This is a genomic window from Nocardia sp. SYP-A9097, assembly GCF_009649815.1.
Classification (GTDB): domain Bacteria; phylum Actinomycetota; class Actinomycetes; order Mycobacteriales; family Mycobacteriaceae; genus Nocardia.
In genome coordinates this window covers 1-57671 of sequence record NZ_WJIC01000027.1, presented here as the reverse complement: position 1 = coordinate 57671, position 57671 = coordinate 1, and the positions used below count along the sequence as shown (strand labels likewise).

Genomic DNA, 57671 nt, shown 5'->3' with positions numbered 1-57671 from the left:
GCCTTGCGGCCGCAGCCCGACGCGCAGCGCGCGACCCGCCGGGGCATCGGACCAGATGCGCACGTGCTGCCACGAAAAGGGCAGGGGCACACCGGAAGCCGCAGGTTGTGCGTCCGGGTCGGCATCGGTGTCGGCACCGCGCAGCGTGATCGTGTGCAGGAAGGCATCCAGCAGGGCCGGGTGCACACCGAACCCGTCCGCCACGGTGTCCGGCAGTTCGACCTCGGCGAAGATCTCCGCGCCGGACGACCAGGCGGCCCGGAGACCACGGAAAGCGGGACCGTACTCCACGCCTCGCGCCTCCAGCACGCTGTAGAGCCGGTCGACTCGCAACTGCCGCGCGCCCTCGGGCGGCCACGACAGCGGCGGGGCCGAGAGTGCGGTCGGCATAGGTCCGGCTGCTGCGGGCGCCGGGGCGAGCACGCCGCTGCCGTGCTCGGTCCATTCCACCTCGGAGCCGGAATCCTCGGACCGCGAGTGGATTTCGATGGTGCGCCGGCCTGCCGGGTCCGGGGCGGCGACCGTGAGCCGCAGCCGGAACGCGGGGCCGTCGGGTGCGCCGGTGAGGACCAGGGGTGCGGAGAGTGTGAGCTCCTCGATCAGTGCGCAGCCGAGGTGGCGGCCCACGTGGGCGGCCATCTCGAGGTAGGCGACGCCGGGCAGGAGGATGGTGCCGCGCACGGCGTGGTCGGCCAGCCAGGGGTGGGTCGTTACCGAGAGGCGGCCGGTGAATATCGTGCCGCCCGCGCCGGGCAGCTCGACGGCGGCGCGCAGCAGCGGATGGCGAGGGTCGTCCTGGCCGATGGCGGCGGGGTCGCCGCCGGCCGGGGCGGGGTCGAGCCAGTAGCGCGTGCGCTGGAAGGCGTAGGTCGGCAGATCGGCTCGTCGCGCGCCGGCCTGTTCGAACACCGGACGCCAGTCGACCGGCAAGCCGGACACGTGTGCCTGACCGAATGCCGTGAGCAGCCGGTGTGCGTCGCCCTCACCGCGGCGCAGGGTTTCGAGGACGGTGAGGCCCTCGAGACCAGCTTCAGCGGCCGCGTCCTGGATGTTGAACGTCAGGGTGGGGTGTGGGCCGATCTCGAGGAACGTCCGATAGCCCGCGTCGAAGAGGATCCGGAGGGCGTCGTGGAAACGCACTGTCTGCCTCAGATTTCGGAACCAGTACTCCGGTCCCAGCGTGGCAGGTCGCACCCACTCCGCATCGGTGGTGGACAGCATCGGGACGGTTCCCGGGCCGGGCGTCACCGCCGCGAGCGAGGTGAGCAGGGTGTCGCGGACCGAATCCACGACGGCAGAATGTGGCGCGTAATCGATCGGGGTCCGGAAGGCCATCACGTCGTCGGAGTCGGCGAGGAATTCGTCGAGCGCGGCGGCCTCGCCGGCGAGCACGACCACGCGTGGGCCGTTGACGGCGGCGATCGAGAGGCGGCCGCCGTATCCGTCGATCAGTTTCTCCGCCTCGTCGGCGGTGAGCAGCACGGTGGCCATGGCGCCGCCGCCCGTGACGGCGGCGAGGGCGCGGCTGCGCCCGACCGCGATCGCGGCGGCGTCTTCCAGGGACAGCATGCCCGCGACACAGGCGGCGGCCACTTCGCCCTGGCTGTGCCCGACCACCGCGGCCGGCTCGATGCCGTGGGCCTGCCATACCGCCGCGAGGGATACCAGCACCGAGAACAGCACCGGCTGCAGGGCTTCGACCTGGCCGATCGAGGGCGCGCCGGGCTCCTGCCGCAGCACCGCGATCGGTGACCAGCCGAGATGGTCCGCGAGCACGCGTGCGCAGTCGGCCATGCGGGCAGCGAAAACCGGTGAGCTGTCCAGTAACTCGGCGGCCATGCCGGGCCACTCCGCGCCGAGGCCCGGGAAGACGAACACGACCTTGCCGGGCTTCCCGGCGGTGGCACCGCGGTGGTCACCGTCCGCGCGCGCCACCTCGCCGAGGGTCTCCAGGAGCTCGGCGCGATCGGCGCCGACCACGACCGCACGCTCGGGGAATCGGGATCGGCTGAGCGCCAGCGACATTCCGATGTCCGCGGGGTGCAGGCCCGGGTCGGCGCTGACATGCGCGTGCAGCCGTTCCGCCTGCGCGCGTAGGGCGGACGGCGTCCGGGCGGAGAGGATCCAGGCCGTCGGGCCCTCGGTGCGGACCGGCGGCGCGGCATCCGGGTCACCGGGCGCGGACTCGAGAATCAGATGCGCATTGGTGCCGCTGGCACCGAAGGAGGACACCGCCGCGCGGCGCGGCTGCCCGGTGACCGGCCACGGCCCGGCCTCGGTCAGCAGCGCGACATCGCCTCGGCTCCAATCGATCTGTGCGCTCGGCCGATCGATGTGCAGCGACCTCGGCAGCATGCCCTGCCGCATGGCCAGCACCATCTTGATGACACCGCCGACTCCGGCCGCCGCCTGCGTGTGCGTCAGATTTGATTTCAGTGAACCCAGCAGCAGCGAGCGTCCCCTCGGACGGTCCTGGCCGTAGACCTCGAGCACGGCCTGCGCCTCGATCGGGTCACCGAGTACCGTGCCGGTGCCGTGCGCCTCGAGCGCATCGACCTCGGTGGGCGACAGACCCGCATTGCGCAGGGCTTTTCGAATGACCCGCACCTGGGCCGGGCCGTTGGGGGCGGTCAGGCCGTTGCTCGCGCCGTCCTGGTTGACGGCCGAGCCGCGAATGACCGCCAGCACCGGATGGCCGTTGCGCCGCGCATCGCCGAGGCGCTCCAGCAGGATCATGCCGACGCCTTCACCGAAGGCGGCGCCATCGGCGCTGTCGGAGAACGATTTACAGCGGCCGTCACGGGCCAGCCCGCCCTGCCGCGCAGCGCCGCTGAGCACACCGGGCGCGGACATCACGGTGACGCCGCCGGCGAGGGCGAGGGCGGTGTCGCCCGCGCGCAGGGCCTGACAGGCCAGGTGAATCGCGACCAGGGACGACGAGCAGGCGGTGTCCAGGCTCACCGCGGGCCCCTGCAGCCCGAGCAGATAGGCGATGCGGCCGGAGACGACGCTGGGAATGGTTCCGGTGCCGAGGAATCCGGCCAGGTCCTCGGGTGTATGGCCGAGGCGGCTGCCGTAGTCGCTGTTGATGACGCCCGCGAAAACGGCGGTGTCACCGCCGCGCAGGCGTTGCGGATCGATGCCCGCGCGCTCGATGCTCTCCCAGCAGACCTCGAGCAGCAGTCGCTGTTGCGGGTCCATCGCCAAGGCCTCGCGCGGTGAGATCCCGAAGAATCCGGCGTCGAAATCCATTGCATCGTGCAGGAATCCGCCTGCGAGGGCGGGTGCGCCCGGTTCCTGTGGCAGGTCCCACCCGCGGTCGGCCGGGACGGGCGTGACGCCATCGCGCTCGGCCATCAGCAGTTGCCACAAGTCTTCGGGAGTCTGTACGCCGCCGGGGAAGCGGCAGCTCATGCCGACGATCGCCACCGGCTCCCGCGCCCGCGCGACCAGTGTGCGGTTCTCCTGGCGCAGTTGCTGATTGTCCCGCACGGAGGCGCGCAGGGCCTCGACCACCTGGTCCGTTGTCATAGCAGTCCTTTCGCTGTCGGCGCGGTCAGGCACGGCCGTCGCCGAGGGCCATGCGGACCAGACCGTCCACATCCATGTCCGCGATCGATTCCGGTGCAATCGATTCCAGGTCGTCCGCTGCGGGCCGCGGCGGTTCTCCCAGCCGCAGCAGTGCGTCCAGCAGCCCGGCCGACCGCAGGCGCTGTGGTGAGATCGCCGCCAGCAGGCGGCGCACCGATTCGTCGTCGATGTCTCTGGACGCATCGCCGAGATCGCCTGCCGGCCCGGCCGCGGGGGCCAGGCGCTCGGCGATATACCCCGCCACGGCCTCGGGGGTCGGATGGTCGAAGACGAGGGTCGCGGGCAAACGCAATCCGGTCACCGCGGTCAGCTGGTTGCGCAACTCGACGGCGGTCAGCGAGTCGAATCCGAGCTCCTGGAAGGCTAGTTCCGGATCGACCTCGGCGACCACCGGATACCGGAGCACCCGGGCGACCTTCTCGCGGACGAGGTCCTCCAGCAACGTCTTCCGCTCCTGTGCATCGGCTTCGGTGAGGCGTTGGCGCAGGGTGTTCGCCTCGGCGGCGACGGCGGTGGCCGCCCGCGGCCGGACCACGCCGCGGACGAGCCCCCGCAGCAGAGCGGGTACCTCGGTCGCCGGGCGCTGCCTGCCCAGGTCCAGGCGTACGGGTACCAGCAGTGCCTCGTCCCGCCGCAGTACCTCGTCGAACAGTTCGAGACCCTCGGCGTCGGAGAAGGCCGCCACACCTGCGCGGATGATCCGCCCCCGTCCGGCCTCGTCGAGACTGCCGGTCATCGCACTGCGTCGCTCCCACAGTCCCCACGCGATGGATCGGGCGGGCAGGCCCTGTGCGCGTCTGCTGCCTGCCAGCGCGTCGAGGAACGCATTGGCGGCGGCGTAATTGGCTTGTCCCGCAGTGCCGATGACACCGGCAGCGGAGGAGAACAGCAGAAAGGCGGACAGCGGCAGGCCGCGGGTCAGCTCATGCAGATGCAGGGCGCCGTCGACCTTGGGCCGCAATACCGTGGCGAGACGCTCGGGGGTCAGGGACGGCACGATCCCGTCGTCCAGGACGCCCGCCGCATGCACGACAGCGGTCAGCGGATACGCCGCGGGCACCCGCGCCAAAGCCGCGGCGAGCTGCCCGCGGTCCGCGACATCGCACGCGACGAACTCCGCTTCGGCACCGAGCTCGCCGAGCTCGGCAGCGAGCCCGGCCGCCTCCGGCGTGTCCGGCCCTCGGCGGGCGATCAGCAACAGCCTGCGAATCCCGTACTCGCGCACCAGATGCCGAGCCACCAATCCGCCGAGCACACCGCTCGCGCCGGTGATCAGCACCGTGCCCGACGGGTCGAACGGTGTCACGTTCGCGGCTGCCGCGGGGGCCCGCATCAACCTGGCCGCGAGCACTTCGCCTGCGCGAACGGCGATCTGCGGTTCACCGGCGGCCAGCGCTGCGGGCAGCAGGGCGAGCAGTTCCAGCGGGTCCGCAGCGTCGGCCGATACGAAGCGCTCCGGATATTCGGACTGTGCCGAGCGGATGAGACCGCCGACCGCCGCGCCCGCCAGGTCGGGCGTGCCCGCACCGGGAGACACCTCGACAGCACCGCTCGTCACGAAGACCAGCCGGCTGTCCGCGTACCGATCGTCGACCAGCCACTGCTGGATCAGCACCAGCGCGGCGGCCGTCATGGTGTGCACCGACGCGGAATCCACTCCAGCGGAGCGACATTCGATGAGGACCACGTCCGGCACCGGGGCGCCCCGGTCGATCGCGGCGCCGAGGGCAGCGAGATCGGCAAAGGTATCCGGGAGCACTGCGAGGGCTCCGAATTCGGTTGTGAGCCGGTCGAAGTCGGCAACAGCACCGGGCGCCTCGGTGGGCGCCTCGGATTCGGCGGCAGGCCGGTCGAATCGGGTCCGGGGATCGACGCCGGCGCTCAGCGGCGCGAGAGCTGCCCACCGGCCGGCGGCGGGTCGTGCTGCGCCGGGCCCGGGCAGCGGTCTCCACTCCACGCGGAACAGGGTGTCGGGGGCGGCGCTGATACGCAGTGCGTCGGTGCGGATCGGGCGGACCGCCAGGGCGGCGACCGAGGCGACCGGTTGCCCGTGGAAGTCGGAGGCGTGGATGGTCACGTCACCATCGGGGTCGAAGGACAGCTGGATCCGCAATTGTGTCGCCCCGGCCGCGTGCAGGCTCACCTGATTCCAGGAGAACGGCACTCGCGCGGTGCCCGGTTCGGGGTCGGCGCCGCCCACCGGCCCCAGCCGGATGCCGTGCAGTGCGGCGTCGAGCAGGGCGGGGTGTATGCCGTAGGAGGCGGCGTCGAGGTCAGCGTTTTCGGGCAGGCGGATCTCGGTGAAGACCTCGTTGCCGCGGCGCCAGGCGGCCCGGACGGCGCGGAAGGCGGGACCGTAGCGGTAGCCGGATTCGCCGAAGCGGTCGTAGAGGTCGTCGATCGGCACCGGCGTGGCGTCCGGTGGCGGCCAGCTCTCGGGTTCGGCGACGGGTGGGACCGCATGCTCGGTCACGGTCCCGGTCGCGTGCCGGAGCCAGCGTGGATCCGGGCCGTCCTCCGGCCGGGAGTGGATGGTCAGCGTGCGTGCGCCGTCCTCGGCGGGTGCCCCTACCCGTATCTGAATGCGCACCGCCCCGGTGCCGGGCAGTACCAGGGGCGCTTCCAGGGTCAGTTCGGCGAGCACGGCGCACCCGGCTTCGGCGGCGGCGCGCAGTGCCAGCTCGACGAACGCCGCACCGGGCAGCAGCACCACATCGGCGATGGCGTGGTCTGCCAGCCATGGGTGGCTATGGACCGACACCCTTCCGCTGCACAGGATCTCACCGGTGTCGGCGACCTCCGCGGCGGCGCCGAGCAGTGGATGGCCTGCCGCGTCCAAGCCCGCCGCGGCCACATCCGCACCGGCTGTCCCGGCGGCGGGCAGCGCCCAGTAGTGGCGATGCCGGAAGGGATAGGTCGGCAGGTCGGTGTGCCGGGCGTCCGGGAAGAGCGCGGGCCAGTTCACCGGGAGTCCGCACGACCACGCCTCGCCGAGGGAGAGCAGCAGCCGGCGCAGGTCGCCCTCGTCTCGGCGCAGGGTGCCGAGGACGGCGCCGTCGTGCCCGGCGGCGTCCAGGGTCTCCTCGATCGGGACGGTCAGTACCGGATGCGGGCTGACCTCGAGGAAGACGGTGTAACCCTGTGCCGACAGGTCGCGCACAGCCGGTTCGAAACCGACTGTGCGACGCAGGTTTTCATACCAGTAACCGGCATCCATGACGCTCGTGTCGAGCCACTCCCCCGTCACCGTGGAATACAGCGGGACGGCGGCGGCGACCGGTGTGATCGTGTCCAGCGCGCGGAGCAGCCCGGACTCGATCGGCTCCACCTGCGCCGAATGCGAGGCGTAGTCCACGTCGATGCGCCGGGCCCGGATGCCGTCGCTGTCGCAGGCGGTGAGCAGCTCGGTGATCGCCGCGGTCTCACCCGAGATGACCACGGCCGCAGGCCCGTTCACCGCGGCGACGGACAGGCGCTCGCCCCACGGTGCGAGCAGCTGCGCTACCTGCGGTAGCGGCAGCGCGATCGAGACCATGCCACCCGATCCGGCGAGTTCGCCGAGCGCGCGGGAGCGCAGGGCCACCACTTTCGCGCCGTCGGCGAGGGACAGGCCGCCCGCGACGACGGCCGCGGCGATCTCGCCCTGGGAGTGGCCGATCACCGCGTCGGGTTCGACGCCGTGCGCGCGCCAGACGGCGGCCAGCGACACCATCACCGCGAACAGCACCGGCTGCACCACATCCACCCGGTCCAGCGGGGCGGCCGAGCGCACCACATCCAGCAGCGACCAGTCGACGTGGGCGGACAGGGCGGCATCGCATTCGGTCATCCGGTCGATGAACACCGGTGATTCGGCGAGGAGATCGCGGGCCATGCCCGCCCATTGGGAGCCCTGACCCGGGAACACGAACACGGTCCGGCCCTCTGCGTCCTGCACGCCGGATACCGTTGCGGGCGTGTCGATTCCGTCGGCCACCGCATGCAGGGCGGCCGCGAGTTCGGTGCAGTCGCCCACCAGTGCCCGGCGATGCGCGAACGCGGTGCGTCCGGCGAGCGCCAGCCCGACGTCGGCGGCGTCGACGCTGCCGTCCGCGTCCAGGTGTTCCCGCAGCCGCACCGCCTGATCCGCCAGCGCTTCCGGGGTGCGGGCGGACAACACCCAGGCCAGTGGTCCGCGCGCTGGATTCCCCTGCGCGACTTCCCATTCCGGCGCCTGCTCCACAACGACGTGCGCGTTGGTGCCGCTGAGTCCGAAGGAGGAGACGGCGGCCCGGCGCGCCCGTCCGGTCTCCGGCCACGGCAGCAATTCGGTCGCGAGGGTGACCGCGCCGGTGTCCCAGTCGACGTGGCTGGTCGGGCGATCGATGTGCAGGGTTCGCGGAACCTGCGCGGCGCGTAGTGCCAGCACCATTTTCATGACCCCGGCCACGCCCGAGGCGGCCTGGGTGTGGCCGATGTTCGATTTGAGCGAGCCGATCAGTACCGGTCGCCCGGCCGGGCGGTCCTGTCCGTAGGTGGCCAGCAGCGCCTGTGCTTCGATCGGGTCGCCGAGGGTGGTGCCGGTGCCGTGCGCCTCGACAACATCGACGTCCGCGGCCGACAGGCCCGCATCGGCGAGCGCGGCCCGGATGACGCGCTGCTGGGACGGACCGTTGGGCGCGGACAGGCCGTTGCTGGCGCCGTCGGAGTTCACGGCGGAGCCGCGGAGCACGGCCAGTACCGGATGCCCGCTGCGGCGGGCGTCGCCGAGGCGTTCGACGAGCAGGACGCCGACGCCCTCGCCCATGCCCATACCGTCGGCGGCCTCGGCGAAGGCCTTGCACCGACCGTCGCCCGCGAGACCGCGCTGGCGGGAGAAGCTCAGGATCGCGCCCGGTGTGGACATCACCGCGACGCCCCCGACCAGCGCGAGCGTGCAGTCGCCGCCGCGCAGTGCGCGGACCGCGGTGTGCAAGGCCACCAGCGAGGACGAGCATGCGGTGTCGACGGTGAGAGCGGGGCCTTCGAGTCCGAAGGTGTAGGCGATGCGACCGGAGACGATGCTCGGTGCGCTGCCGGTGAGCAGGTGGCCCTCACCCTGCCCGGATCTGGCGACGGCGGCACCGTAGTCGCCGTAGTTGACACCGACGTAGACGCCGGTCCGGGAGCCGCGCAGCGCGTCGGGGTCCAGGCCCGCGCGTTCCATTGCCTCCCAGGAGGTTTCGAGCAGCAGTCGCTGCTGCGGGTCCATAGCGACGGCCTCGCGTGGCGAGATGCCGAAGAAGCCTGCGTCGAATTCGCCTGCGTCGGAGAGGAATCCGCCGTGCTGCGTGGTCGTTGTGCCAGGATGGTCGGGGTCCGGATCGTAAAGCTCCTCCGCCGCCGGCCAGCCGCGGTCGGCCGGGAAACCGCAGACCGTATCGCCGCCCTCGTACAGCAGCTGCCACAACTTCTCCGGCGTGTCGATCCCGCCCGGCAGGCGGCAGCTCATCGCTATGATCGCGATCAGGTCATCGTCCGCCGCGGCCGGCATCTCCGGGGTCCAGGTGGGCACCGAACGCATGGAATCGGTTGTCCGCGTGCCGAACAGCTCAGTGTCGAGGTGTGCGGCGAGCGCGGTGGACGACGGGTGATCGAAGACGAGCGAGGAGGGCAGTCGCAGCCCGGTGGCGGTATTGAGCCGATTGCGCAGTTCGACGGCGGTCAGCGAGGCGAAGCCCAGCTCCTGGAATGCCTTGCCCGGCGGCACTTGTCGCGGCGAGTCGTGGCCGAGCACCGCGGCCGCCTGGGCACGGACCAGGTCGAGCAGGGCCCGTGTGCGCTCGGCGGCGGGAAGGCCGTCCAGCCGCCGGCGCAGTGGCGCCGCCACCGAATCCGGCGATTCGGCCGGTGCGCCCTGCAGCGCGCTGCGGGCCTCGGGAATGCTCTGCAGCAGCGCGCTGGACCGGTGCGAGGCGAAGACGGGGGCGAACCGTTCCCAGTCCACATCGGCCACCGCCAGGACGGTCTCGTCGTCGTCGAGGATCTGCTGCAGAGCGGCGATGGCGGTGCGCGGATTCATGCGGCGCAGGCCGTGCTCGTCGAGTTTGAACAGATCGGCGTCCGGGGATGCGCCGGGTTCACCGGTCTGCCAGACGCCCCAGTCGACGGTGGTCGCGGTCAGTCCGCGGGCGCGGCGGTGCTGGGCCAGCGCGTGCAGGTAGGCGTTGCCCGCGGCGTAGGCCCCGTGGTCCCCGCTGCCCCAGAGGCCGGCGATCGAGGAGATCAGGACGAAGGCGTCGAGGTCCCGGTCCAGCAGCGCGTCCAGGTGCGCGGCGCCGGCGGCCTTGGCCGCCACCACGTCGGCGAATGCTCCGATCGGGGCGGTCGCGAGCGGCGCGAGGGCGATGAACGCGGCGGCGTGCACCACAGCGGTGACCGGCGTGCCCTGTGCGTCGAGGTCGGCGAGCAGCCGCTCGACCTGGTCACGGTCGGCGAGGTCACAGACGGGCATGCTCAGCCGGGCGCCGTGCGCGGTGAGGTCTGCACGCAATCGCTCGGCGGTGGGTGCGTCCGCGCCACGCCGGCCCGGCAGCACCAGATGCTCGGCGCCGCCGCGGGCCAGCCAGCGGGCGAGATGCCCGCCCACGGCCCCGGTGCCGCCGGTCAACAGGACTGTGCCACGCGGACGCCAGGGGCGGCGATCCGGACCTTCGAGCCCACCCGGTGCGGCGTCGCCGTCCGCCGCGACCGCGTGAGCTGTCACCGGCCGGGGGGCGTGCACCAGCCTTCGGGCGAACAATCCGCTCGACCGGAGTGCGAGCTGATCTTCGCCCGCCACATCGCCCGCCCCGCTCAGGGCAGCGCCGAATCGCAACCGGGCGAGTTCATCCGGTTGCGGCGGCAGATCGAGCAGGCCGCCCCAGCGCTGCGGCTGCTCCAGGGCGGCCACCAGGCCGGTGCCCCAGACCATCGCCTGCCGGGGAGCGGTGAGCGGATCCGCGGCGCCGGTGGTGACCGCGCCGGTGCTCACGCACCACAGCGGGGTTGCCCAACCGAGATCGCACAGCGCTTGCAGCAGAGCGATAGTCAGCGCGGTACCGGCGGGCAGGGCCGGATACCCCGGGTGCGGGTGCTCGGCGATGGCCAGCAGGGAGACGATGCCGGTCGGCGCGTCACGGCCGGCTCCGCGGGCGCCGGTCCGCTCGAGGTCAGCGAGGCGGGCAGCGGCCGACTCGCGGTCGGCGTCCGTGTCGGCGAGTTCGACGTGGTCGACCTCGGCGCCGATTTCGGTCAGGGTGCGCGTAATCCATTGGGCGTGAGGCGATTCACTCTCCCCGGCAGGCAGCACGAGCAGCCACCGGCCGGTGAGTACCGCGGCCGGCGGGTCGGCGAGCCGACGCCACGCGATGCGATAGCGCAGTGGATCGGCGGGTTCGCCGCGGCCCCGGCGCCAGGCCTCGAGCGCGGGGAGCACCTTGGCGAGCGGTTCGGCATCCACCGCGAGCACCCTGGCCAGCTCGTCCGGGTCGCCGCGATCGACGAGATCCCAGAAGCCGTTGTCGGCGGGTGTGCCGGCGTCGCCGGCCGGCTCGGCGGGTTCCGGCCAGAACCGCCGTTCCTGGAAAGGGTAGGTGGGCAGTACGACCGCGCGGGCGCCCGCGAAAGCTGTTGTCCAGTCGACGGTTACGCCGCGCGTCCAGAGCACGGCGGCGGAGGTCAGCACCTGCCGCAGGTCGCCTTCGCCGCGTCGCAGGGTGCCCGTCACCGCCGCGGTGTGCAGGCCCGCGGCTTCCAAGGTGTCCTGGATCGGCACGGTCAGGACGGGGTGCGGCGAGGCCTCGACGAACACATCGTGCCCCGCTCGCGCCAGATCGCGGATGGCAGCGTCGAACCGGACTGTGCTGCGCAGGTTGCGATACCAGTAGTCGGCGTTCATCTCGGCGGTGTCCAGCCGCTCGCCGGTGACGGTGGAGAACAGCGGGATACGGCCGGACCGCGGTGCGATATCGGCGAGCGCCGTCCGCAGCTCATCCCCGATCGCTTCGACCTGGGCCGAATGCGAGGCGTAGTCGACAGGCACCGTTGTCGCGCGCACGCCGCGCTCACCGCAGCGGGCGACCAACTCGGCGAGCGCATCCGGATCACCGGAGACGACGACCGCGGCGGGACCGTTCACGGCCGCGACCGCGAGCCGACCGGTCCAGGGCGCGATCTCCGCCTCGGCGTCTTCCTGCCCGAGCGCCACGGCGACCATCCCGCCCCGCCCGGCGAGCGCCCCGATCGCACGACTGCGCAGCGCGACCACCTTCGCGCCGTCCGCCGGCGAGAGCCCGCCCGCCACCACCGCGGCCGCGATCTCCCCCTGGCTGTGCCCCACGACCGCAGCGGGCTCGACTCCCCAGGAGCGCCACAGCGCCGCGAGGGAAACCATCATCGCGAACAACGCGGGCTGCACGACATCGACCCGCTCGAGCGACGGTGCACCGGCAGCACCGCACAGCACGTCGGTCAGCGACCAGTCCACCAGCCCGGTCAGCGCCTGTTCGCACTCGGCGATCGAGGCCGCGAAAACCGGTGATTCGGCGAGCAGGGCACGGGCCATACCGTCCCACTGGGCCCCCTGGCCCGGGAACACCAGCACAGTCCCGCCGACGTTCGAATCAGTCTCGCCGACAACGATATTCGACGGCGCGGCCGGTCCGGTGCGCACGGGGTCCAGGTCGCGGGCCAGCGCACCGAGACCGGCGAGCAGCTCGGCGCGGTCCGCGGCGATCACGGTGGCCCGGTGTTCGAAGGCCGTGCGGGTGGTGGCCAGCGAGAACCCGATATCGGCCAGGCCCTGGACCGGGTCGGCCGACAAGAACCCGGCCAGCCGCACCGCCTGATCACGCAGCGCGGCCGGAGTCCGGCCGGCCAGTGCGTAGGGAGCGACCGGCGGATGCGACCGGGCGCCGCCGGGTTCGGGGTCGGGCGCTTGTTCGAGGATCACGTGGGCGTTGGTGCCGCTCATGCCGAACGCCGAAATTCCGGCGCGCCTGGGCCTTTCGGCCCGGGGCCACGGTCGGTCCTCGGTGAGCAGCCGGACATTGCCGCCCGACCAGTCGACGTGGGTGGTGGGCTCGGTGATGTGCAGGGAGCGCGGCAGCACGCCGTGTTCGAGAGCCAGGACGGTTTTGATGACCCCGGCCACCCCGGCCGCGGCCTGGGTGTGCCCGATGTTCGATTTCAGGGAGCCGAGCCACAGCGGCCGGTCTTCGGGCCGATCCTGGCCGTAGGTGGCCAGCAGCGCGTCGGCTTCGATGGGATCGCCGAGAGTGGTTCCGGTGCCGTGCGCTTCGACGGCGTCCACGTCGGCGGCGGTGAGTCCGGCGTCGGCGAGCGCTGCGCGCAGCAGGCGTTGCTGGGAGGGGCCGTTCGGGGCGGTCAGGCCGTTGCTGGCGCCGTCCTGGTTCAGGGCCGAACCGCGGATCACGGCCAGCACCGGATGCCCGTTGCGGTGGGCGTCCGAAAGCCGTTCCAGCAGAAGGACACCGACGCCCTCACCCCAGCCGGTGCCGTCCGCGGTGGCCGAGAACGCCTTGCAGCGGCCGTCGGCGGACATCGCGCCCTGCCTGCCGAATTCGGCGTAGACCAGCGGCAGCGACATCACGGTGACGCCCGCGGCCAGGGCCAGCGTGCATTCGCGCCGGCGCAGCGCCTGCGTGGCCAGATGCACGCCGACGAGTGAGGACGAGCATGCGGTGTCCACCGTCAGCGCCGGTCCCTCGAGTCCGAGCGCATACGACACCCGGCCCGCCAGCACACTCATCGAATTGCCGGTGACGATGAAGTTCCGTACCGCTTCGGGAGCGGCCAGAGCCACCTGGGCGTACCCCTGGTCGACGGCCGCGGCGTAAATGCCGGTGGCAGTGCCGCGCAGGGCCGCCGGATCGATACCGGCCCGCTCGACGGCCTCCCAGACGGTGGTCAGCAGGAGTCGCTGCTGTGGATCCATCGCGGTCGCCTCGTGCGGGGAGACGGCGAAGAACGCGGCGTCGAAGTCGGCGACCCCGTCGATGAAGGCGCCGCGGCAGGACACATTGCCCGCGCTGAGCGATGCGATATCCCACCCGCGGTCCTGCGGCACCGTGGTCGTCGTGTCGCGGCCCTCGGCCAGTAGCTCCCACAGTTGTTCGGGCGTGCGTACCCCGCCGGGGAAGCGGCAGCCCATGGCGACGATCGCGATCGGTTCGTGCCCGGCGGCCTCGGCCTCGGCAAGTTGCCGGCGGGTGCGCTGCAGGTCGATGGTGACCCGATTCAGGTACTCACGAAGCTTCTGCTCGGTCACCGTGCTCCTCCGATACGTCCGGGACCACGCCGGTCCGCTGTCACGGGCTTCACGAGATGCCCAATTCCTTGTCGATGAGGTCGAAGAGTTCGTCATTGCTGGCGGACTCGATGGCCTGTTCCGGTTGTGCCCCAATGGATTCCGCACCGAAGGCTTCGACGCGCGCCAGTGCCCGCCGCAATCTCGTGGCCAGTTCGGCGGGCAGGTCCGCCTCGTGCTGCGGGAGCAGGGCGTCGATCTGCGCCTCGAGCCGGCTCAGCTCGGTGAGCAGTGGAGGGACGGGTGGCGGGGCCGCGGCGGTGACCTTGCCGAGCAGGAACCGGGTCAGGGCTTCGGGGGTGGGATGGTCGAAGACGAGGGCAGCCGGCAGCCGCACCCCGACCGCATTCGCCAGCCGATTGCGCAGTTCCACGCCGGTCAGCGAGTCGAAGCCGAGGTCCTTGAACGGGCGCACCGGGTGGATCTCCGCGGCCGACGCATGGGCCAGCACGGCCGCGGCATTGGCGCGCACGACATCGAGCAGGATCCGGTGCGCCTCGGCCGGGGCGAGCCCGGCCAGCCGATCGGCCAGGCCCGCCGCCGCGGTCGCGGCCGCGTCCCCGACCCGGCGCAGGGCCGGCCGGGGCGCCCGGACCAGGCCACTGAGCACGGGTGGAACCACGGTTCCGGCGGCCGGCCGGGAACGAACGAGCCGAGCGGCGAAGACGTACGGATGCACCGAGCGACAGGCCGCGTCGAACAGTGCGAGCCCCTCGGCCGAGTTCAGCGCGCCGATGCCCGAACGGGACATACGGTGCTCCTCGGCGCCGGCCGTCATCTCGCTGCGCTCCTCCCACAGGCCCCAGCCGATCGAGACACCGGCCAAGCCCTGCGCGCGCCGTTCGGCCGCCAGGGCGTCGAGGGCGGCATTGGCGGCGGCGTAGTTCGCCTGCCCGGCGCCGCCGAGCAGCGCTGCCCCCGAGGAGAACAGGACGAAGGCCGCCAGGTCGCGATCGCGGGTCAGTTCGTGCAGGGCGAACGCGGCATCCACCTTCGGGCGCCAGACCCGTTCCACCTGGGCCGGGGTGAGCGCGCCGAGGACGCCGTCGTCGAGAACGCCAGCGGCATGGACGACCGCGGTGAGCGGACGGTCCGCCGCGATGGCGTCCAATACGGCCGAGAGGGCACGGCGATCGGTGATATCGCAGGCGAGAACCGTTGCTTCCGTGCCGAGTTCGGCGAGCTCAGCGGCGAGCTCGGCCGCGCCCGGCGCCTCGGCGCCGCGGCGGCTGATCAGAATCTGGTGCCGCACACCGTATTCGGTCGCCAGGTGCCGGGCGACGAGCCGGCCGAGAGCGCCGGTCCCGCCGGTGATCAGCACGGTGCCCGCCGGGTCGATCGGCGCGGGCACCAGCAGTACGTTCTTGCCGATGTGCCGGGCCTTGCTCAGGTGACGGAACGCCGCCGGAGCCTGCCGGACGTCCCAGCAGGTGATCGGCAGGGGGCTGAGCACGCCCTGCTCGAAGAGCGCCAGCACCTCGGCGAGCAGCTCGCCGATGCGCTGCGGGCCCGCCTGCACCAGATCGAAGGCCTGGTATCGCACGCCCGGATATCGGCTCGCGACCTCGCCAGCGTCGCGCACGTCGGTCTTGCCCATCTCGACGAAGGCACCACCACGAGGCAGCAGGCCGAGTGAGGCATCGACGAATTCCCTTGCCAAGCAGTCGAGTACGACATCCATACCGCGACCTTCGGTGACATCCCGGAAATGCTGCGCGAATTCGAGTGTCCGCGTGGAGGCCAGGTGCGCGTCATCGAACCCGTTGGCACGCAGCACATCCCATTTACCCGGGCCGGCCGTGCCGAAGACTTCGGCTCCGGCATGCCGGGCGAGCTGCACCGCGGCCATCCCGACACCGCCGGTGGCCGCGTGCACCAGCACGGACTGTCCGCGGCGGAGACCAGCGAGATCGAACAACCCGTAGTAGGCGGTGAGGAAGGCGATCGGTGCGGACGCCGCCTGCGCGAACGACCAGCCGGTGGGAATCCGCGCGACGGTCGCGCGATCGGCGACGACGACCGGGCCGAACGCCCCGCCGAAGACACCCATCACCCGGTCGCCCGGCATCAGGTCGGTCACGCCGGGACCGGCTTCCAGGACCGTGCCCGCACCTTCGCTGCCGACGGTCGGCTGGTCGGGGTCCAGACCCAGGGCGACCACGACATCGTGGAAGTTGAGGCCGGCGGCGCGCACGGCAATGCGCACCTGACCCGCCCGCAGCGGGGCCAGGGCCGCGGGCGCGGGCAGCAGCGCCAGCCCGTCGATCGTGGCGTCGCGCCCGAGCCCCAATCGCCAGGCCGGTTCGTCCGGCGGGGTGAGCACGTCGCGGGCATCGGCGCTCAGGCGCGGCACGAACACCTGCCCGCCACGGACCGCGTACTGCCCCTCTGCCGCACCCGTGGCGAAAAGCGCTGTCACAAGCGCATTCAGCGATGCGGGGTGGGCATCGACGTCCGCGAGCACAAATCGTCCGGGATGTTCGATCTGTGCGGTACGCAGCAGCCCCCACACACCGGCCTCCGCCCAGTTCGCCTCGCGGTCCCCCGGCCCGGTCCGAACCGCGCCGTGGGTGATGACCACCAGGCCCGACTGCGCGAAACGCTCGTCGGCCAGCCAGCCCTGAACCAGCTCGAGCGCGCGAACGGTGTCGGCCTGCCACACACTGCGCGGCTCGTCCTCGATGCCGCCCGAAACGCTCGCGAGCACGAAGTCAGGGATCGCCTCCGCTGTCACGCTCAACGCCGCGAGGTCCGGCCAGGCCGTCGCGGTGGACAGCATGGCGTGCAGGCCGCCGCCGAGTACCGCACAGCGACTCGCGCCCGCCGCATCGACGACCCCGGACGCGGATTCGCCTGGCGTGAGCGCGGTTTCACCGGCCCCGGACACGGGCGTCCACTCCACGTGCAGCATCCCCGCCGCGTCCGGGCGCAGACCGCCGGCGGGCATCGGGCGCAGCGCAAGGGAATCGACGGTCAGGACGAGGCGGCCGGTGAGGTCGCGGGCTTCCAGTGACACTTCCTCGGCATCACGGGCGCTGATGCGGACGCGGAGTGCGGACGCTCCAGTGGCGTGCGCGGTCACGCCGGTCCACGAGAACGGCAGCCGCGCAACGTCATCGCGGTCGGGCAGCAGCACGGAGGCTTGCAGGGCCGCGTCCAGCAGCGCCGGGTGCAGGAGATAACCGTCGCCGTCGCGCTGCTGAGGCAGGGCGATCTCGGCGAAGATCTCGCCGTGGTGACGCCAGGCCGCTCGCACACCGCGGAAGATCGGCCCGTAGTGATATCCGGCCGTGGTGAACCGGTCGTAGAGCTCGGAGGTGTCGAGGGGTTCCGCATCGGCAGGCGGCCAGGCCACGACGCTGTCCTCGCGATCCTCGCCGCGCGGGGCGAGGGTGCCGGTGGCGTAGGCCGTCCATTCCGCCGCGGCGTTCCGGTCTGTGGTGACGGTGTCCTGATCGGGTCGGCCGTGCACGTTCAGGGTGCGATATCCGCCGGGTCCGGCCGGACCGACTCGTACCTGCAGGCGCAGCGCGCCGCGCTCGGGCACGGTGAGCGGGGTCTGCAGGATGAGCTCGTCGATCAGGCCGCAGCCCACCTCGTCAGCGGCGCGGAGCGCGAGCTCGAGGAAGGCGGTGCCGGGCAGCAGGGTGACGCCCGATACCGCATGCTCGGCCAACCAGGGCGTGGTCGTGCGGGACAGCAGCCCCGTGAACAGTTGTTCGTCGGAGTCGGCCAGGTCCACTGCGGCACCGAGAAGCGGATGACCGGTGGCGGCGAGCCCCGCGGCGGCTACATCGGCCGGGCCGGTGGCGGCATCGAGCCAGTACCGGGTGCGCTCGAACGCATAGGTGGGCAGCTCCACCCGGTGAGCCCCGGGGTACAGGGCATTCCAGTCGAGATCGACGCCGCCCGCATGCGCCTCGCCGAGCGAGAGCAGCAGCCGTTCGAGGCCGCCTTCGCCGCGGCGCAGCGTGCCCGTGACGACGGCCGACGGTGCGGAGTCCGCCAGCGTCTCGCCGATCCCGGCCGTGAGCACCGGATGCGGGCTGATCTCGAGGAAGGTGGTGTGCCCGGTGTCCGCGAGCGCGCGCACGGCCGGTTCGAAGCCGACGGTGCCGCGCAGATTGCGGAACCAGTATTCGGCGGAGAGTTCGGGGCCGGCCAGCCAGGTCGCGTCGAGCGTGGAATACATGGGCACCCGGCAGGTTCCGGGCCGGAGCCCCTCCAGTGCCGCGATCAACTCGTCCCGGATCGCGTCCACGTGCGCGGAGTGCGAGGCGTAGTCGACCTCGATGCGGCGAGCCCGCACCCCGTCGCGTTCGCAGGCGGCCAGCAGTGCGTCGACTGCGGCCGGATCCCCGGCCACCACCGTGGCGGCAGGGCCGTTGACGGCGGCGAGGGCGAGTCCACCACCGTTGGACTCCAACAGGATTCGGACTTCCGCGACGGGCAGCGACAGCGAGGCCATCGCCCCCTTGCCGGCGATCGCGCGCAGCAGCCCGCTCCGCAGTGCGACGACCTTCGCGCCCTCCTCGAGTGACAGTGCGCCCGACACCACGGCCGCGGCGATCTCGCCCTGCGAATGTCCGAGCACGGCATCCGGTTCGACGCCGTACCCACGCCAGGTCGCCGCGAGCGAGACCATCACGGCGAACAGCGCGGGCTGCACCAGATCCACCTGTTCCAGCGCGGCCGGGTCACCGAGGATTTCCACCAGCGCGCGGTCGACGTACCGGGCGAGGGCGCGTTCGCATGCTGCCATCGATTCCGCGAAAACCGCACTCGTGCCGAGCAATTCGAGCGCCATACCCGCCCATTGCGCGCCCTGGCCGGGAAAGACGAACACCGTGCGACCCACGGCCCCGGCGGTGCCCTGCGCAACCCCGGCGGCGGGGGTGTCCTGCGCGACTGCCCGCAGTCCGGTCATCAGCCGCGCACGGTCACCGGCCAGCACCGCGCGGTGCGGATGACGGCTCCGGGTGACAGCGAGGGACAAACCTATATCGGCGCAAGGCAATTCGGGCCGCGCGTCGAGGTGCCGGAGCAGCTGTTCGGCTTGCGCTCGCAGTGCCCTGACGGACCGGGCGGACAGCACCCAGGCGACTGGGCGCTCGCCGGGCGGCACCGGGCCCGGCGCGGAATGTCCGTCCTGTACCCGAGGCGAATCCGCGGGTTCGGGCGCCTGTTCGAGCACCACGTGGGCATTCGTCCCGCTCACGCCGAAGGCCGAGACGGCGCCGCGGCGCGGGCGTCCCGTCTGCGGCCACGCCTGCGACTCCGCGAGCAGCCGCACCGCGCCGGAGGACCAATCCACCTGTGCGGACGGTTGATCCATGTGCAAGGTCGCGGGCAGGATGCCGTGCCGCAGCGCCTGCACCATCTTGATGACGCCACCGACTCCCGCTGCCGCGGAGGTGTGCCCGATATTGGATTTCAGCGATCCCAGCCACAACGGTGCACGCTCGGCGCGATCCTGGCCGTAGGTCGCCAGCAGGGCCTGCGCCTCGATCGGATCGCCGAGCCGGGTGCCCGTCCCGTGGCCTTCGACGGCGTCCACGTCCGCGGTGCTCAGCCGGGCGTCGGCGAGCGCCGCCCGGATCACTCGCTGCTGCGCCGGACCGTTCGGGGCGGTCAGGCCGTTGGAGGCGCCGTCCTGGTTGACGGCCGAGCCGCGCACCACGGCCAGTATCCGGCGACCGTTGGCCAGCGCGTCCGAAAGGCGTTCCAGCAGTAGCACGCCCACGCCTTCACCGAATCCGGTGCCGTCCGCCGCGTCGGCGAACGCCTTGCAGCGGCCGTCGGGGGCGAGCCCGCGCTGGCGGCTGAACACCACGAACAGTTCGGGGCTGTTCATCACCGTGACGCCGCCCGCCAGCGCCATATCGCACTCCCCCGTCCGCAGGGACCGCACCGCGAGGTGCAGCGAGACCAGCGACGACGAGCAGGCGGTGTCCACGGTGACCGCGGGACCCTCGAGCCCGAGGACGTAGGAGACGCGGCCGGAGGCGACGCTCGCGGAGTTGCCGGAGCCGAGGAACCCCTCCACTTCCTCCGGCACGTTCCCGATCAGCCGGACGGCGTAGTCGTGATGCATGACGCCGGTGAACACGCCGGTCCGGCTGGCCTGCAGGGTCGCCGGATCGATGCCGGCGCGTTCGAGCACCTCCCAGGAGGTCTCCAGCAGCAGCCGCTGCTGGGGATCCATCGCGAGCGCCTCACGCGGTGAGATCCCGAAGAATCCGGCGTCGAATTCGGCTGCGTCGTAGAGGAATCCGCCTTCCTTCACGTACGAGGTGCCGTGCCGTTCGGTCTCGGTGTCCGGATCGTAGAGGTTGGGGAGGTCCCAGCCGCGGTCGGCGGGGAAATCGGAGACCGCGTCGGTGGCGGAGGCGACCAGGTCCCACAGTGCCTCCGGCGAGTTCGCGCCACCGGGGAACCGGCAACCCATGGCGACGATCGCGATCGGCTCGTCGACGGCATCGTGGCGCGCGGCGGGCGCGACCACCGGTACCGGTGCGGTCGCGCCGGCCAGCCGGGTGTCGAGGTGGTCGGCGAGGGCGGCCGGGTTGGGATGGTCGAAGACCAGGGTGGCGGGTAGGCGCAGTCCGGTGGCGAGGTTGAGCCGGTTGCGCAGATCCACCGCCGCCAGCGAATCGAAGCCGAGATCCCGGAACGCCCGGCCCGGTTCCACGGCCTCCGCGGCGGCATGCCCGAGCACGGCGGCGACCTGGGCGCGGACCAGTTCGCGCAGTTCCCGGCGGCGCTCGGCCGCGGGCAGAGCGGTCAGGCGTTGCGACGGGCCGGCGGCATCGTCACCACCGAGCGGCATCGCCGCAGCCCGGCGCGCGGCCGGGCGGACGAGGCCGTGCAGCAGCCTGGGTATCGGTTCCGTGGCGACGCGGGCCCGCAGTGTCGCGAGGTCGAGCGGCATCGCGACCAGGTGCGGTTCCTCCGACGCGGTGGCGGCGTCGAAGAGTTCGAGTCCCTGCCGATCGGTCAGCGCAGGCATACCGGACCGGGCGATCCGGCGGGCGTCGGCCTCCCCGAGATGACCGGTCATCGCACTGCGCTGTTCCCACAGCGTCCACGAGATCGACTGCCCGGCCAGACCGTTGGCCCGGCGATGCTGGGCCAGCGCGTCCAGGAACGCATTTGCGGCCGCGTAGTTGCCCTGCCCCGGGCCACCGAAAACGCCTGCGGCAGAGGAGAAGAGCACGAATGCGCGCAGATTCTCACCGGCCGTGAGACGGTGCAGATGCAGGGCGGCGTCCACCTTGGGCCGCAGCACCGCGTCGATGCGGTCGGGGGTGAGCGCCGCGATGACGCCGTCGTCGAGGACGCCCGCAGCGTGCACCACCGCCGTGAGCGGATGTGCGGCGGGGATGTCGTCGAGCAGCTGCCGCAGTGCCGCGCCGTCGGCGACATCGCAGGCGATGACCACGCACTGGACGCCGAGACCGGTGAGCTCCTCGACGAGCTCGGCCGCACCGGCCGCGGCGGGACCACCGCGGCCCGCCAGAACGAGCCGGCGCGCGCCGGCGGCAGCCAGGTGCCGGGCGATCCGCGAGCCGATCAGACCGGTGCCACCGGTGATCAGAACCGTGCCGTCCGGATCGGCGAAGGACTCGAGGCGCTCGGCAATGGTTGCCCGCACCAGCCGGGGTATGCGGACCTCGCCGCCGCGCACCGCCAGCTGATCCTCCTCGACAGTTGCGACAATCGCTGTCAGGGAAGGGATTTCACTCGGATCATCCACATCGGCCAGGACGAACCGCCCCGGATGCTCCGACTGCGCCGTGCGTACCAGCCCCCAGATCGCGGCCCCTGGCAGATCGGCGATGTCCTCACCCGGTGCCGCCGCGACCGCCCCTCGGGTGACCGCGATCAGGCGCGCATCCGCGAACCGCTCCTCGGCGATCCAGTCCTGCACGAGCGCCGCGGCGGCGTGCACGGCACGATGGGTGGCAGCCGCGTAGGCGTCGGAGGTATCGACCGGGTCGGCACCGACAACGGCGGAGACAGCCGAATCCGCTCGCACGGCAACGGAATCCAGGGCCTCGGCAACCGAATCCGCAGTCGTGGCAATCGGATCCGCGACCGCAGTGACGAGCATCGGCGCGACGACCAGCCCGGGCGCGGCGTCGCCCGCGATGACGGCGGCACGCAAGGCGGCGAGGTCCGGGTAGCGGTCGGTGCCGAGCACGATCGGCTCGGCGGCGTCGGTCGGCACGCTGCGTTCGGCGCGGCCGGCCGACACGCTCGACTCGGTCATGACGGTGGGACGTCCGGTGAAACGCGCGGGAGTCCAGTCCAGGCGGAAGAGCGATTCGTGGCGGACGGCCTGCTGCGGCGCCTCGGACACCGGGCGCAGCAGCAGGGCGTCGATGGAGATCACCGGTTGCCCGGCGGCATCCCACGCCTGCAGCGAGACGGCGTTCTCCCCGGCCGGCGCGACCTTGGCCCGCAGGGCGGTGGCGCCGTGGGCGTGCAGGGCGGACCCGGTCCAGGCGAACGGCATGCGGCCCGTCTCGTCTCCGGACAGGCCGGTGACGTGCAGCACGGCATCGAGCAGGGCCGGGTGCAGGCTGAAAAGCGCTGCCTCGGCGTGCGTTTCGGGCGGCAGCACGGCCTCGGCGTAGATGTCCTCGCCCAGGCGCCAGGCGGCGCGCAGCCCCTGGAACACGGGCCCGTAGCTGAATCGACCTGCGGCGAAGCGCTCGTAGAGTCCGGTCAGGTCGATCGCCGTCGCACCGGGTGGCGGCCAGGAAGCAGTGGGCGGCGCGGCGGACAGGGCGGCCGGCGGCGGGAGTTCATCGGACAGTGAGCCACTGGCGTGCCGGGTCCAGGGGTCATCGGGTGCGGCGTCGGCGGGGCGGGCGTAGACGCTGATCGCGCGCAGACCGCCGGCTTCGGGTGCGCCGGCGGTCACCTGCACGTCGACGGGGTTCGCGGACAGGGCGAGCGGTGCTTCCAGGGTGAGCTCCTCCACCCGGCGCAGGCCTGCCTGATCGGCGGCACGGGCGGCGAGTTCGAGGAAGGCGGTGCCCGGTAGTAGCGCGGCGCCGAGCACCGAGTGTTCGGCGAGCCACGGGTGGGTCCGCGTGGACAGGCGGCCGGTCAGCACGAGGGCGTCGCCGTCGGCGAGGGTGACGACCGCGCCCAGCAGTGGATGCCCGGCGGCGGCGAGGCCTGCCGCGGTCAGGTCACCGGTCACCGGACCGGTGTCCTCCAGCCAGTACCGCTGTCGTTGAAACGGGTAGGTGGGCAGGTCCGCGTGCGCGGCGGGTAGATGGGCGTAGACGGGCCGCCACTGTACGGGGATGCCCGCGGTCCAGAGTTCGCCCGCCGAGGCGTGGAACCGGGCGAGCCCACCGTCGTCGCGGCGCAGGGTGCCGGCGACCTGCGCGTCATGCCCTGCGGCGCTGACGGTTTCCTCGATCGCGACCGTGAGCACCGGATGCGGGCTCACCTCGACGAAGGCGCGCAGTCCCGCGTCCAGTGCGGTGGTGACGGCCTCGCGCAGCTCGACGGTCTGCCGCAGATTGCGATACCAGTAACCGGCGTCGAGGGTGCGCGTATCGAGCGTCGCGCCGGTCACCGTGGAGTAGAAGGGCACCTCCGCCGCACCCGGGGTGATCCCGGCCAGCAAGGTCAGCAGTTCGTCGCGGATCTGCTCGATATGGCCACTGTGCGAGGCGTAGTCGACTTCGATGCGCCGGGCCCGCAGGTCCCTGGCCTGCGCGTGGGCGAGGAATTCGTCGACCGCCGCGAGCTCACCGGAGATCACTACCGCGGCGGGCCCGTTCACGGCGGCTATCGAGAGCCGATCACCCCAGGGAGCCAGTTCCGTTCGGACTCGGTCGGCCGGAAGTTGCACCGAGGCCATCCCACCCGCACCCGCGATCGCACGCAGCGCACGGCTGCGCAAGGCCACCACCTTCGCGCCGTCGTCCAGTGACAACCCGCCCGCCACCACCGCGGCGGCGATCTCCCCCTGCGAATGCCCCACCACCGCAGCGGGTTCCACCCCGAGTGACCGCCATACGGCGGCCAGCGACACCATCACCGAAAACAACACCGGCTGAACGACATCCACCCGGTCCCACACTGCTCCCGAGCGAACGAGCCCCAGCAGTGACCAATCCACGAACGGCGCCAGAGCCGCCGCACACTCGGCCATCCGCGCCGCGAACACCGGCGACTCGTCCAGCAGTTCCCGCGCCATCCCGGTCCACTGCGAACCCTGCCCCGGGAAGACGAAAACCACGCGGCCGGTGCGGATTTCACCGCCACGCACCACGGTGGGCGACGGCAGCCCGTCCACCAACGCCGTCAGGTCGTCCACCAGGCCCGCCCGGTCCCCGGCCGACAGCACGGCCCGATGATCGAAGACGGTACGACCCGCCAGAGTCCGGCCGGTCCCGTCGAGGTCTAGGTCCGGGTGCCCGGCAAGATGGGCGCGCAGCCGCTCGGCCTGAGCACGCAGACCCGCGCGGTCACGAGCAGAGAGCAGCCACGGCAGGGCGGCAGCGGTGGCAGACCGCGGGCCCGCGTTCGACTTCGACTCCGCGGCAATCGATTCGGCCCGCCCCGCGGCGTTCGGCTCAGCCACCGCGACTTCACTCGGCTCCGCCTCGGCCTGTTCGAGGATGACGTGCCCGTTGGTGCCGCTGATTCCGAAGGAGGACACGGCGGCTCGCCGCGGATGGTCCGTCTCCGGCCACGGCGTCGGTTCGGTGACCAGCCGGACGGTGCCCGCTGACCAGTCCACCTGGGTGGTGGGGCGGGCGGCGTGCAGGGTGGGCGGCACGGTGCCGTAGCGCATGGCCATGACCATCTTGATGACGCCGCCGACGCCGGCGGCGGCCTGGGTGTGGCCGATATTGGATTTCAGCGACCCGAGCAGCAGGGGCCGGTTGCCGTCGCGGTTCTTCCCGTAGGTGGCCAGCAGCGCCTGCGCCTCGATGGGGTCGCCGAGCGCGGTGCCGGTACCGTGCGCCTCGACGACGTCCACCCCGTCGGGGCGCAGCTGCGCGTCGGCCAGCGCGCGGCGGATGACGCGCTGCTGGGCAGGCCCGTTGGGGGCGGTGAGCCGGCTGCTGGCGCCGTCCTGGTTGACGGCGCTGCCGCGGACCACCGCGAGGATCGGGTGCCCGTTGCGGCGGGCGTCCGAAAGGCGTTCCAGCAGCAGCATTCCCACGCCTTCACCCCAGCCGGTGCCGTCGGCCTCGTCGGCGAAGGATTTGCAGCGCCCGTCACCGGCGAGACCGCCCTGCCGGCTCATTTCCGTGAAGGGCACGGGCGTCGACATCACCATGGCGCCACCGGCCAGGGCCAGCCCGCATTCGCGGCGGCGCAACGCATGCGCCGCCAGGTGGATGGCGATCAGCGAGGAGGAGCAGGCGGTGTCGACCGTGATCGCCGGGCCTTCGAGACCGAAGGTGTAGGAGATCCGACCGGAGGCGACGCTGCCGGATTGACCGTTGCCGAGGTAGCCCTGCACATCGTCGGGCACCCGGTGCAGGCGCAGCGCGTAATCCTGATACATCACGCCCGCGAAGACTCCGGTATCGCTGCCACGCAGCGTGTTCGGGTCGATCCCGGCCCGCTCGAACGCCTCCCAGGTGGTCTCCAGCAGCAGTCGCTGCTGGGGATCCATGGCGAGCGCCTCGCGTGGGGAGATGTTGAAGAATTCCGGTTCGAAATCGGCGACCTCGTCGAGGAAGCCGCCCTCGGCGGAATAGGTGCTGCCCGGCCGCTGCCGGGTCGGGTCGTACAGGGAGGCCAGGTCCCAGCCGCGGTCGCCCGGGAATCCGGCGATGGCATCCGTACCGGATTCGACCATCTCCCAAAGCTTTTCGGGCGTGTCGACACCGCCCGGATACCGGCAGCTCATGCCGACGACGGCGATGGGTTCGCGGCCCCTGGCCTCGGCCTCGGTGAGGCGATTCCGGGTGTGGTGCAGGTCTGCGGCCACCCGCTTGAGGTAGTCGCGCAGCTTGTCATCAGTCACGGATATCGTCACCTTCGTAGATCGAGGACGGGAGTTGCGCGCTCTCCCCCATTCCGAGTTCGTTGTCGATGAAGTCGAAGAGTTCGTCGTCGGTCGCGCGGTCCATGCGGTCCCCGAGCCCGGGATCGGCGTTGGCGCGCAGGGTGTTCAGCAGGATCTGCAATCGGTCCAGCAGCTGCGGATCGGCCGGGCTATCACCGAACGCCTGCTCCAGTTGTTCGAGCTCGGCCAGGCCGCCGGATACCGGTTCGGTGTCCTCCGGCGTCAGTTCGGCGGCAAGGTGTTTCGCGACACCCGCCGAGGTCGGGTAGTCGAACAGCAGCGTGGCCGGCAGGCGCAGGCCGGTCGCCGCGTTGAGCCGGTTGCGCAGTTCCACCGCGGTGAGCGAGTCGAACCCGATCTCCAGCAGCCCGCGATCGTCGTCGACCGCTTCCGGATCGCCGAAGCCGAGGACCGTGGCCGCCTGCAGCCGGACCAGATCCAGCAGAATGCGTTCGCGCTCGGCTGTATTCCGGCCGCGCAGCCGGTGCGCGATGGACTCGGTGGCGGCGGCGCCCGCCACTCGCCGCGACCGCGGGCGTATCAGGCCGCGCAGCATGGGCGGGTAACCGGCGGCCGCGGTCGCCTCCAGGTCCAGGCGCAGTGGCAGTGCGGCGGGTTCATCGGCGGCGACCGCCAGATCGAACAGGCGGACGCCGTCCTCGGGGGTGAAGGCCAGGATGCCGCCGCGGGCGATGCGGCGCAGATCCGCTTCGTCGAGCGAACCGCTCATACCGCCCTCGGTGGTCCACAGCCCCCAGTCGAGGGCGGCCGCGGGCAGGCCCTGCGCCCGCCGCCGATGCGCCAGTGCGTCGAGGAAGGCATTGGCCGCCGCGTAGTTGGCCTGGCCCATCCCACCGAAGACACCGGCGATGGAGGAGAACATCACGAACGCCGACAATTCCGTCCCGGCGGTCAGCTCATGCAGATGCAGGGCGGCATCCGCCTTGGGCCGCATGGCTTCTCGCAACCGCTGCGATGTCATCGCGCCGATCACGCCGTCGTCGAGCACACCGGCCGCATGCACCACCGCGGTGAGTGGATGCGCCGCGGGAATCCCCGCGAGCAGCGCCGCGACCCGATCCCGGTCGGCGACATCGCAGGCGACGATGTCGATATCCGCACCGAGCGCGGTCAATTCGTCCCGCAGTGCGCCGGCGCCGTCCGCGGCGAGTCCACGCCGGCCGGTCAGTACCAGCCGCCGCACGCCGTGCTCGGACACCAGGTGTCGCGCGATATGCCGCCCGATCGCCCCGGTGCCGCCGGTGATCAGGACGGTGCCGCCCCGCTCCCACACCGGCGTCTCGGGCTCGTCGGCCCGCGGAACCCGGCCCAGTCGAGCCTGATACGCCACACCCGAACGCACGGCCAACTGCGGCTCGCCGGATGCGATCGCGGCAGGCAACGCCGCCACCGAGGCGTCGTCACCATCCAGATCCGCGATCACGAATTGGCCGGGATGCTCGGTCTGCGCGGTACGCACCAGCCCCCAGACCGCGGCGTGCGCCAGGTCCGGCACATCGGCATCCGGCCGCACAGCCACCCCGCCACGCGTCACCAACAGCAGCGTGACGCCCCGAAACCGCTCCTGCGCGAGCCAACCCTGGACCAGTGCGAGCGCGTACTCGGTGGCGAACCGCACCGCCGAGACCTCCTGGCGCGGCACCGATCCCGACGCGATCGGCGTCACCGGCGCACCATCCGCCGACTCCTCGAGGCCGTGCGGAATCGGGGCCACCACGACAGCCGACAGGTCACCCGCCATGAACTCGGCGAGGTCAGCCACCGCGCGGGTGGCGCCCGCCGCGGCCCACTGCGTCACCTCGTCGCCGAGGACCGCCCAGTTGCCCACTGCCCCCGGCATTTTCACCGGCACGGCGGGCCATTCGACCCGGAACAGCTCCTCGTGTCCGGCGGCCGGGCGGGCGGCGCCGACCTGATCGGCGGACACCGGCCGTAGTACCAGGGAGCGCATCGTGGTGACGGGATCGCCCGCGGCGTCCATTGCCAGCACCTCCACGGCGTCGCGGCCCGCCGGTCGCAATCGGATTCGCAGGGCGGACGCGCCCGAGGCGTGCAGGCGAACGCCGTTCCAGGAGAACGGCAGCCAGCTCTGGGTCGAACCCGCGAGGATCCCGAAGGTCAGTGCGTGCAGGGAGCTGTCGAGCAGGGCGGGGTGCAGGCCGAATCCGGCCGCGTCGCCGCGATGCTGTTGCGGCAGGCTCGCTTCGGCGTACACCTCGTCGCCGAGCCGCCAGGCGGCCCGCAGACCCTGGAAGGCCGGTCCGTAGGCGAAGCCGCCCTGTTCGAAGTGCGCGTAGAGGTCCGTCACGTCGATCGGTTCGGCGCCTCGGGGCGGCCACTCATCCACGGCGGCAGGCTCGTTCGGCTCGCTGTCGGTGAGCAGGCCGCTGGCGTGGCGGGTCCACGACTGTCTGGGAGACGCCGTCTCGGGTCGCGAGTAGACGGCGATCGACCGGCTGCCGTCCGCATCGGATGCGCCCACCGAAACCTGCAGCAGCACAGCGCTGTCCGGCGCGATCACCAGGGGCGCCTCCAGCAGCAGCTCGTCGACCTCGGTGCAGCCGGCTTCGTCGCCGGCGCGGATGGCCAGTTCGAGGAAGGCCGTCGCCGGGAACAGCGCCGCGCCCAGAATGGCGTGGTCCGCCAGCCAGGGGTGACTGCGGAGGGAAAGCCTGGTGGTGCACAGGAATCCGCCGGTGTCCGGGAGTTCGACCAGTCCGCCCAGCAGCGGATGCCCGGCGGGACGCAGGCCCGCCGACCCGACATCACCGATGGCCGCGTCGGCCTCCAGCCAGTAGCGCTCGCGCTGGAAGGCGTAGGTGGGCAGGTCCACGTGCGCGCCGGCCGGGCCGCCGAGGAACCGCGCCCAATCGATCGCCAGGCCGCGAGTGTGCAGCTGCGCCAGCGCCGTTGTCGCCGAGGTGGTCTCGGCACGATCGCGGCGCAGCAGCGAGATCAGGGCGTCCGGATCGACACCATGCTCGGCGAGGCTGTCGCGGCCCATGGCGGTCAGTGACTGGTCGGGGCCCAGTTCCAGGAATCGGGTGACGCCCTGTGCGTGCAGGCACGCCATACCGTCGTGGAAGCGAACGGCCTCCCGTACGTGCGCAACCCAGTAGTCGGCGGTGCCGATCTGCTCGGCACTCGCAACCCGGCCAGTCAGATTCGAGACGACCGGGATCAGCGGCGCCTGGAAGGCGACGGTTTCGGCGATCCGGCGGAACTCGTCGAGCATCGCGTCCATGTGCGGGGAATGGAAGGCGTGGCTGACCGTGAGCCGCCGCGCCTTACCCCCCGCCGACTGCCAGCGCGCGGCGATACCGAGCGCGGCGTCGGCGTCACCGGAGACGACCGTGGCGGCCGGGCCGTTCACCGCCGCGATCGACACCCGGTCCTCGAACCTTGCCAGCAGCGCCAGCGCCTCCGCCTCCGAGGCGGTCAGGGCGATCATGGCGCCGGCCTCCGGCAGCGCCTGCATCAGCCGTCCGCGAGCCGCGACCAGCCGGGCGGCATCGGGCAGCGACAGCACGCCCGCGACGTGCGCCGCGGCAAGCTCGCCCACCGAATGCCCGAGCAGCAGTGCGGGACTCGCACCCCAGTGCTCCAGCAGCCGGAACTGAGCCGTCTCCAGTGCGAACAGCGCGGGCTGGGTGAAGGCGGTGGTGTCGAGCAGGGCGGCCTCGGGCGAACCGGCCGGGGCGAACATCACCTCGCGCAACGGCCGGTCGAGGACGGTGTCGAACTCGGCGCACGCCGCGTCGAGCGCGTCGGCGAAGACCGGTTGGGCGCGGTAGAGCTCCGCACCCATGCCGGGTCGCTGACTGCCCTGGCCGGCGAACAGGAAGGCCGTTTTGCCCACACCGGACCGCCCGCGCAGCACACCGGGCGCGGTACCGTCGGCCGCCAGCGCGCGCAAGCCCGCCAGCAACGTCTCGCGGTCCCCGGCGACGACGGCGCCACGGTGCTCGAAGGCGCTGCGCTGCAACGCCAGCGCCCTGCCGATCTCATCGACGCCGAGCGCGGGACGGTGCTCCGCATACGCCAGCAGTCGCCCCGCCTGCGCCCGCAGGGCGGAAGCGCTGCGACCGGAGACGAGCCACAGCCCGCCACCCGCGCCTTCCGATACCGGGGCCGAATCGGTTTCTGCGGGAACGTGTTCCAGGATCGTGTGAGCATTCGTGCCACTGACCCCGAAGGAGGATACGGCGGCCCGGCGCGGGTGGCCGGTCTCGGGCCACGCGGTGTTCTCGGTCAGCACGGTCACCGCGCCCGCGGACCAGTCGACCAGCGGGGTCGGCCGGTCCACGTGCAGTGTGCCCGGCAGTACACCGTGCCGCATGGCCTGCACCATCTTGATGACTCCGGCGATACCGGCGGCCGCCTGCGCGTGCCCGATATTCGATTTCAGTGAGCCGAGCAGCAGTGGCCGATCCGCCGGCCGATCCTGCCCGTAGGTGGCCAGCAACGCCTGCGCTTCGATGGGATCACCGAGCCGGGTGCCGGTGCCGTGCGCTTCGACCGCGTCGATCTCGGCGGCGGTCACTCCGGCGCTGGCCAGGGCCTGCGCGATGACGCGCTGCTGGGCCGGGCCGTTCGGTGCGGTGAGGCCGTTGCTGGCGCCGTCCTGGTTGACGGCCGAACCCCGGACCAGCGCCAGCACCGGATGCGCGTTCCGGCGTGCGTCCGAAAGGCGCTCCAGCACAATGACACCCGCGCCCTCGGCCCAGGCCGTGCCGTCGGCCGCGGCGGCGAACGGCTTGCAGCGGCCGTCCTCGGCGAGCCCGCGCTGCCGGCTGAACTCGACGAACGATGTGGGAGTGGCCATCACCGCCACACCGCCCGCCAGGGCGAGCGTGCACTCACCGCCGCGCAACGCCTGCGCGGCAAGGTGAATGGCGACCAGCGACGAGGAGCACGCCGTATCCACGGTCACCGCGGGCCCCTCGATCCCGAAGGTGTAGGCGATGCGGCCGGAGGCGACACTGCCCGCACTGCCCAGACCCAGATAGCCTTCGAGCTCCTCGGACGGCTGCCGCACGCGGGCGCCGTAGTCGTGATAGCTGGAGCCGACGAACACACCGGCGCGGCTGCCCGTGAGCGACAGCGGATCGATCCCGGCCCGTTCGAACGCCTCCCACGCGATCTCGAGCAGCAGCCGCTGCTGCGGATCGATCGCCAGCGCCTCGCGCGGGGAGATGCCGAAGAAGGCGGGATCGAATTCGGCTGCGCGGTGCAGGAATCCGCCGTGCCGGGTGTACGAGGTGCCCAGCTGCCCCGGATCACCGGAGTAGAGCTCCTCGAGATCCCAGCCGCGGCCGACCGGGAACGGCGAGATGGCGTCGACGCCGTCACGGACCAGCTGCCACAGGTCCTCGGGGGATTCGACATCGCCGGGAAAGCGGCAGCTCATTGCCACGATCGCGATCGGATCCTCCTCCGTCGCAGCGGATCCGGCAGGTATCGACGGCACCGGGATCGCAGCGGTCGCGGTCGCCGGCCCGGTGGTCGCCGCGGCCTCGACGCCCAGCAGTCCGCCGATGTGCGCTACGAGGGCGGTGATCGTGGGATGGTCGAAAACGAGGGTGACCGAGAGCCCCAGCCCGGTGGCCGCCGCCAGCCGGTTGCGCAGATCGACGGCGGTCAGCGAATCGAAGCCGAGATCCCGGAAGACCCGGCCGGGCTCGATACCGTCCACCTCCGAATAGCCGAGTGTCGCTGCGACTTCCGCTCGGACCAGCGTGGTCAGTTGCTCCTCGCGCTCGGCGGCGGACAGTCCGGCGAGCCGTCCCGCAAGGGAGTCACCCTCGTCGCCGTCACCGGCGCTCGTGCCGAGGAACGGTACGGCCTCCGGCAGGTCGCGCAGTAAGGTGTTGGGCCGCAACATGACCGAAGTACGGGTGAATCGCTCCCAGTCGAAACCGGAGACGATGAGCCGTGTTTCACCGTCCGCCAGAGCCGCGCCCAAGGCGGCGAGGGCCAGGTCGGGTGCCATCGATTGCAGCCCGGCGCGGACGAGCCGATCGCCCACCGCGGCAGCCGCGCTGTTACCCGCCCACAGACCCCAGGCCATCGAGGTGGCCGGGAGGCCCAGTGCCCGGCGCTGTTCCGCGAGGGCGTCCAGATAGGCGTTGGCCGCCGCATAGCTGCCCTGACCGCTGCCCGGCAGGGTCGCGGCGAGCGAGGAGTACAGGACGAACCCGTCCAGCTCCAGATCGCGGGTGAGTTCGTCGAGGTGCACCGCCGCCTCGACCTTGGGACGCAGCACGGCCGCAGCACGTTCCGGGGTGAGCGCATCCAGCACGCCGTCGTCCAGGACACCCGCCGCGTGCACCACGGTGCGCAGCGGCCGGTCGGCCGGAATCGAGGCCAGCAGGGCGGCAAGGGCATTCCGGTCGGTGACATCGCACGCGACACCCGCCGCCGCCACACCCAGGTCCGCCAGCTCGGCCACCAGTGCGGCGACACCGGGCGTAGCGGCCCCCTGCCGACCGGCAAGCACGATATGCCGGGCCCCGGCGTGCGCCAGCCACCGCGCGACATGCGCACCGAGAGCGCCGGTGCCGCCGGTGATCAGCGCGGTCCCCGAAGTGGTCCAGGTGGCGTCCGGCGCGACCGGCTCGGCCCGCACCAGGCGGCGAGCGAAGACACCCGAGGCGCGCAGCGCGAGCTGCTCCTCACCGTCGAGTCCGGCGAGCACGCGGGCCAGCCGGTCGAGCACCCGGTCCTCGTCCCACCGCACCGGCAGATCGATCAGACCGGCCCAGCGCTGCGGGTACTCCATTCCCGCAACAGCACCCAATCCCCAGGTCATGGCCTGGTCCGCGACGGGCGCCGGATCCGAGCGGCCCACCCGGACCGCACCGACGGTCGCGGCCCACACCGGTGCCGCGACACCGGCATCGCCCAGCGCCTGCACCAGTGTCACGCTCAGGGCCAGACCGGACGGCAGTACCGGCGCCGACGCGTGCCCGCCGGACGCGAGTCCCAGCAGCGACAGCACCCCGGCGGGTGCCCCGGTGCGGAGGCGGTCCCGCAGATGGTCGGCAACAGCCGCCCGGTCGTCATTGCCGAGCGGCACGGCCACGACGGTGGCGCCGTGTCGTTCGAGGGCGCTCGCGCAGGCGGCGACGGCCGGGTCGGCCGTTGCCCGGGCGGGGACGATCAGCCACCAGATGCCTTGCAGCACCGGTCTTTCCGCGCTGATCGGCAGGGGTTTCCAGATCACCCGGTAGCGCCAGGTGTCCACCACGGAACGGTCGCGGCGGTCGCGATGCCACGAGGAGAGGGCGGGCAGTACCGCGCGCAGCGAGGCCTGCGCCTCGTCGCCGGCCATCCGCAGCGTGCTCGCCACGGTCGCGACGTCACCGCCCTCGACTGCCGTCCAGAATCCGGCCGCGACCGGGTCCGCGCCGGCCGTTCCCGCCTCGGCGCGGTCGGCGCCGGGGGCCTGCAGCCAGTACCGGGAACGCTGGAAGGCATAGGTCGGGAGTTCGGTGCGGCGGCCACCGGTGCCGGAAAGCACGGCCTCCCAGCCGATGTCGGCGCCGCAGGTGTGCAGGGAGCCGAGGGAGAGCAGAAAACGGCGCAGGCCGCCGTCACCGTCGGTGAGGGTGCCGGTGACACATCCGGTCACCTCGGCCGAGTCGATCGCCTGCCGCAGCCACACCGACAGCACCGGATTCGGGCTGACCTCGACGAACACCGTGTGCTCGTCACGCAGCAGCGCTGCGACGGCGGCCGAGAACAGGACCGGCTCCCGCAGGTTCCGGTACCAGTAGTCCGAGTCCAGCGCAGTGATTTCGAGTCGCGCGCCGGCGGCCGCGGAGTAGAACGCGATATCCGATGCCTGCGGCGTCACACCGGAGAAGGCTGTATCCAGTTCGGCGCGCAGGTCTTCCACCTGCGGCGAGTGCCCGGCGAAATCGACGCCGGGTAGCGCCCACGACATGATTCCGGCGTCGGCCAGCCGCTCGCTCAGCTCCTGGAGCGAGGTGGGATCCCCGGATACCGTCACCGAGCCGGGACCGTTCACCGCGGCCACCGAAACCCGATCCGCCCATGGCTGCAGGTATTCGGTGATCGCGTCCGCCTGAACGGCCGCGAACAGCATCCCGCCTCGGCCGACCAGGGGCAGCAGCGCCTTGCTGCGCAGGGCCACGATGCGCGCGCCGTCCGCGAGCGACAATGCGCCCGCCACCACCGCGGCGGCGATCTCCCCCTGCGAATGACCCACCACCGCAGCAGGCACCACACCGAAGGACCGCCACACCGCAGCCAACGACACCATCACCGAAAACAACACCGGCTGAACCACATCCACCCGATCCAACGAACCCGACGAACGCAACACATCAACCAACGACCACTCCACGAACGGCGACAACGCCACCGCACACTCACCCATCCGCGCCGCGAACACCGCAGACTCCTCCAACAACTCCCGAGCCATCCCCACCCACTGCGAACCCTGACCCGGAAACACGAAAACGGTCCGGCCGACGGTGGCCGCCGTGCCCTGTATGAGCAGGCCGTCGGCACGTCCTGCGGCCAGTGCGGTCAGGCTCGCGAGCATGGCGTCGCGGTCGTCGCCGCCGATCACGGCCCGATGTTCGAACAGTGTCCGATCGTGGATCAGGGAGTACCCGACATCCGCAGGAGACACCGCGGGCCGGGCCTCGAGGTACTCGGCCAGCCGGGCCGCCTGGGCCCGCAGCGCCTGCTCGGTGCGACCCGAGAGCGGCCACAGCACGGGGCGGCCCGGCTGCGGCGCGATGGCTTCCCGTATCGGCCGATCAGGCTGCGGCGCACCGATTTCCGGATCCACCGCGGGCGCCTGCTCGATGATGACGTGCGCATTGGTGCCACTGAGTCCGAAGGAGGAGACCCCCGCGCGGCGCGGCCGTTCGTTCGGCATCCACGGCTCGGCCTCCGCCAGCAGATCGACCGCGCCGGTCGACCAGTCCACGTTCGGGGTGGGTTCGGTGGCGTACAGCGACTTCGGCAGCAGGTCGTGCCGCAGGGCCTGCACCATCTTGATGATGCCCGCGACGCCCGAAGCGGCCTGGGTGTGGCCGATATTCGATTTCACCGACCCCAGACGCAGCGGCCGGTCCGCGGGCCGGTCGCGCCCGTAGGTGGCCAGCAGGGCGTCGGCCTCGATCGGATCGCCGAGCTTGGTGCCGGTGCCGTGTCCTTCGACCACGTCGATATCGGCCGCAGTGAGCCCGGCGCCGGCGAGTGCCGCGCGGATGACCCGCTGCTGCGCCAGCCCGCTCGGGGCGGTGAGGCCGTTGCTGGCGCCGTCCTGGTTGATCGCGGAGCCGCGGACCGTGGCCAGCACCGGATGACCGCTGCGCCGGGCGTCGGAGAGTCGTTCCAGCAGCAGCACGCCGACGCCTTCGGCAATGCCGAAGCCGTCCGCGGCGGCGGCGTAGGACTTGCAGCGACCGTCGGCGGCCAGGCCGCGCTGGCGGCTGAAACCGGTGAGCGACAATGTCGATCCGAGTACGGTGACGCCGCTCGCCAGGGCGAGCGTGCATTCTCCGCTGCGCAGGGCCTGCGCGGCCAGATGCACCGCGACCAGTGACGAGGAGCAGGCGGTGTCCACCGTCATGGCGGGACCCTCGAGTCCCAGGCTGTAGGCGATGCGGCCGGACAGCACGCTGGTGGACACGCCCGCGATGAGATGGCCCTCCACTTCCGCGGGCACGTCGTGGTTGCCGTACCCCTGGTAGGCGGCGCCGGCGAAGACGCCGGTCCGGCTGCCGCGCAGGGTGGCCGGGTCGATGCCCGCGCGCTCCAGCGCCTCCCAGGAGGTCTCCAGCAGCAGTCGCTGCTGGGGATCCATGGCCAGCGCCTCGCGCGGCGAGATGCCGAAGAAGCCGTTGTCGAATTCGGCTGCGTCGCTGAGGAATCCACCCTCGACGGCATAGGTCGCGCCGGGCCGGTCCGGGTCGGCGTCGTAGAGCGCCGCCAGGTCCCAGCCGCGGTCGGCCGGCAGTTCGGCGACGGCGTCGCGGCCCTCGACCAGCAGGTCCCACAGGCCGTCCGGATCGTGCACACCGCCCGGATAGCGGCAGGCCATGCCGATGATCACGATGGGGTCCCGGTCGTCCACGGTGACGAGCGGCAGCGGCTCGGACGTGTCGGTCGCGGCGCCCAGCGCCAGTTCACCCAGGCGCCGGGCGAGCGCGGTGGCCGAGGAGTAGTCGAAGATGACCGTCACCGGCAATCGCAGCCCGGTGGCGGTATTGAGCCGGTTGCGCATCTCGACGGCGGTCAGCGAGTCGAAACCCAGGTCGCGGAAGGCTCTTTCGGGTTCGACCTCAGCGGCGGAGTCGTGGCCGAGCACCCGGGCGGCGTGGGTGCGCACCAGATCGATCAGGAGGCGGTCGCGGTCGGCGGGGGCGGCCTCGCGCAATCGGCGGCGCAGTGTCGCGCCGGCCCCGTCGTCTGCACTGGGCGCATCCTCGGCGGCCAGGATGCGCCGCACCTCCGGCAGGCTCGTGATCAGAGGGCTCGGCCGCACCGAGGTGAACACCGGTGCGAACCGGTCCCAGTCGACGGCGGCCACCAGGATGACGGTGTCGTCGTTGTCGAGCACCCGGCCCAAGGCGCCGAGCGCCACCGCGGGCGGCATGAACGGAATGCCGCGGCCGCGCAATTGCGCCTCGGCGAGGTTGGCCGCCATCCCGCCGCCCTCGGCCGGATCCCAGATACCCCACACGATCGAGGTGCCGCTCAGGCCCCGGGCTCGGCGGTTCTCGGCGAGGCCGTCGAGGTAGGCGTTGGCGGCAGCGTACGCGCCGTGCGCATCACTGCCCCAGACCGCGGAGATCGAGGAGAACAGGACGAAGGCATCCAGCGCGTCGGCGCCGAACACGGCGTCGAGATTCTCGGCGCCGCGAACCTTGGCGTCGAGGGTTTCGGCGAAGTGGTCGGGATCGGTGTCGGCGAGCGGGATCAGCACACCCGTCCCGGCGGCGTGGATCACGGTGCGGATATCGGCTCCGCCGCTTCGCAATTCGGCGACGAGCGCGGCCAGTGCCGCCCGGTCCCCGACATCGCAGGCGGCGATCGTCAGCCGGGTGCCACCGCCGGCCAGCTGCTCGGTCAGCTCGCTCAGACCGTCCACCCCGACCGCGCCACGACGGCCTACCAGCACAATGTGTTTCGCGCCGCGATCCGCGAACCAGCGGGCCAGATGCCTGCCGACGCCACCGGTGCCGCCGGTGATCAGAATCGTGCCGCGCGGCTGCCAGGGACGCGCCGCCGCGATGTCCCCGAGTTCGGCGCGGACCAGCCGCCTGCCGTGGATCCCGGCGGCCCGGATCGCGACCTGATCCTCATCGTCCAGGCGAGCGAGCACCTGACGCAGTCGCAGCGCGGCCTGCTCGTCGAGGGTGGCGGGGAGATCGACGAGACCACCCCAGCGGGCCGAATGTTCCAGTGCCGCAACGCGACCGAGACCCCAGAGCAGGCTCTGCGCCGGGCTGGTGAGCACATCGGCCGCATCGACGGCCACCGCGCCACGGGTGGCCCACCACATCGGAGCGGCGCAGCCGCTGTCGCCGAGGGCTTGCAGCAGCACCAGACTCAGCGCGGTGCCATCGGTCATCTGGGGATTGCGCCGGTGCGGGGATTCGTCGAGACCGAGCAGGGACAGCACCCCGGCCGCCGGCTCCGGCAGTCCGGCGAGCACGTCGGCGAGTAGAGCGCTCAGCGCCACCCGATCGTCGGCGGACGCGCCGAGCACGATCGGCACGACGGTGGCGCCGACGGCGGTGAGCGCCCGCGCACATCCGGCGGCCAGCGGATCGCCGCTGGTTGCCGCGGAGGAGACGAGCAGCCAGGTGCCGGTGAGTGTCGCGCTCGGCCGGTCGGTGAGCGATTCCCAGTCCACGCGGTAGCGCCAGGAGTCGGCGGTGGCACGGTCTTCGAGCCCGCGCCGCCAGGCCGCGAGGGCGGGCAGTACCGCACCCACCGTGTCGGCGGGATCCATGCCGAGGGTGGCGGTGAAGGCCGCGAGATTGCCGTCGTCGACGGTCTGCCAGAAGGCGGTCTCCGCGGGGTGCGCGGCCATCGGCGCGATATCGGCGTCCTGCGGGCGTTGCAGCCAGAACCAGCGGCGCTGGAACGCATAGGTCGGCAGTGGCACCGCGGTGCCGGGTGTCTCGGCGAAGAATGCGGACCAGTCCGGGGACAGTCCCCGGACCTGTGCCTCGGCGAAGGAGCACAGCGCGGTGTCCAGACCGCCCTGATCGCGGCGCAGCGTACCGACGGCCGTGGCGTCGGCACCGGCGGTCTCGGCGGTCTGATTCACGCCGACCGTCAGCACGGGGTGGGTGCTCGGCTCGACGAAGAAGGTGTAGCCGTCCTCGAGCAGGGTCCGGGTGGCGTCGGCGAAGCGCACGGGCTGACGCAGGTTGCGATACCAGTACTCGGCGTCGAGCGTTCCGGTGTCACGCCAGTCGGCATCGACGGTGGAGAAGAACGGAATCTCGGCGGGGGCCGGCGCGATATCGGCGAGGGCAACCAGCAGCTGCGCACGGATCTCCTCGACCTGCGGCGAATGCGAGGCATAGTCGACCGGGATCACCCGGGCGCGGATATCGGCGGCCACCAGGTCCGCGGCGAATCGCTCGATGGCGTCGGCATCACCGGAGACCACCGTCGACGCGGGCCCGTTGACGGCCGCGATCGAGATCCGGTCCGTCCAATCGCGCAGGCGAGCAGTCAGTTCCGCGACCGGCAGCGGTACCGAGGCCATACCGCCGCGGCCCGCCAGCACCGCGATGGCCTGGCTACGCAATGCGACAACCTTCGCACCGTCCGCCAGCGACAGTCCACCCGCCACCACCGCGGCGGCGATTTCTCCCTGCGAATGGCCCACCACCGCGGCAGGTTCCACACCGAAGGACCGCCACAGCGAGGACAGCGACACCATCACCGAGAACAGCACGGGCTGAACGACATCCACCCGGTCCCAGGCATCACCCTCGAAGACGCGTTCGCGCAGCGACCATTCCACGAACGGCGCCAGCGCCGCCTCGCACTCGGCCATCCGTGCCGCGAACACCGGAGACTGTTCCCACAGGTCGCGGGCCATGCCCACCCACTGTGAGCCCTGCCCGGGAAACATGAAAACCACTCGGCCGGTGTGTGTTTCACCGCCGCGAATCAGCCGCTGCGCATCGTCACCCGATTCGAGTGCGCGCAACCTCGTCAGCAGGTCGTCGCGGCTGTCGGCGATCACGACCGCGCGATGCTCGAACGCGGTACGCGTGGTGGCCAAAGCCCTTGCGATGCGGTCTGTTCCGGTGCCGCCGTCCCGCTCCACGAGCGTGTGCAGGCCGCGAGCCTGGGCGGCGAGCGCCTCCTCGGTGCGGGCGGATACCACGAACGGAAGCAGCCCCGGTGCGTCATCCGAAGTTGTTGCGGGCATATCGGTTTCGTGTTCACCGGCGTCGAATTCAGGTGCCTGTTCCAGCACCACATGCGCATTGGTCCCGCTCACCCCGAACGAGGACACGGCCGAACGCCGCGGCCGCCCGACCTCCGGCCACGCCTGTGCCTCGGACAGCAACCGCACCGCACCGGAGGACCAATCCACCTGCGAGGACGGCTCTTCCGCATGCAATGTCCGCGGCAGCACGCCGTGCCGCAGCGCCTGCACCATCTTGATGATCCCGCCCACGCCCGCGGCCGCGGAGGTGTGCCCGATATTCGATTTCAGCGATCCGAGCCACAGCGGCCGGTCGGATGGCCGCGCACGGCCGTAGGTGGCCAGCAGTGCCTGCGCCTCGATCGGATCGCCCAGCCTGGTCCCGGTCCCGTGCGCCTCGACGACATCCACCTCGGCCGTGGACAATCGGGCATCGGCCAGTGCGGCCCGGATCACCCGCTGCTGTGCGGGACCGTTGGGTGCGGTCAGACCGTTCGACGCACCGTCCTGGTTGACCGCCGAACCGGCCACCACCGCCAGCACCCGGTGACCGTTGGCGACCGCGTCCGAAAGGCGTTCCAGCAGTAGCACTCCCACACCCTCGGACCAGGCGGTGCCGTCGGCGGTCTCGGAGAATGCCTTGCAGCGGCCGTCGGGGGCGAGGGCGCGCTGGCGGCTGAAGGAGACGAAGGCGTCGAGTTCGGCGCCGACGGTCACGCCGCCGGCCAGCGCCATCGTGCATTCCCCCGAACGCAGCGAACGCACGGCCAGGTGCAGTGCGACCAGCGAGGACGAGCAGGCCGTATCCACGGTGAAGGACGGTCCGGTCAGGCCGAGCACATATGACAAACGACCGGAAACGACGCTGCCGGTGGTCCCGGTGTGCAGCAGGCCCTCGACCTCCGGGACGGTGGCGCAGCCGGCGCCGTACCCGTTGACCATGGCGCCGATGAAGACACCGGTGGCGCTGTTGCGCAGGGTGGCGGGCACGATATCGGCGCGTTCCAGGGTTTCCCAGGCCACCTCCAGCAGCAGCCGCTGCTGCGGGTCCATGGCCAGCGCCTCGCGCGGTGAGATGCCGAAGAAGCCCGGGTCGAATTCTCCTGCGCTGTACAGGAAACCGCCGTTACGCGTGTAGGAGGTGCCCGGGTTGTCCGGGTCCGGATCGTAGAGTCCGTCCACGTCCCAGCCGCGGTCGCGCGGCCATTCGGTGATGGCGTCCGTGCCGGCGGTGACCAGGTCCCACAGCTGTTCGGGCGAATTCGCGCCGCCCGGATACCGGCAGCCCATCCCGACGATCGCGATCGGCTCGTGCCGGGCATCCTCCGTCTCACGCAGCCTGCGTCGCACGTCACCCAGGTCGGCGGTGGCGCGCCGCAGGTATTCCAGGAGTTTCTCGTCGTTCGGCATCTTCGTATCCGTCCTCAGGCCATGCCGTAGTCATTGTCGGATTCGGTGGAAAGCGCAGGCCGTCAGCCGCTTCCGGGCACCGTGATCCGGCGCGCGGTCGCGCGGATCTCGTCCACCAGTTCGGCGGTGCGCAGCGTGGCCGCCGCATCCGGCGCCGTGGCGGGCGCACCGGACCGGGCGGCGCGGACCGCCGTGGCGAATGCCGTTGCCGTGCACGCGTATTGATCGGCCGCGGCCAGCACCGTCTCCTCGGTGTGGTCCTGCTCGTCGATGCGCAGTACCGGACGGTGCTCGGGCGGTGGCGTGAACGCACGATCGACCGCGAGCCGTGCGGCCGCACCCCACAGCTGATAGCGCGAGGCATAACTGTGTTCGAAACCGAATTCGGCGGTCACGATCACCCCGCTGCGGGTGACGAGCAGGGCGCTGCCGGACACGTCGACGCCGGAGGCCGGATCGATCCGCAGCACGGCGCCGCTCACTTCCAGCCGGTCCTCGTCGCCGAGCAGCAATTGGGCCAGGCGCAGCGGGTATACCCCGGCATCGAGCAGGGCGCCCCCGCCCAGGTCCGCCCGGTAGCGCACATCGCCGCCGGGCAGCGGGGGGAAGCAGAACGAGCCGGTGAGGTGCCGCAGCACGCCGAGCCGGCCGCCTGCGAGCAGATCACGCACGACGCCGTGCATGGGATGGTGTGCGGGCGTGAAGTTTTCGCGAAGTACCAGATTGCGCTGTCCGGCCAGCCGGAGCAGATCGGCGGTTGCGGCCGCCTCGGTGGTCAGCGGTTTCTCGCCGAGTACGTGTTTGCCCGCCCGCAGTGCGGCCGCGGCCCACTCGTGGTGCAGGCCGTTGGGCAGGGCCAGGTAGACCGCGTCCACGTCCGGTCGCGCCAGCAATTCGGCGTATCCGCGAACCGGAACGCCGCCGAACCGGTCGGTGAATCGGGTCGCCCTGGCCAACTCCCGGCTGGCCAGCGCCGTGATCTCGACACCCGCGGCAGCGGCCAGGGCGGGCAGCATCCGCCGCCAAGCCACCGAGGCCGCGCCCAGTACGCCGATGCGCACGGGTGCTGTCGCCAGGTCTGCTGCGCTCACCGGCTCGACCTCGCCTCGACGCGATCGTCCTCCGCGGCGATCAGGCTGTGCAGGCAGGCGATCAGACTGCGGGCCTGCACATTGACGTAGTGGCTGTACCGCGTCAGCCCGACCAACTGCCCGACGGTCATCCAGCGGTATCGCGACGGTCCGCTGTCCGGTTCGGTCCGCTCGGGTAGCGGGTCGACCTCGATCACCAGGTAGCGGTTGCGGGCGTGGAAGAACCGGCCGCCTTCCTCGGACAGGATGGTGTCGAACCGGATCCGATCCGGCGGCGCGCCGAGCACGTCGTCCAGGAACGGTGGCCGGGTCAGGGACGGCAGCTGATCGTAGGTGTCCGGGGTGCACTGCACGGTGGGCGCCAGCTCCACGAAGTCCAGGAAGCCCGGCTCCGATCTGGCATTGACCAGTACGTGCAGTACACCGCGCATCCGGGCGGCCAGGAACGCGATGACGCCGAGGCCGTGCGGGGCGATCATGGGCTGGGTCCAGCTGTTCACCTCACGGTTGCCGCCGTCGACCGCGACCGCCCTGATGTCGAAGAACGCGCCGGAATCGTGCTCGATCCGGTCGGCTCGGCGAGTCCAGTCCCGTACCTCGGGCAGGGTGATCCGGGTCGCCACCACTTCCCGGCGCGCACGCAGGCCGGTCACCCAGCTGAGAATTTCCGCGCTGGTGTGCAGCGCGCCCTGGTCGGCGTCGAGCGAACGCACCAGGGCCGCACGGAAACTCCCCTGCACGCTGGGCAGCTCCTCGACGAGTCGCCCGCCGGAGAACGGCAGGCAGGACAGCACCGTGCGGGTGTTCATGTTGAGCAGGTCGTCGTAGGCCAGCAGCGAGTAGAGCTGGCCGAGAGACAGCCAGCGGAACCCGTCGCGCACCGGTACCGGCCCGGCGGTCTCGACCACCATGTTGCGGTTGCGCTTGCAGTAGAACCAGGACCCCTGCTCGGACTGCAGCACGTCGGCGAGCACCACGTCCGGGCGTGCGCCGGAGAAGTATTCGAGGTAGGGCACGGGCCGCCCGTGGTGCACCGCCGTGTAGTTGCTGATGGTGGCCTGCACCGTCGGCGAGAGCTGAAGCGTGTTGTGGTTGCCCGGCTCCATCTTCGCCTGCATCAGGCAGTGCAGGACGCCGTCGAATTGTTTGACGAGAATGCCGAGCACGCCGGTCTCCGGCTGGTCGATGATCGGCTGGGACCAGTGCGGCACCGGGCCGAAGCTGGTGTTCACCCGCAGACCCTCGACGGCGAAGAACTTGCCGCTCTCGTGCACGAGGTTGCCGGTCTCCGGATGGAAGCGCCAATTGATCAGGTCGGAGAAGTCGATTCGGGTGACGACGGTGGGATCGGCGGCGGCCCGCGCGGTGAACCAGCGGTGGAACTCCACCGCCGAGTCGACCGCGCCCGCGGTGGCCACCGCCGACCGGGCCAGCCGAATCGGCTGGCCGCGGTCCTGGCGGTGGAACGGTCCGGTCATCGGCACACCCTCGCGGCGTAGGCCTCGACGACATCGGCGGCCGCCTCCACGCCTCGCTCGCCCCGCGCGGCGTCGGCCAATTTCACTGCGCGTGCGGCGATTTCGGTATCGGTGGTGGCGATGCGCACTGCGGCGGCCAGCCGCTCGCCGGTCAGCCCGGCATACGGCACCGGCGCCGGGGCGACGCCGAGGGCGTGTATCCGGCGCGCCCACAGCGGCTGGTCGGCGTAGCAGGGTACGACGACCTGCGGGACGCCCGCCCCCACCGCCGCCGCGGTGGTGCCCTGGCCGCCGTGGTGCAGCACCGCCGCGGCTCTCGGCAGCAGCCAGGTGAAATCCGCTGTCTCACTGCGGAACACGTCCATGCCGTCCGGGATCTCGAACTCCGGGCCACCGATGATCACCATCCGGTGGCCGGTCACCCCGACCGCGTCCAGGGTCGCGCGCAGCAGATCCGTACCGCAGGGCAGCCACGAACTGCCGTAGGCGGCGACGAGTGGCGGCGCACCGCGCTCCACGAAGGCGGTCAGTCCCGGCGACTGATCCCAATGGGTGTCGTCCGACCAGTAGCCGGTGACGTGGCACTGCGCCGGCCAGTCCGGCGGCGGTGCGATCACCTGCGGACTGAACTGGTAGAGAATCGGCCGCGTGCGCCCGTCGTCGCGGAACGGCGACCGGAAACCGGCCCGGGGCAGGCCCGCGGCACGTCGCGCCTGGTTCACGCTGGCGCGGTACACCAGCCACTCCAGTGCTCCCATGGCCCGATGGGTGAACCGGTTGTACGCACCACCGAGCGGCAGGTCGGGTGCACCGAGCGCGGGCCAGGCCGCGGTTTCGGTGATCGGCCAGGCCGAGACCGAGCACCACGGCACCCCGGGCCGGACCAGCGCACCGATTCTGGTCAGATTGGAGTTGATGATCAGATCCGCGCCCTCCACCGACGCCACCATCGCCTCGGTGAGCGCCAGCTGCTCGGCGGCGCTCGGCCGGGGCGCGGCCATCGCCATGCGATAGATCGACGGGCCGCGGCGCAGCGCCTCCTGCACCTTCGGGTGCGACATGATCTCCTCGACGTAGCCGGCGCCGATATTTCCGAGCTGCCGGAACTCCAGCCCCGCGCTCCGCGCCAGGTCCTCGAATTCCGGTGTGGTAGCGAGCCATACATCATGGCCGCGTGCTCGCAGGGTGCTGCCGAGCAGCACCAGCGGCTGCACGTCACCACGCGATCCGATGGTCGACAGGGCTATGCGCATCGACGTTCCTCTCGGCGAAAATTGCTGTCGGAGAAGGGAAATACGGATGATCCGACCGTAATCCGCCGGGTTATCATCTCGATATCGCCGCGTGTGCACGCGCACACCGGACCGGCGACGGGGGGCCTCGAGTATTCGGGGAATCTCTGGTTGTCCGGCATATATCCGCCCTCAGTCCAGTCCGTAGTTGTTGTCGAGAAGGTCGAAGAGCTCGTCCGCGGTGGCGGCGCCGATCAGGTCCCGCTCCGGGGCCGGCGCCTCGGGCTCGGTCCAGCGGCGCACGAGCTGCTGCAGGCGGGCCGCGATCTCCCGCCCGCCCGGTATGCCGGGGGTGAGACCGGCCAGTGCCGACTCCAAGCGCTCGAGTTCGGTCAGCGCGCGAGCGCCCGCCGCGGTGTCGGAGCACAGTTCGGCGTAGAGCACCTCGACCAGCGCGCTCGGCGTCGGATGATCGAAGACCACGGTGGCGGGTAACTGAACCCCGGTGGCGGCACGCAATTGGTTGCGGAACTGGACGGCGAGCATGGAGTCGAAGCCGGTGTCGGCGAAGGCCTGCTCGGACCTGACCGCCGAGCGGTCGCTGTGGCCGAGCACGGTCGCCGCGTGACCGGTGACGATATCGAGCAGCATGCGGCGGCGGGCCGGCTCGCCGAGGGGCTCGAGCCGTCCGGCGAGCGCAGTGGGCGCGGTATCGCTCTCCGGCTGCCCGCGCAGTGCCTGCGCGATCTCGGGCAGGTCGCGAATCAGGCCGAGCGCACGGCGATTCGGCACCGAGGCGATGATCCGGTCCACATCGATATCGGCGAGGAAGGTGTCGGCCTCGTCGTGGTCGAGCAGTCGCTGCAGGAGTGCGGTGACGGTCCCGGCCGGTAGCGGGCGGTCGGTCGCGACCGACCGGCTGTCCTGTCCGCCGACGGCGACCGTCAGCGTGTGCGCGCCGCGGTCGCGGCGCTGCCGCAACCGCGCCTGGATCGCCGCACAGGCGGCGGTGGCCGCGCCGTGCCTGGCCGCACCCCAGGTTCCGCTCGGCGCGGTGAGTACGACGAGGGTCGCGTCTCCGGATGCGCTGAGCGCCTCCAGATTTCGTATTGCCGCCAGCGCCGCGTGCACGGTGTCGCCGAGCTCGCGCGCGGTGAGAATCGAGACGGTGGCACCCGGCTGCTCCGGCACGGCCGAATGCACAACGATGCGGAGGGGCGGCAGGTCCGCCAGTTCGGCCGTCAGCTCCGAATCTGCTGCGGTGCAGTCGATTACGGTCAGCGCGGCGCCGAGTTCGGCCAGCTCCTCGCGAAGCGCCTCTTCCGCGCGGAGCGCGTCTCGGCGGTTGCCGACCGTGGCCACGGCGGCCTCACCGTTACCGAGCGAGTCTGCCGCGTCCCCGTTGGCGAACGGATGCGAGGCGGCCTCGTCACTGCGGCGGCCTCCGGCGATCACCACGTGCGTGGCGCCCTGTGTGGCGAGCCACCGCGCCAGCTCGGCCGTCAGCTCGCTCATACCCGCCGTGATCAGCGCCGTCCCGCCGGTGGGCGACCAGTCGCGGAGCACCGGACCGTCGTGAATATCGGTGCGCTGCAGGCGCCTTCCGTACGTCCCGGTGGCCCGAAGTGCGATCTGGTCCTCCCCGTGGCCGCCGGTCAGTACCGCGGCGACGCGGCCGGCGAGCGCATCCCCGCCCGCGGCGAGTGTGTCCCGGTCCGTGGCGGGCAGGTCGAGCAGACCGCCGAGCCGTGTCTCCTGTTCCAGCAGCAGCACCTGACCGAGTCCCCACAGGCACGCCTGGTCCGCGTGCACGAGCGCCTCGTCGCCGACGGCCACCGCGCCGCTCGTCACAGACCACACCGGCGCGGTGATCTCTCGTGCGTCGAGTGCCCGCAGCAGCTGCACGGTCGCGATCAGTCCGGCGGGTGTGGCGCCGTGGTCCGGGGCCGGATCCTGGTCGAGGCCGAGCAGCGAGAGGATGCCCGCCGGTTGTCCGGGCAGTGCGGGATCGGCCAGCACATCGTCGGCGGATGCGCCGGGAGGCACGGTGACGGTCACTGGTCGCGCGCCGCCGTGCCGCAGTGCCTGCGCGCAGACCTCGACGGCCCGGTGCCCCTGTCGGTCGCCTGGTACGAGCAGCAGCCAGTCGCCGGACAGCCGCGCCGGGGGCAGCTCGGAGACGGGTTGCCAGCCGACGCGGTAGGCCAGCTCCCGGCCGGCTTCGGCCGCGGGGACGCTGCCCGCCGCGGGGGCGTGGCGCCCCGGTGAGGGCAGCCAGAACTGTTGGCGCTGAAAGGCATACGTGGGCACGGTGACGACGCGGCCGCCGTGCGCGGCGTGCGGTTCGCCGCCCGGCGCGGCCACCCGGCGCCACGACACGGTCGCACCGGAGCACCAGGCCTCGCCCAGCGAGGTCAGCAGGCGTTGCCGGCCGCCATCGTCGCGGCGCAGCGAGCCGATGGCGGTGATGGCGCGGCCGGTCTCCTCCGCAGCGCCCTCGATCGCGGCGGTCAGGACGGGATGCGGGCTCATTTCGAGGAACCGCGTAATGCCGGCGTCGAGCAGATTTGCTGTGCCACGGTCGAATTCGACGGTCTCCCGCAGGTTGCTGTACCAGTAGCCGGCATCGAGCGACGCCCCGCCGATACGTTCGCCGGTGACCGTGGAGTAGAGCGGGATCTCGCCGTCGCGCGGCCGGACGTCGGTGAGCAGAGACAGCAGTTCATCCCGGAGCCGCTCCACCTGAGTTGAGTGCGCGGCATAGTCCACCGGGATGGGGCGGGCGCGGACGCCGCGGCCCGCACAGTCGCTCACCAACTCGGCCAGCGCCGCGGGTGTGCCCGCGACGACCACCGCGCCCGGGCCGTTGACGGCGGCAACGCAGACACCGTCGCCGTACGGGGCGATCAGCTCATCGGCGCGCCGGCGTCCCACCGCCAGGGACACCATGCCGCCCGCGCCCGACAAACCGCGCAGCGCCCGGCTGCGCAGTGCCACCACCTTGGCCGCGTCGGCGAGCGACAGCGCACCCGCGACGCAGGCGGCTGCGATCTCACCTTGACTGTGGCCGATCACGGCATCGGGATGCACACCGGCGGCACGCCATTGGGCGGCGAGCGCCACCATCACGGCGAACAGCGCGGGCTGCACCACATCGACCCGTTCGAGCGATGCCGCGCCGGGCTTCGCACGCAGCACATCGGTCAGCGACCAGTCGGTCCAAGGCGCAAGCGCGGCTTCACATTCGGCGATCGAAGCGACGAATGCCGGTGCGGTGTACAGCAATTCGGCGGCCATTCCCGGCCACTGCGCGCCCTGCCCCGGGAACACGAATACCGTGCGCCCCGCCGCGGCCTCGCCCCGGACGACTCCGGGGGCGGCCGGGTCCTCGGCGAGATCGGTCAGCGACCGCAGCAATGTCTCCCGATCCGCGCCCACCACGACGGCACGCACCGGGAAGCCCGACCGCACGGCCAATGCCCCTGCCACCTCGTCGATTTCGAGCTCCGCGTGGGCGATCAGGTGATCCCGCAATCGGAGGGCCTGCCCGCGCAGCGCCGCCTCCGTACGCGCGGAGAGCATCCAGGGCACCGGGCCGGTAGTCGCCTCGAGCGCCGCCAAAGGCCGCCCGCCGGGCACTGCCTCCTCGAGCACGACGTGGGCATTGGTGCCGCTCATACCGAAGGCCGAGACGCCGGCGCGACGGGGGCGGTCTCCGGTCTCCCAGGGCTGGGCCTCGGTCAGCAGTTCGATCTCGCCGGTGGTCCAGTCGACGCGGGAGGTGGGTTCGTCGATGTGCAGTGTGCGCGGTAGCAGGCCGTGCCGTAGTGCCTGGACCGTCTTGATGATGCCCGCGATTCCGGCGGCGGCCTGGGTGTGGCCGATATTGGATTTCAGTGAACCCAGTCGCAGTGGCCCGCGCCCGCGGCGGTCGGCGCCGTAGGTGGCCAGCAGCGCTTGCGCCTCGACCACATCGCCGAGCACGGTGCCGGTGCCGTGCGCCTCGACGAGGTCGATATCCGCGGCGTCGAGTCCGGCGTTGGCGAGCGCCTGGCGGATCACTCGTTGCTGGGCAAGGCCGTTCGGCGCGGTGAGGCCGTTGGAGGTGCCGTCCTGATTGACGGCGCTGCCGCGGATCACCGCGAGTACGGGGTGGCCCTGCCGGTGCGCATCGGAGAGTCGCTCGACCAGCAGCATGCCGGCGCCCTCGCCCCAGCCGGTGCCGTCGGCGGTGTCGGCGAAGGAACGGCAGCGGCCGTCCGCGGAAAGCCCACGCTGCCTGCTGAATTCGACGAAGACGTCCGGGACCGCCATGACGGCGGCGCCGCCGACGAGGGCGAAGGAGCAGTCACCGGATCGCAGCGCCTGCCCGGCAAGATGCAGGGCGACCAGTCCGGAAGAGCAGGCGGTGTCCAGGGTGACGGCCGGTCCTTCGAGGCCGAACTGGTAGGCGATGCGCCCCGAAGCCACGCTGGTCACGGTGCCCGCGAGCAGATGCCCTTCGACGTCGGCCGAGGCGGGCCCGGTGCCGTAACCCTGCCCGGCGACGCCCACGAAAACACCACCGGTGCGGTCCGTAAGCCGCAGCGGGTCCAGTCCGGCGCGTTCCATCGCCTCCCACGCGGTCTCCAGCAGCAGTCGCTGCTGGGGGTCCATGGCCAGCGCCTCCCGTGGTGAGATACCGAAGAATGCGGCGTCGAAATCTCCTGCGCCGGTGAGGAATCCACCGCCGGTCGCATAGCTGGTCCCGAGATTGTCCGGGTCCGGGTGGTAGAGCACGCCGAGATCCCAGCCGCGGTCGGCGGGCATCGGCGAGAAGGCGTCGACCTCGCCGGTGACGAGTTCCCAGAGTTCTTCCGGCGACCGCACGCCGCCGGGGAAACGGCAGGCCATGGCGACCACGGCGAGCGGTTCGGCCGGATCGGCGGCGGTTCCGGCGACCGGTGCAGGCGTGACTGTCACATCTCCGGTCAGCAGGTCGTGCAGACAGGCACTCAGCGCGGCGATGGTCGGGTGGTCGAACAGCAGCGACGCGGGCAGGGTCAGCCCGGTGACGGCGGCCAGCCGGTTGCGCACCTCGACCGTGGTCAGGGAGTCGAAGCCGAGTTCACGCAGCGGCCTTTCGGGATCGAACGTGTGCCCGGCATCGTGACCGAGCCCCGCGGCGACCTCCGTGCTGACCAATTCCCGCACCAGATGCTGCTGCTCGGGTTCGGCCAGGCCGGTGAGTCGATGCCGCCACCCGTCGGCGGTATCGCTCGTGGGGCGGTCGCCGGTGCCGGCCCGGGTGGCCTCCGCAATGCCGTGCAGCAGTGGGCTGGGCCGGCCGGAGGTGAAGGTGGGCGTGAACCGCTCCCAGTCCACCGCGGCCACGACCACGTGCGTATCACCCTGGTCGACGGCCTGCCGCAGGGCCGCGACGGCCACCGCGGGTTCCAGTCCGATCAGCCCGTGCCGCAGCAGGATTGCACTCGTTTCGCCCCGTGCCATTCCGGTACCGGCCCACGGTCCCCAGGCCACCGAGGTGGCGGTCAGTCCACGGGCGCGCCGGCGCGCGGCCAGCGCGTCCAGGTGTGCATTGGCGGCCGCGTAACCGCTCTGCCCGCCACTGCCCCAGGTTCCGGCGATCGAGGAGAACAGGACAAAAGCCTCCAGCGACGGCAGGTCGAGCAGTTCGTCGAGGTGCGACGCGCCGTCCACCTTGGCGGCCAGCTCGTCGGCCAGATCCGCGGCGGTGCGCTCCCCGATCGGGCGGACGGACACCTCGCCCGCGGCGTGGAAGACGGCGCGCGGCGAATCACCCGCTGCGCGTAGCCGTTCCAGCAGCCCGGCGACGGCCGTGCGATCGGCGATATCGCAGGCTTCCAGGGTGACGCGGGTACCCGTGCGTTCCAGCTCGGCCCCGAGCGCCGCGGCGCCGGGTGCGGCGGGGCCGCGACGACTTACCAGGACCAGGTGCCCGGCGCCGTCGGCGGCCAGATTGCGAGCGACCTCGGCGCCGATCCCGCCGGTACCACCGGTGATCACGATGGTGCCGGACGGTTTCCAGTGCGGCCGATCCGCTGTCACATCCGGGACGGCCCGGACCAGACGGCGGCCGTACAGCCCGGACGGCCGGATCGCGACCTGATCCTCCTCCCCCAGCCCGCCTCCGATCACCGCCGCGAGCAGCCGCCCGGCGGTGTCGTCCAGGACCTCCGGCAGGTCGATCAGCCCGCCCCACACGCGGGGATGCTCCAGCGCGGCAACACGTCCGAAGCCCCAGATCTGTTCCTGCTCCGGCACCGGCGGCAAGTCCTGCGCCGCACCGGTGGTGACGCACCACAGCCGGAGATCGGCGCCGATATCGCCTGCGGCCTGCACCAGCCGGAGGGTGTCTCCGAGCGGACCCGCTCCCAGCGCCAGCAGTGACAACACTCCCGCCGGCGCCGAATCCCGCAGCCGTTCCGAGAGTTCCGCACGGCTTGTCGCAGCGTCCACCTCGAGGACGGTCACGTCGGCGCCGTGCCCGGTGAGCGCCTGCGCCACGGCCCGTGCGATCTCGGTCACCGCCGGCGCGGTCACCGCCGCCGCAAGCACCGACTCCGCCGCAGTCCGCCCGGTTTCCCGTTCCGCGCGAGCAGGTTCCGCCGATGCGATTGCGGCCGTGTCTTTCTCGATCGCCGGGACCAACAGCAACCATGAACCGGTCAGGCGAGGTCGGCCCGGCGCGCTCAGTGGCTGCCAGGAGATGTGGTAGCGCAGGGTCGCGGCGAGGGATTCCCGTTCCGACCGGGCGCGCCACGCGGTCAGCGCGGGCAGCACCTCGGCGAGCGGGGTGTCGACCGCGATGTTCAACAGGGCCGCCAGGGCAGGTGCATCATTGTCCCGCAACAGATTCCAGTCGGCGCCGGCGGCCGGAGCCGGGGCGGCGGTCTCGGGCCAGAACCGCTGGTGCTCGAACGGATAGGTGGGGAGGTCGATCTGCTTGCCCGCCGCGGGCCAGGTGACCGGGGCGCCGCGCACATACAGCCCGGCAAGTGCGGCCGTGACCGATCGGGACTCGTTGCGCCCCTTGGGAAGCAGCGGCAGTACGGCGCCGGCGGGGTTCGCGGGCAGGCATTCGTCCGACAGCGCAGCGAGGATGCCGCCGGGACCGACCTCGAGGAAGGTGGTCGCCCCCTGCGCGGCCAGGGCATCGATCCCGTCGCGGAAGCGCACCGTGCCACGGACGTGCCGAACCCAGTAGTCGGCGCTGCTCAGCTCGCCCGCCGCAGCGGGCGCACCGGTAAGGTTCGAGATCACCGTCAGCTGCGGTGGCGCATAGGCGACCGATTCCGCCAGCCGCCGGAACGCGTCGAGCATGGGTTCCATTCGGGCGGAATGGAATGCGTGGCTGACGGCGAGCCGCCGGGTACGGCGCCCGAGCGCCCGCAACCGGCCGGCCACGGCATCGACGGCCTCGCTGTCACCGCTCAGCACAGTGGATTTGGGCCCGTTGACGGCCGCGATCGCGACCGCGTCCGCGGTGAGCAGTGCGCGAACCTCGTCCTCGGTCGCTTCGACCGCCATCATCGCGCCGCCCTCGGGCAGCTCGTCCATGAGTCGTCCGCGCGCGGCGACCAGCGCGCACGCATCGGGCAGGGTGAGCACGCCCGCGAGATGGGCGGCGGCGAGCTCGCCGACGGAGTGCCCGAGCAGCAGGTCCGGCCGGACTCCCCGCTGCTCCAGCAGGCGCGACAGCGCCACCGAGACGGCGAAGAGCGCGGGCTGGGTGTACCGGGTCCGATCCAGCAGGCCGGCCGCCTCGGTGTCCTCGGCGGCGAACATGATTTCCCGCAGGGAGCGGTCGAGGTGCGGCGCGAAGTGAGTCAGCACCTCGTCGAGTGCCGCGGCGAACGCGGGCTCGGCGCGATACAGCCCCGCGCCCGCCGCGGCGAATTGGCTGCCCTGCCCGGGGAACAGGAACGCCAACCGCCCGTTTCCCGGTGCGATACCGGTGATCACATCACCGCAGGCAGTGCCGTCGCCGAAGCCGGTGAGCGCCTGCCGCACGGCCCGGTCGCCCTGCGGCAGAATCGCCGCCCGATGGCGCAGGCCTGCACGAGTGGCGGCCAGGGTGTGCGCGATGTCCGCCGCAGCAACGTCCGGATGGGCGGCGATGTGCTCGCCGATGCGGGATGCCAAGGCACGCAAGGCTTCCGGGGTGGCCCCGGACAACAGCAGGGGTGTCACGACGGGCTCGTCCGGGACCTCGTCCTGGGCCGCCGGCCTTTCGCGATCCTGGGCTGCCGCCGTATCCCGGTCCGCGACCCCTGCCCTTTCCCGGTTCTCGTTTCCCGGCACTTCGCGGGCCTGGGACGGCGATGTGCCCGAGTCACCGGCTTCCGATCCGTCCCCGCCCACTGCCGCTTCCTGGAGGATCACGTGTGCGTTCGTGCCGCTGATGCCGAAGGCCGAGACACCGGCCCGCAGTGGCCCATCCGGTCGCGACCATGGAGTCGGCTCGGTCAGCAACCGCAGACCTGAAGTGTCCCAGTCGATGTGCGGGCTGGGCACCTGTGCGTGCAGGGTCGGCGGGAGTTCGGCGTGCCGCAGGGCGAGCACCATCTTGATCACGCCGGCGACGCCGGCGGCGGCCTGGGTGTGGCCGATATTGGATTTGACCGATCCGAGCCACAGCGGCCGGGATTCGTGGTGCCGGTCGCCGTAAACGGCTCGCAGCGCTTGGGCTTCGATCGGATCGCCCAAATTGGTGCCGGTGCCGTGGGCCTCGACCGCGCCGACATCGGCGGCCGAGATGCCGGCGTCGGCGAGGGCGGCGCGGATCACACGCTGCTGGGCGAGACCGTTCGGGGCGGTGAGGCCGTTGCTGGCGCCGTCCTGGTTGATCGCGGTGCCGGTGACGAGGGCCAGTACCCGGTGGCCGTGGCGCCGCGCGTCGGACAACCGCTCGAGCATCAGGACGCCGGCGCCTTCCGACCACGCGGTGCCGTCGGCGTCGGCGGAGAACGCCTTGCAGCGCCCGTCGCGGGCGAGGGCGCCCTGCCTGCTGAACTCCAGGAACAGCGTCGGCGTGCTCATGATCGTGACGCCGCCGGTCAATGCCCGCTCGCACTCGCCGCGGCGCAGGGCCTGCACGGCGAGATGCAGCGCCACCAGCGAAGCGGAGCAGGCGGTGTCGACGGTGAGCGCGGGCCCTTCGAGTCCGAAGGTGTAGGAGAGGCGGCCCGACAGCACGCTGGCGGTGTTTCCGGTCAGGAAGTGCCCTTCGGTATCGTCCGCCGATCCGGCGATCCGGGCCGAATAATCCCCGCCATTGGTGCCGATGAAGACGCCGACCTTCTCCCCACGCAGTGAACCCGGTTCGATGCCCGCGTGTTCGATTGCCTCCCAGCAGGTTTCGAGCAGAATGCGCTGCTGCGGGTCCATGGCCAGCGCCTCGCGCGGCGCGATGCCGAAGAATGCCGCGTCGAAACCGGCGGCGTCGGGCAGAAACCCGCCGACCCGGCTGTAGGTGGTGCCCGGCCGCTCGCGACGGGGATCGTAGAGTCGCCCGCTGTCCCAGCCGCGGTCGTCGGGCCAGTCGGCCATGATGTCGCGGCCTTCGGCGAGTAGCTGCCAGAAGGCGTCGGGTCCGTGTGCCCCGCCGGGGAATCGGCAGCCGACGCCGATGATGGCGATCGGCTCGTCTGCGGCAGTGGTGACCGCGGTGACCGCCGGCGGCGCGGTATCGGGCTCGCCGAGTTCGGTGGCCAGATGCGCGGCGAGCGCCTGCGGTGTGGCGTGGTCGAACAGAATCGTGGTGGGCAGTCGCAATCCGGTGGCCCGGGCGAGCCGATTGCGCATGTCGACCGCGCTGAGCGAGTCGAAACCGAGCTCCGCGAAGGCTTTTCGAGTATCGAGGGCATCCGGGGTGTCGTGTCCGAGCACCTGGGCGGCGAGTTCACCGATCAGTGCGGCGAGCCGGCGGGTCCGTTCCGCGGCTGGCAGCGCGGCGAGCCGCGCCCGCGGTGAATCGGTGGTCTCGGTGGGTGTCGTCGCGACGCCGGGCAGCTGCCCGAACAGTGCCGGGCCACGGGTCCGGCCCGCGGTGGCGAAGCGCGACCAATCCACATCCGCGACAATCGCTTCGGCACTGTCACCGGCCAGGATTCGGCCCAGCGCTCCCAATGCGGCGCCCGGGTCCATGGCGCGGACGCCGAGGCTGTCGAGGCGGTCGGCATCGCGCCGGCCCACCATGCCGTCGCCGGCCCACATGCCCCACGCGATGCAGGTGGTCGGCAGACCCGCGGCGCGGCGGGTGGCGGCGAACGCGTCCAGGGCGGCGTTGGCGGCGGCGTAATTCGCCTGGCCGAGACCGCCTACCGTGCCCATGAGTGAGGAGAACAGGACGAATGCCGTCAGGTCGTGCCCGGCGGTGAGCTCGTGCAGATGGGTGGCGGCGGTGAGCTTGATCCGGAGCTGGCTGTCGAGCCGGGCCGCAGTCATGGTGTCGGCCATACCGTCGTCGAGGATTCCGGCCGCGTGGACCACCGCGGTCAGTGGCAGCTCCGCGGGTATCGCGGCCAGGGCGGCCGCGAGCTGCTCCCGGTCGGTGACATCGCACGCGCCGATGGTGACGGCGGCGCCCGCGGCGCTGAGCTCTGCCCGAAGGTGTTCCACGCCAGGAGCTTCCGGCCCGCGCCGGCTGAGCAGCAGCAGATGGGGGGCCCCGGTCGCGGCGAGCCGCCGGGCCACCCGGGCTCCGAGTCCGCCCGTTCCACCGGTGATGAGCACGGTACCCGCGCTCGGCCACTGCTCCTGAGCGCCCGGACCTTCCGCGACCGGTCGCAGGCGGCGCCCGTACACGCCGGTGGCGCGCACCGCGACCTGGTCTTCGTCGCGCACGGCGGCCAGAACGGTGCGCAGCCGGCCCGCGAGTCGCGCGTCGAACTGCGGCGGCAGATCGATGAGGCCGCCCCAGCGCTCCGGATGTTCCAGTGCGAGAACGCGACCGAGCCCTGCGACGGCGCCGTACACGGGGGCGCCGGGCAGTTCACCGGAATCCAGGCCCGCCAGGCCGCGGGTGACACACCACAGCGGGGCGGTGACGCCGGCATCGCCCAAACCCTGTGCCAGAGCCAGAGTCAGCGCCAGGCCGCCGGGCAGTTCCGGATGCTCCGGATGAGCGCGCGACTCGTCGGCGAGCAGTGACAGCACGCCGGTGACGGGCCGGTCCGCGACCGCTTCGCGCACGAGCGCGGCCAGCGCCGCCCGGTCGTGGCCGAGGCCGGGGACGGTGAGCCGAATCAGTTCCAGCCCCGCGCCGATCAGCGCGTCGGCGACGCCGCCGCCACCGGTTTCCGGCTCGACCAGCAGCAAGGGTCCGGCAGGCGGTGCCGGTGGCAGTGACAGTGGTTGCCAGACAATGCGATAACGCCATGTCGAGCCCCGATGCGCCCGCCACGCCGACAGTGCGGGAAGGACCCGCCCGAGCGCCTCGGCGTCGACGTCCAGGGCCTGCGCCAGTTCCGGTACCGACCGGCTCTCCAGCTCGCGCCAGAAATCCTCGGATTCCACTGTGGCGGTGCGCATTTCCGGATCGTCCCAGTACCGACGACGCTGGAATGGGTAGGTGGGCAGGGCGACCGGGCGCGCCGCAATGCCATCCAGCGCCGCGGTCCAGTCGACGGGCAGGCCGCGCACCCAGGCTTCGCCGAGGGCGCACAGCAGGCGGTGCGCGCCACCCTCGTCCCGCCGGAGGGTGTGCAGCGCGGCGACGGAAGCGCCGACGGCGGTCGCACTGTCCTCGATACTCGCGGCGAGCACGGGATGCGAGCTGATCTCCAGGAATGCGTTGTGGCCGAGCCCGATCAGCGCCTGCACCGCCGGAGCGAAGGCGACCGTCTGCCGCAGATTGCGGTACCAGTAGCCGGCGTCCAGCTCGGCGGTGTCCATCCAGTCGCTGTCGACCGTGGAGTAGAACGGGATGTCGCCGGTGCCGGGGCGGATTCCGGCCAGCGCCGTGTGCAGCTCGGTGCGGATCTCCTCGACGTGCGCCGAATGCGAGGCGTAGTCGACATCGATGCGCCGCGCCCGGATCCCGTCGGCGGCACAGCGGTCGAGGAGTTCGATCAACGCGTCGGGGTCCCCGGACACCACGGTCGCGCCGGGGCCGTTCATCGCCGCCACCGAAATCCGGCCGGACCAGGGGGCGAGGAGATGCGCGGTGTCCTCGGGCGAACGGGCGATCGAGGCCATGCCACCGCGGCCCGCCAGCGCCGCGATGGCCCGGCTCCGCAATGCGACAACCTTCGCGCCATCGGCCAGGGACAAACCACCGGCCACCACCGCGGCGGCGATCTCCCCCTGCGAATGACCCACCACCGCAGCAGGCACCACACCGAAGGACCGCCACACCGCAGCCAACGACACCATCACCGAAAACAACACCGGCTGAACCACATCCACCCGATCCAACGAACCCGACGAACGCAACACATCAACCAACGACCACTCCACGAACGGCGACAACGCCACCGCACACTCACCCATCCGCGCCGCGAACACCGCAGACTCCTCCAACAACTCCCGAGCCATCCCCACCCACTGCGAACCCTGACCCGGAAACACGAAAACGACGGGTCCGGCCTCGGCCGCCGACCCCACCGCGATGCCCGGCTCGATCTGCCCGGCGGCGAACACGGGGAACAGTTCCGAGAGCTCCGCCCGGTCGCCGACGACGACCGCCCGGTGCTCGAAGGCGGTACGGGTGGTGACGAGGGCGTGTGCCAGGTCGTGCGGATTCACCGTGTCGTCGCAGGCCAGCGGCAGCAGTAGCCGCGCCTGGTCACGCAGCGCCTGTGGCGTGCGGGCCGAGACCACCAGCGGGACCGGCCCGGCAGCCGGGACAGGCCGGTCGGCCTGCACGGCGGCGGTGGCCGGTTCCTCCAGCACCACATGCGCATTCGTCCCACTGATCCCGAACGACGACACACCCACCCGACGCGGCCGCTCCCCACGCGGCCACCCCACCGCCTCCGTCAACAACGAGACAGCCC

Annotated in this window: 8 protein-coding genes (1 of these 8 running past the window's edge); all 8 read right to left on the bottom strand. The window is 71.8% G+C overall.

Annotated elements, in window-relative coordinates:
* Window positions 1–3531 carry the 5' portion of a type I polyketide synthase gene (locus GFY24_RS33570; RefSeq protein WP_153809146.1) on the bottom strand. Its footprint begins 2601 nt before the window's first position, so the window shows 3531 of its 6132 coding nt (coding positions 1–3531); it begins with the start codon at window positions 3529–3531; its stop codon lies beyond the left edge, outside the window.
* Window positions 3532–3556: 25 nt separating this feature from the next.
* Entirely contained in the window at window positions 3557–13879 is a 10323-nt protein-coding gene (locus GFY24_RS33565) for a type I polyketide synthase (RefSeq protein WP_309231647.1), read from the bottom strand.
* A 49-nt stretch (window positions 13880–13928) separates the two neighbouring features.
* Entirely contained in the window at window positions 13929–25931 is a 12003-nt protein-coding gene (locus tag GFY24_RS33560; RefSeq protein WP_309231646.1) for an SDR family NAD(P)-dependent oxidoreductase, read from the bottom strand.
* Complete coding sequence (locus GFY24_RS33555) at window positions 25924–40848, bottom strand: type I polyketide synthase (RefSeq protein WP_153809144.1); 14925 nt, start codon at window positions 40846–40848, stop codon at window positions 25924–25926. Before GFY24_RS33555 ends, GFY24_RS33560 begins: the two co-directional genes overlap by 8 nt.
* 62 nt (window positions 40849–40910) lie before the next feature.
* Entirely contained in the window at window positions 40911–41939 is a 1029-nt protein-coding gene (locus GFY24_RS33550) for a Gfo/Idh/MocA family oxidoreductase (protein WP_309231645.1), read from the bottom strand.
* Window positions 41936–43417 carry an NDP-hexose 2,3-dehydratase family protein gene (locus GFY24_RS33545; RefSeq protein WP_153809143.1) on the bottom strand — a complete coding sequence of 494 codons (1482 nt, stop codon included), beginning with the start codon at window positions 43415–43417 and terminating at the stop codon, window positions 41936–41938. Before GFY24_RS33545 ends, GFY24_RS33550 begins: the two co-directional genes overlap by 4 nt.
* A complete protein-coding gene (locus GFY24_RS33540; RefSeq protein WP_153809142.1) occupies window positions 43414–44670 on the bottom strand; it encodes a glycosyltransferase in 1257 nt (418 codons plus the stop codon). Before GFY24_RS33540 ends, GFY24_RS33545 begins: the two co-directional genes overlap by 4 nt.
* Before the next feature lie 171 nt (window positions 44671–44841).
* A complete protein-coding gene (locus tag GFY24_RS33535; RefSeq protein WP_228566899.1) occupies window positions 44842–57657 on the bottom strand; it encodes a type I polyketide synthase in 12816 nt (4271 codons plus the stop codon).
* Between the last annotated feature and the right edge of the window lie 14 nt (window positions 57658–57671).

What these genes read in the sequence shown, in the direction of transcription:
- GFY24_RS33545 (WP_153809143.1), bottom strand. Translation starts at nt 43,417, where the DNA reads ATGACCGGACCGTTCCACCGCCAGGACCGCGGCCAGCCGATTCGGCTG.
- GFY24_RS33555 (WP_153809144.1), bottom strand. Translation starts at nt 40,848, where the DNA reads ATGCCGAACGACGAGAAACTCCTGGAATACCTGCGGCGCGCCACCGCC.
- GFY24_RS33540 (WP_153809142.1), bottom strand. Translation starts at nt 44,670, where the DNA reads ATGCGCATAGCCCTGTCGACCATCGGATCGCGTGGTGACGTGCAGCCG.